This is a genomic window from Stenotrophomonas sp. 107298_Sma (genome assembly GCF_056480345.1).
The window spans coordinates 2309499-2364255 of record NZ_CM151094.1 but is presented as its reverse complement, the minus strand read 5'-3'; the positions used below and the strand labels follow the sequence as shown (position 1 = coordinate 2364255).

At 62.5% G+C, this 54757-nt stretch carries 57 protein-coding genes (2 of these 57 only partly in view); 31 read left to right on the top strand and 26 right to left on the bottom strand.

Going from position 1 to position 54757, the window contains the following annotated elements; translation table 11 throughout:
* Together ACZK2G_RS11090 and ACZK2G_RS11085 are read left to right on the top strand one after the other, a co-directional pair.
* Nucleotides 1-1246: the end of an efflux RND transporter permease subunit gene (locus tag ACZK2G_RS11090; protein ID WP_049402758.1), read on the top strand. Its footprint begins 1946 nt before the window's first position; only the last 1246 of its 3192 coding nucleotides appear in the window; the start codon falls outside the window, past its left edge; its stop codon occupies nt 1244-1246.
* Entirely contained in the window at nt 1243-1518 is a 276-nt protein-coding gene (locus ACZK2G_RS11085; protein ID WP_019184735.1) for a hypothetical protein, read from the top strand. The genes ACZK2G_RS11090 and ACZK2G_RS11085 overlap by 4 nt, the downstream gene beginning before the upstream one ends.
* A gap of 15 nt (nt 1519-1533) precedes the next feature.
* On the opposite strand, the gene ACZK2G_RS11080 is transcribed toward ACZK2G_RS11085, so the two are convergent.
* Together ACZK2G_RS11080 and ACZK2G_RS11075 are read right to left on the bottom strand one after the other, a co-directional pair.
* Nucleotides 1534-2631 carry a UvrD-helicase domain-containing protein gene (locus tag ACZK2G_RS11080; RefSeq protein ID WP_043033512.1) on the bottom strand — a complete coding sequence of 366 codons (1098 nt, stop codon included), beginning with the start codon at nt 2629-2631 and terminating at the stop codon, nt 1534-1536.
* A complete protein-coding gene (locus ACZK2G_RS11075) occupies nt 2609-4189 on the bottom strand; it encodes an ATP-dependent nuclease (RefSeq protein WP_026070029.1) in 1581 nt (526 codons plus the stop codon). The genes ACZK2G_RS11080 and ACZK2G_RS11075 overlap by 23 nt, the downstream gene beginning before the upstream one ends.
* Nucleotides 4190-4463: 274 nt before the next feature.
* Here ACZK2G_RS11075 and ACZK2G_RS11070 point away from each other — a divergent pair, with 274 nt between their 5' ends.
* Complete coding sequence (locus ACZK2G_RS11070) at nt 4464-5516, top strand: DNA-binding protein (protein WP_021201903.1); 1053 nt, start codon at nt 4464-4466, stop codon at nt 5514-5516.
* A gap of 20 nt (nt 5517-5536) precedes the next feature.
* Here ACZK2G_RS11070 and ACZK2G_RS11065 read toward each other — a convergent pair whose 3' ends face one another.
* The gene (locus tag ACZK2G_RS11065; protein WP_223224790.1) at nt 5537-6295 is read right to left on the bottom strand and encodes a hypothetical protein; all 759 of its coding nucleotides are present in this window, start codon (nt 6293-6295) and stop codon (nt 5537-5539) included.
* A gap of 122 nt (nt 6296-6417) precedes the next feature.
* Between ACZK2G_RS11065 and ACZK2G_RS11060 the strand changes: the two genes are divergently transcribed.
* From ACZK2G_RS11060 to ACZK2G_RS11000, 13 genes are all read left to right on the top strand, one after another.
* Complete coding sequence (locus ACZK2G_RS11060) at nt 6418-6768, top strand: helix-turn-helix domain-containing protein (protein WP_043033515.1); 351 nt, start codon at nt 6418-6420, stop codon at nt 6766-6768.
* A 174-nt stretch (nt 6769-6942) separates the two neighbouring features.
* Complete coding sequence (copL, locus tag ACZK2G_RS11055; protein ID WP_012480218.1) at nt 6943-7362, top strand: transcriptional regulator CopL; 420 nt, start codon at nt 6943-6945, stop codon at nt 7360-7362.
* 113 nt (nt 7363-7475) lie between these two features.
* Nucleotides 7476-9344 (top strand): copper resistance system multicopper oxidase, encoded by a 1869-nt coding sequence (locus ACZK2G_RS11050; RefSeq protein ID WP_012480217.1) that lies wholly within the window; start codon nt 7476-7478, stop codon nt 9342-9344.
* Nucleotides 9341-10609, top strand: coding sequence for a copper-binding protein CopB (locus tag ACZK2G_RS11045; RefSeq protein WP_005413421.1), 1269 nt, complete (start codon nt 9341-9343; stop codon nt 10607-10609). The genes ACZK2G_RS11050 and ACZK2G_RS11045 overlap by 4 nt, the downstream gene beginning before the upstream one ends.
* A 12-nt stretch (nt 10610-10621) precedes the next feature.
* Nucleotides 10622-11392, top strand: a complete 771-nt coding sequence (locus ACZK2G_RS11040) for a c-type cytochrome (protein WP_005413420.1) — start codon at nt 10622-10624, stop codon at nt 11390-11392.
* Entirely contained in the window at nt 11376-11921 is a 546-nt protein-coding gene (locus ACZK2G_RS11035) for a nuclear transport factor 2 family protein (protein WP_223224792.1), read from the top strand. The genes ACZK2G_RS11040 and ACZK2G_RS11035 overlap by 17 nt, the downstream gene beginning before the upstream one ends.
* 14 nt (nt 11922-11935) lie before the next feature.
* Nucleotides 11936-12460: a DUF411 domain-containing protein gene (locus ACZK2G_RS11030; RefSeq protein WP_012480214.1), complete on the top strand. Its 525-nt coding sequence runs from the start codon at nt 11936-11938 to the stop codon at nt 12458-12460.
* Nucleotides 12461-12530: 70 nt separating this feature from the next.
* Nucleotides 12531-12881, top strand: a complete 351-nt coding sequence (locus tag ACZK2G_RS11025) for a four-helix bundle copper-binding protein (RefSeq protein WP_012480213.1) — start codon at nt 12531-12533, stop codon at nt 12879-12881.
* Between the two features lie 178 nt (nt 12882-13059).
* A complete protein-coding gene (gene copC / locus ACZK2G_RS11020) occupies nt 13060-13443 on the top strand; it encodes a copper homeostasis periplasmic binding protein CopC (RefSeq protein WP_005413416.1) in 384 nt (127 codons plus the stop codon).
* A gap of 10 nt (nt 13444-13453) precedes the next feature.
* Nucleotides 13454-14383 (top strand): copper homeostasis membrane protein CopD, encoded by a 930-nt coding sequence (copD, locus tag ACZK2G_RS11015; RefSeq protein WP_017354978.1) that lies wholly within the window; start codon nt 13454-13456, stop codon nt 14381-14383.
* Between the two features lie 247 nt (nt 14384-14630).
* Nucleotides 14631-16766: a copper-transporting P-type ATPase gene (locus ACZK2G_RS11010; protein WP_024957401.1), complete on the top strand. Its 2136-nt coding sequence runs from the start codon at nt 14631-14633 to the stop codon at nt 16764-16766.
* Nucleotides 16767-16794: 28 nt separating this feature from the next.
* Complete coding sequence (locus ACZK2G_RS11005) at nt 16795-17070, top strand: hypothetical protein (RefSeq protein WP_005413412.1); 276 nt, start codon at nt 16795-16797, stop codon at nt 17068-17070.
* Nucleotides 17071-17144: 74 nt separating this feature from the next.
* Entirely contained in the window at nt 17145-17696 is a 552-nt protein-coding gene (locus tag ACZK2G_RS11000) for a DUF305 domain-containing protein (protein WP_031269107.1), read from the top strand.
* 29 nt (nt 17697-17725) lie between these two features.
* On the opposite strand, the gene ACZK2G_RS10995 is transcribed toward ACZK2G_RS11000, so the two are convergent.
* Complete coding sequence (locus tag ACZK2G_RS10995) at nt 17726-17914, bottom strand: arginase family protein (RefSeq protein ID WP_187756563.1); 189 nt, start codon at nt 17912-17914, stop codon at nt 17726-17728.
* Nucleotides 17915-17960: 46 nt separating this feature from the next.
* On the opposite strand from ACZK2G_RS10995, the gene ACZK2G_RS10990 reads away from it, so the two are divergent.
* Together ACZK2G_RS10990 and ACZK2G_RS10985 are read left to right on the top strand one after the other, a co-directional pair.
* Nucleotides 17961-18290: a TonB-dependent receptor gene (locus ACZK2G_RS10990; RefSeq protein WP_223025135.1), complete on the top strand. Its 330-nt coding sequence runs from the start codon at nt 17961-17963 to the stop codon at nt 18288-18290.
* 26 nt (nt 18291-18316) lie between these two features.
* On the top strand, nt 18317-19147 hold the full coding sequence (locus ACZK2G_RS10985) for a DUF4198 domain-containing protein (RefSeq protein ID WP_005413408.1): 831 nt from the start codon (nt 18317-18319) through the stop codon (nt 19145-19147).
* Nucleotides 19148-19251: 104 nt separating this feature from the next.
* Here ACZK2G_RS10985 and ACZK2G_RS10980 read toward each other — a convergent pair whose 3' ends face one another.
* The 5 genes from ACZK2G_RS10980 to ACZK2G_RS10960 form a co-directional block, all read right to left on the bottom strand.
* Nucleotides 19252-22392, bottom strand: coding sequence for an efflux RND transporter permease subunit (locus ACZK2G_RS10980; protein ID WP_005413407.1), 3141 nt, complete (start codon nt 22390-22392; stop codon nt 19252-19254).
* Nucleotides 22389-23903, bottom strand: coding sequence for an efflux RND transporter periplasmic adaptor subunit (locus ACZK2G_RS10975; protein ID WP_005413406.1), 1515 nt, complete (start codon nt 23901-23903; stop codon nt 22389-22391). Before ACZK2G_RS10975 ends, ACZK2G_RS10980 begins: the two co-directional genes overlap by 4 nt.
* Nucleotides 23900-25204, bottom strand: a complete 1305-nt coding sequence (locus tag ACZK2G_RS10970; RefSeq protein ID WP_170935783.1) for a TolC family protein — start codon at nt 25202-25204, stop codon at nt 23900-23902. The genes ACZK2G_RS10975 and ACZK2G_RS10970 overlap by 4 nt, the downstream gene beginning before the upstream one ends.
* Before the next feature lie 73 nt (nt 25205-25277).
* Nucleotides 25278-25673 (bottom strand): hypothetical protein, encoded by a 396-nt coding sequence (locus ACZK2G_RS10965; RefSeq protein ID WP_005413404.1) that lies wholly within the window; start codon nt 25671-25673, stop codon nt 25278-25280.
* Nucleotides 25674-25810: 137 nt separating this feature from the next.
* Nucleotides 25811-26053 (bottom strand): heavy-metal-associated domain-containing protein, encoded by a 243-nt coding sequence (locus ACZK2G_RS10960; protein WP_224482004.1) that lies wholly within the window; start codon nt 26051-26053, stop codon nt 25811-25813.
* A 315-nt stretch (nt 26054-26368) separates the two neighbouring features.
* Here ACZK2G_RS10960 and ACZK2G_RS10955 point away from each other — a divergent pair, with 315 nt between their 5' ends.
* The 5 genes from ACZK2G_RS10955 (at nt 26369) to ACZK2G_RS10935 (ending at nt 30659) form a co-directional block, all read left to right on the top strand.
* Nucleotides 26369-26662 carry a BPSL0761 family protein gene (locus ACZK2G_RS10955; RefSeq protein WP_223224794.1) on the top strand — a complete coding sequence of 98 codons (294 nt, stop codon included), beginning with the start codon at nt 26369-26371 and terminating at the stop codon, nt 26660-26662.
* 2 nt (nt 26663-26664) lie between these two features.
* On the top strand, nt 26665-27606 hold the full coding sequence (locus ACZK2G_RS10950) for an SseB family protein (RefSeq protein ID WP_049401588.1): 942 nt from the start codon (nt 26665-26667) through the stop codon (nt 27604-27606).
* A gap of 172 nt (nt 27607-27778) precedes the next feature.
* Complete coding sequence (locus ACZK2G_RS10945) at nt 27779-28411, top strand: hypothetical protein (protein ID WP_021201832.1); 633 nt, start codon at nt 27779-27781, stop codon at nt 28409-28411.
* Nucleotides 28412-28499: 88 nt separating this feature from the next.
* Nucleotides 28500-28931, top strand: coding sequence for an NIF family HAD-type phosphatase (locus tag ACZK2G_RS10940; protein WP_031269101.1), 432 nt, complete (start codon nt 28500-28502; stop codon nt 28929-28931).
* 1098 nt (nt 28932-30029) lie between these two features.
* Nucleotides 30030-30659 (top strand): cyclin-dependent kinase inhibitor 3 family protein, encoded by a 630-nt coding sequence (locus ACZK2G_RS10935; RefSeq protein WP_306341171.1) that lies wholly within the window; start codon nt 30030-30032, stop codon nt 30657-30659.
* 314 nt (nt 30660-30973) lie between these two features.
* Here the strand turns inward: ACZK2G_RS10935 and ACZK2G_RS10930 are convergent, their stop codons facing one another.
* From ACZK2G_RS10930 to merT, 11 genes are all read right to left on the bottom strand, one after another.
* The gene (locus tag ACZK2G_RS10930; protein ID WP_005413401.1) at nt 30974-31648 is read right to left on the bottom strand and encodes a helix-turn-helix domain-containing protein; all 675 of its coding nucleotides are present in this window, start codon (nt 31646-31648) and stop codon (nt 30974-30976) included.
* A gap of 242 nt (nt 31649-31890) precedes the next feature.
* Nucleotides 31891-32418, bottom strand: a complete 528-nt coding sequence (locus ACZK2G_RS10925) for a DUF6988 family protein (RefSeq protein ID WP_395760189.1) — start codon at nt 32416-32418, stop codon at nt 31891-31893.
* 436 nt (nt 32419-32854) lie between these two features.
* A complete protein-coding gene (locus ACZK2G_RS10920) occupies nt 32855-33115 on the bottom strand; it encodes a hypothetical protein (protein WP_049401600.1) in 261 nt (86 codons plus the stop codon).
* 258 nt (nt 33116-33373) lie between these two features.
* Nucleotides 33374-36340 carry a Tn3-like element TnAs1 family transposase gene (locus ACZK2G_RS10915; RefSeq protein WP_005413400.1) on the bottom strand — a complete coding sequence of 989 codons (2967 nt, stop codon included), beginning with the start codon at nt 36338-36340 and terminating at the stop codon, nt 33374-33376.
* Nucleotides 36341-36343: 3 nt separating this feature from the next.
* The gene (locus tag ACZK2G_RS10910) at nt 36344-36904 is read right to left on the bottom strand and encodes a recombinase family protein (protein WP_478475544.1); all 561 of its coding nucleotides are present in this window, start codon (nt 36902-36904) and stop codon (nt 36344-36346) included.
* 175 nt (nt 36905-37079) lie between these two features.
* Nucleotides 37080-38069 (bottom strand): DUF3330 domain-containing protein, encoded by a 990-nt coding sequence (locus ACZK2G_RS10905; RefSeq protein ID WP_003132006.1) that lies wholly within the window; start codon nt 38067-38069, stop codon nt 37080-37082.
* The gene (gene merE / locus ACZK2G_RS10900; protein ID WP_003132004.1) at nt 38066-38302 is read right to left on the bottom strand and encodes a broad-spectrum mercury transporter MerE; all 237 of its coding nucleotides are present in this window, start codon (nt 38300-38302) and stop codon (nt 38066-38068) included. The genes ACZK2G_RS10905 and merE overlap by 4 nt, the downstream gene beginning before the upstream one ends.
* Nucleotides 38299-38664, bottom strand: coding sequence for a mercury resistance co-regulator MerD (merD, locus tag ACZK2G_RS10895; protein ID WP_000995360.1), 366 nt, complete (start codon nt 38662-38664; stop codon nt 38299-38301). The genes merE and merD overlap by 4 nt, the downstream gene beginning before the upstream one ends.
* A gap of 17 nt (nt 38665-38681) precedes the next feature.
* A complete protein-coding gene (gene merA / locus ACZK2G_RS10890; RefSeq protein ID WP_003156770.1) occupies nt 38682-40367 on the bottom strand; it encodes a mercury(II) reductase in 1686 nt (561 codons plus the stop codon).
* 71 nt (nt 40368-40438) lie between these two features.
* The gene (merP, locus tag ACZK2G_RS10885; RefSeq protein WP_003131987.1) at nt 40439-40714 is read right to left on the bottom strand and encodes a mercury resistance system periplasmic binding protein MerP; all 276 of its coding nucleotides are present in this window, start codon (nt 40712-40714) and stop codon (nt 40439-40441) included.
* 12 nt (nt 40715-40726) lie between these two features.
* Nucleotides 40727-41077, bottom strand: coding sequence for a mercuric ion transporter MerT (gene merT, locus ACZK2G_RS10880; protein ID WP_003131974.1), 351 nt, complete (start codon nt 41075-41077; stop codon nt 40727-40729).
* Nucleotides 41078-41148: 71 nt separating this feature from the next.
* Between merT and merR the strand changes: the two genes are divergently transcribed.
* Both merR and ACZK2G_RS10870 read left to right on the top strand, forming a co-directional pair.
* On the top strand, nt 41149-41583 hold the full coding sequence (gene merR / locus ACZK2G_RS10875) for a mercury resistance transcriptional regulator MerR (RefSeq protein ID WP_005413387.1): 435 nt from the start codon (nt 41149-41151) through the stop codon (nt 41581-41583).
* Nucleotides 41584-44036: 2453 nt separating this feature from the next.
* Nucleotides 44037-44813 (top strand): hypothetical protein, encoded by a 777-nt coding sequence (locus ACZK2G_RS10870; RefSeq protein ID WP_032966761.1) that lies wholly within the window; start codon nt 44037-44039, stop codon nt 44811-44813.
* On the opposite strand, the gene ACZK2G_RS10865 is transcribed toward ACZK2G_RS10870, so the two are convergent.
* The 3 genes from ACZK2G_RS10865 to ACZK2G_RS10855 form a co-directional block, all read right to left on the bottom strand.
* Nucleotides 44810-45136: an HNH endonuclease gene (locus ACZK2G_RS10865; protein WP_323162603.1), complete on the bottom strand. Its 327-nt coding sequence runs from the start codon at nt 45134-45136 to the stop codon at nt 44810-44812. The genes ACZK2G_RS10870 and ACZK2G_RS10865 overlap by 4 nt on opposite strands.
* 253 nt (nt 45137-45389) lie before the next feature.
* Entirely contained in the window at nt 45390-45539 is a 150-nt protein-coding gene (locus tag ACZK2G_RS10860; RefSeq protein WP_324615445.1) for a hypothetical protein, read from the bottom strand.
* Between the two features lie 462 nt (nt 45540-46001).
* Entirely contained in the window at nt 46002-46463 is a 462-nt protein-coding gene (locus ACZK2G_RS10855; protein WP_478475542.1) for a DUF6265 family protein, read from the bottom strand.
* Between the two features lie 89 nt (nt 46464-46552).
* Between ACZK2G_RS10855 and ACZK2G_RS10850 the strand changes: the two genes are divergently transcribed.
* The 3 genes from ACZK2G_RS10850 (at nt 46553) to ACZK2G_RS10840 (ending at nt 50472) form a co-directional block, all read left to right on the top strand.
* The gene (locus ACZK2G_RS10850; protein ID WP_046982943.1) at nt 46553-47401 is read left to right on the top strand and encodes a helix-turn-helix domain-containing protein; all 849 of its coding nucleotides are present in this window, start codon (nt 46553-46555) and stop codon (nt 47399-47401) included.
* Between the two features lie 317 nt (nt 47402-47718).
* On the top strand, nt 47719-49914 hold the full coding sequence (locus ACZK2G_RS10845) for an AsmA family protein (protein ID WP_478475541.1): 2196 nt from the start codon (nt 47719-47721) through the stop codon (nt 49912-49914).
* Nucleotides 49915-49986: 72 nt separating this feature from the next.
* On the top strand, nt 49987-50472 hold the full coding sequence (locus ACZK2G_RS10840; RefSeq protein WP_478475539.1) for a TspO/MBR family protein: 486 nt from the start codon (nt 49987-49989) through the stop codon (nt 50470-50472).
* Between the two features lie 29 nt (nt 50473-50501).
* Here the strand turns inward: ACZK2G_RS10840 and ACZK2G_RS10835 are convergent, their stop codons facing one another.
* From ACZK2G_RS10835 to ACZK2G_RS10825, 3 genes are read right to left on the bottom strand one after another with little or no spacing between them, the layout of a single operon-like run.
* Entirely contained in the window at nt 50502-51185 is a 684-nt protein-coding gene (locus tag ACZK2G_RS10835) for a Rossmann-fold NAD(P)-binding domain-containing protein (protein ID WP_046982940.1), read from the bottom strand.
* A gap of 21 nt (nt 51186-51206) precedes the next feature.
* Nucleotides 51207-51887 carry a ChrR family anti-sigma-E factor gene (locus ACZK2G_RS10830; protein ID WP_046982939.1) on the bottom strand — a complete coding sequence of 227 codons (681 nt, stop codon included), beginning with the start codon at nt 51885-51887 and terminating at the stop codon, nt 51207-51209.
* Entirely contained in the window at nt 51884-52507 is a 624-nt protein-coding gene (locus ACZK2G_RS10825; RefSeq protein WP_046982938.1) for a sigma-70 family RNA polymerase sigma factor, read from the bottom strand. The genes ACZK2G_RS10830 and ACZK2G_RS10825 overlap by 4 nt, the downstream gene beginning before the upstream one ends.
* A gap of 131 nt (nt 52508-52638) precedes the next feature.
* On the opposite strand from ACZK2G_RS10825, the gene ACZK2G_RS10820 reads away from it, so the two are divergent.
* The 3 genes from ACZK2G_RS10820 to ACZK2G_RS10810 form a co-directional block, all read left to right on the top strand.
* Entirely contained in the window at nt 52639-53406 is a 768-nt protein-coding gene (locus ACZK2G_RS10820) for a hypothetical protein (protein ID WP_046982937.1), read from the top strand.
* A gap of 81 nt (nt 53407-53487) precedes the next feature.
* Nucleotides 53488-54438, top strand: a complete 951-nt coding sequence (locus ACZK2G_RS10815; protein ID WP_046982936.1) for an acyl-CoA desaturase — start codon at nt 53488-53490, stop codon at nt 54436-54438.
* Nucleotide 54439: 1 nt separating this feature from the next.
* Nucleotides 54440-54757: the start of an NAD(P)/FAD-dependent oxidoreductase gene (locus ACZK2G_RS10810; RefSeq protein WP_136639013.1), read on the top strand. It continues 960 nt past the right edge of the window; the window shows 318 of its 1278 coding nt (coding positions 1-318); it begins with the start codon at nt 54440-54442; the stop codon falls past the right edge of the window.

Sequence of the window (54757 nt, the reverse complement as noted above, 5' to 3'; positions counted from 1 at the left end):
AGAGCTGGAGGCGGCGGCCAAGGAAATCCCGGGCAGCAACTACGAGTTCACCCAGCCCATCCAGATGCGCACCAACGAGTTGATCTCCGGCGTCCGTTCGGACGTGGCGGTCAAGGTCTACGGCGACAACCTTGACCAGTTGACGCGCCTGGCCAGCCGGGTCGAGCGGGTCATGCGTAGCGTCCCCGGCGCCGAAGACGTCAAGGCCGAGCAGGTCTCCGGCCTGCCGCTGCTGACCATCACGCCAGATCCGGCGGCATTGGCACGGTATGGCCTGAACCCGGGCGATGTGCAGGAAACGGTGGCCACCGCCATTGGGGGCAGTGTTGCCGGCCAGTTGATCGAGGGCGACCGCCGCTTCGACCTGGTCGTGCGCCTGCCCGAAGCGCAGCGCCAAGACCCCGCTGTGCTGGCAGATCTGCCCATTCCGCTGCCGGCAAGCACCAGTGTCGATGAGTCCAGCCGTCTGGCCGCCGGCGCCAATGGGGGGCCTCGCACGGTGCCGCTGCGGGAAGTGGCGAAGATCCAGGTAGAGCGCGGGCCCAATCAGATCAACCGCGAGAACGGCAAGCGCCGCGTGGTGATCACCGCCAACGTGCGCGAGCGCGATCTGGGCGGGTTCGTCGGCGAGTTGCGCACACGCATCGGCCAGGATGTCGCGCTTCCAGAGGGCTACTGGATCGATTACGGCGGCACCTTCGAGCAGCTGATCTCGGCCACCCAACGCCTGGGCGTGGTCGTTCCGGTGACACTGGCGTTGATCTTCGCTCTGCTATTCATGGCCTTCGGCTCGGCCAAGGATGCGGCCATTGTGTTCAGTGGCGTGCCGCTGGCGCTGACCGGCGGTGTGCTGGCACTGGCTCTGCGCGGGATTCCGTTGTCGATCTCTGCCGGCGTGGGCTTCATCGCGCTGTCGGGCGTGGCCGTACTCAACGGGCTGGTCATGATCGCCTTCATCCGCCGTCTGCGCGAACAGGGCGATCCGCTAGACGACGCTGTGCGCGACGGCGCCCTTGGACGCCTGCGACCGGTGTTGATGACCGCCCTGGTAGCCTCGCTGGGCTTCCTACCCATGGCCTTGAATGTCGGTGCTGGCTCGGAAGTGCAGCGGCCGCTGGCCACTGTCGTCATCGGCGGCATCGTCTCATCCACCGCATTGACCTTGTTGGTGCTGCCGGTGCTCTATCGTTGGCTGCATCGCGACCGAGCTCCCCGCGCCGGTAGCACTGCTTTGGAGTCCCCATGAACGAGCTCAACCTGGAACAGGTCCGTGCGGCGATGTTTACCGACCCGGGCGTGAAAGCGGTGGACGACCTGCGCCTGGTCGCCGGTGAGCATGGCCGTGCGATCGCGGCCACCATCACGGTCGCGGCGCCCTCGGTCGACCTGGACCTGGTGCATGCTGTGATTGCCCAGGTCCTGGCCGATCAATTCGGCATCGATCAGATCATGCTGTGTTTCAACGACCCGGGCCCGGTACCGCCGCCGCCCACCGCGGCGCCGTTAAAGAAGATGTGATCGCAGCCCCTGGCTCTATGCGTCTGCGCTGGCAGGCGCATAGAGCTGATGACCCGGCAACGCGCACGCGCCGGCATACACAAAGGCCACGCTTTGCCGCGCCCGGGTGAAGGCCACGTAGTATTTCGGCGGCGCGGTGATACGCGCTGCATCGGCCGTGCGCAGGTACTGCGTCAACGGCCCGTTCGGAAAGATGAGGACCCGACTGTAGGTGCGGCCCTTGCACTGCCCAAAGTTCACCGCCGGCAGTCCGTCGCACGCCTGCCGCCGGTCATGCCGGAGCACGGTGGGGGCGAACTCCTGCATGTACGCGGCCACATCCCCTGGAGCGACGAGGTAGATGCCATCGTGTCCGGTGACCTCGCCATTGCCTGATTGGGTCCGCGGCATCTGCGGATAGAGCGTGTCAGCCATATCGCACAGGGCCTGGACGCAGCGCAGACTGGTGAGGCGGTGATCCAGCCGGCATAAGCCGTCGGCCTCCCAAATCTGAAACAGCGCTGCCAGATTCGGACCACGGTATTGGCTGTACCTTTGCGCATAGTTGGTCGCATACGTGGCTTGGCGCGTATCGCCTACCAACGTGATGGCAATCTCGCTCTTCAACAGCCGTTCGACCAGATCCAGATCAAAGCCGGCCAGATCCTGGACTTCGTCGATGTAGAGCTCGTCGTACATCGCCGCCAATCGCGCCACGACCTGGCCTTGGGTCAGCTCATCGCAGCGCACAGCGAAATCGGCCGCTCGGTCCGAATACATCCGGTTGCCCGCCAGGTAGTGGCGCGCCACCTGGGTGCGTGGGGCGCGGTTGTTGGTGACACCTTCTACGAACAGGATGGTCTCGATGCGAGGCTCAGGGCAAAGCGCAGCCTGGTACGGGCGAATGCACTGGCGCAGCAGAAAGCCATACCAGCTGTGCAAGGTGACATGCGCGGGGACCGCGCCTGCGTGGGCCTCAAACGAGCGCCGGATCTCTTCCAGGTTTTCCAGCGTGTAGGTGACAATCGCGATGCGGCGCTCAGGTCGCTCCAAGGCCTGCCGGACCAGCAACGTGGTCTTGCCCGAGCCGGCTGCCGAGAGCAGGACCCGGTTAGGTGATGGCACGCTGGACATAGTCCGGGAACCTGATCGAGTGCGGGCTATTGAAAATCGCCAAGGCCGTATCGGTCTTATGGCCCTTCATGTACTTGAGCAGCGCCACCTCATCGGCAAAGGCCTTGCCCAGCACGGTATTGAGTTCGGCCAGCGAGTTGGCTTTGATCAGCTGCTCTTCCAGCGAAGGGGCGCTCTCGTCGGAATCGTAATAGATCGCGTTGATGTGCTCGGCATAGCGCTCTTGCACAACTGCGATATCACCGTCGTTGTCGGTGATCACCTTGGCCTGAATCCTCAGTCGATCGGCAATCTGCAAGAAGCGTTTGAATGCCAACGACTTGACCGAAATGATGTCTACGCCGTGAGCCATCGGCGCCACGCCGTGATGGTCACTGTAGGCACGCTGCACGATCAGTTCGTCGGAAGGGCCTTCCACCAGGATCGCCTGCTTGGCCAGGATCAACCGCAGCGTGTCGTGGCCCGGCAGCTTCATGAAATAGTCGTGGGTATCGCTGGGCAGCTGGTCCAGCTTCATCTGGCCTTGCGCGCTGAACAGGATCACGTTGTCCACGCCCAGCTTGTTCAACACGAAGCTGCTGTGGGTGGCGATGATCACCTGCTGGGCGGTGGAGAGGGCCGCAATCTTGTCGATCAGCTGGGTCATGCTGGAATAGGACAGATGGTTCTCCGGCTCCTCGATCAGCAGCACGTGAGCCGCGCCGGCCGCGTGCATCGCCAGCTTCATCTTCACCGCGCTTTGCTCGCCCTTGCCGGCCTGGGTGAACGGGAGCTCATCCAGGTAGGGTGACAGGCTGGTTTCCCACGTTGAGCGCGGCGATGTGTCCACGCCTACCGTCAATGCCCTGTGGCTGATGTCCCCGGTGTGCTCGGTCAAGTAGGCATTGATCGCTGCCACATCCGCTTCTTCGGAAAAGCTCTGCCGCATGCGGCGGAAGCTCAGCGACAGCGAGACGCGCTGCGCAGGCGTCAGTGCCTGCTCGATGATGCCGGCGATATAGCGATCGGCACCGGACAAGGTCTTGATGCCGTGCGTGTCGATGATGGTCGAGTCGAACGGAATACTACGGGCGGTGACGCCATTGTTGGCGAAGGAGTACCAGCGCACCGTGTAGTACTCCACCGGCAGGCTGACCGCGCCCTGGTGCTGCTGCAGGTAGGCGTTGAACTCCTCGCGGTAGTCGTCGTTGAGCTCGACCAGCAGCCGGATGCCGGCGGTATCCAGACGCAGGGAGTTGTTGGTGCCGCGTAACGACGCCAGCGCGGCGTCGGCGCCCAGATAGGCTTCGATGGAGATCCGTGGCGGCGAGGCCGGCGTGCCCGTGGCAAGCGCTCCCAAGTACTCCTGCACCGTGGGCTGGTGGAACAGGTAGGGCGTGAGCTCGTAGGCAAGATTGCGCCCATGCAGCTGGCCGGTGACCACCGCGTGGATGGCCTCCAGCAGGGTGGATTTACCGACCTCGTTGTCGCCCACCACCAGGTTCATGTGGGCATTGAGGGGCAGGTCCAGATGGCGAAACGACTTGAAGTTGTCGATGACGATACGTTCGATCGGCATGCACAGTCCTATGATGGCCAACGGGCTCGGTGGCGGAGCCTGCCTGCACCCTGGCTGGCCTCCTTTCCGCTCTGGGCCATACTACCCAGCGATCGCCGGCCCTGGGCGGTTTCGTACTGCTTGGGACGCCGGGAAGGGTCAGAATCCGCCTTACGCGGGATAATTCAATATTATCCCGTATAACTATTTTCGCCGACGAGCGGTCGTCTACCTGCTTTAATAGTATGTAATTACATGGTATGTAATACATTACGAAATAAAGTGAGGTGGCACGATGGCGCGCGCAGGACTCTATAAGAGTGACGTCCAGAAGGCGCGCGACGCGCTGCTGGCCCAACGCAAGAAGCCGTCAGTCGACGCGGTGCGAGTGGCCTTGGGCAACACGGGCTCCAAGACCACGATCCACCGCTACTTGCGTGAACTGGAAGGAGAGGAAGGCGGCGGTCCGGCGAGGACGGTAGCCGTTAGTGATGCTTTGCAGGACTTGGTTGCGCGCTTGGCCTCGCGGCTCCAGGAGGAAGCAGAGGCCATCCTCACCCAGGAGCGTGAGCGCCATCAGGCTGAGCTCCACAGTCGGCAACAGGCGCTTTCCGGTGCCCAAGAGGAGGCTGCCGCCTTGAGCAGTCGGCTGCAGCGCACCGAAGCAAGCCTGCACCAAGAGCAAGCTGCTCACGCCCTCCTTCAACAGAATCTAGGTGACAGGATCGCGGAAATCGCCCAGTTGAACGAGCGCATCGCTGGCATGACGGTGCGGCTGGCTGATCATGAGGCGCATACGCGTTCTCTGGAGGACAAGCATGCCCATGCCCGGGAAGCGCTTGAGCACTACCGCACTTCAACCAAAGAGCAGCGTGAGCAAGAGCTTCGCCGTCACGAGCATCAGGTCCAAGAGCTGCAAGTAGCCTTACGTCAGGCCAATGAAGCCTTGGGCGCGAAGAATCAGGAGCTGTTGGTGCTGAACCGCGACAATGGTCAATGGCTGGAGCGCCACGGGCGGATTGAGCGTGAGCTTGCCCAGCTACGACAGGCCCACGAAGGCCAACACAGCGAGGTCGTGGCGTTGCGCCAGACCGCGACGGACTATTTGGCACTGCAGGAGCGCTGGAAGACTGACGCCAAGACCTTGGATACCATGCGCAACGAGCTAGCTCAAGTTCAAGACACCCTTGCGCGGGAGCGTGAGCGCCGCGAGAGCGCTGAAGCCGATGCGTTGCGTGCCAATGCACGTCTTGAAGCGCTAGAGCCTCTACTGAATCAACTGACGCCAGCACAAAATGCGGTGAAGAAAACTCGGCGCGGCCATGCGCAAGATGGGGGAGCCGACTGACGAGGCTGCTCGTTTGTCTGCTAGCGGCTGGGGTGGCGCTCACCTGTCCAGTACGCCCATTCCATAGGGACGACCCAATCTACAAACAGTTTGGCTACTGAGGACTCCGGTGCCAAATGATAGGGCTTGAACATGCCTTGCTCGGGCGAACTGGTCATCAGGTAGCGCAGGCGCTTCTGGACCTCCTGAAAGATGGCTTCCCGCACATGGGCGCTGTCGTGCACGCCAAGACGCATCGCCACCGAGGCACCTTGGCGTACCGCCGCCCAGCAGCAGTAACGCCACCGCGCGATCGGCAAGCCCCGCGGTCCGGATTGAAAGACGAACCCCACATCACGTGCCCAGCCTGGGTCGAAGTGATGTTTGAGCAATTGCTGCTCCAGAAACTGCTCGGTCTCCCAGAGTGCAAGTTCATCCCACAGCTCCAGTTTCGCGTCCGCCAAGTCTACATCGTGTGCCATATCGCCGAGTTGGTCTTCCAGCACCGGGAGCAGGTGCCTGCGCTCGTGGGTAGACCAGGCGAAAGCCCATTGCAGATCTTCGATGGGCGTGACCTCGGCATCGGGGCGGATCTGCCATCGATCCGCTGGCCAGGGAACTTGGATCAAGGCCAAGTCTCGCAGCGTGTCCAGCACCAGCAAGGTGGAGCGGCGTGTGGGCGCCACCGGTAGGCGTCGTAGCTGCGCGGCTAACAGTGCGGCTAGGAAAAGGGTGCCACGAAGGCCCAACTCCTCGATGCTGGCGACCCCAGATGGCGTCATTGACGAGGTTCCGGGCATGCGGTTTCCGGGGATGAGGGAGCGGCGTGGCTCCTGGGGGGGGGGCGGCGCTACCGGTGTCGCCGGTTGCCTCAAAGCTAAGAATATCTTAGTATGCAAGGCTGGGTACATCCGCCATCCTTATGGGGTCTCCATGGGGTGCGCGCGTGACTTTGTCCGTCGACTCAACACCGACCTTCGCTCGACGCCTCAAACAAGCCCGCCTGCACACGGGTTTGTCGCAGAAGGAGTTGGGCATCCGGGCCGGTCTGGATCCTCACGTGGCCAGCCCCCGAATCAACCAGTACGAGCGTGGCAAGCACGAGCCCATGCTGGAGATTGCTGAGCGGTTGGCCCAAGCGTTGGGGATCCCCGCCGCCTTCCTTTACACCGACGATGATCTGCTGGCCAAGTTGCTCCTGCGCTGGGGCTCGCTAAGCAAGCAGCAGAAGCGCGAGTTGGTGAAGCTGATCGAGGCCACGCCCGAGAAGTAAACCGAACAAGCGCTCGCCCTATGGGCAACTCTTCGCCTCAACCCGCCCTTTGGGCGCTTCTGGAGGGAGCTGCAGTGTCCGCGGCTAGTGCGACTGACAAGTCGCGACATCTCAGGCTTACTTGAGATTTTGTTCACGACCGATACACACGCGCCTTGTCTAAAGTGATATACCATGTCGCCCGTGTCAGCCTCCTCACTTCTACTGCGACTGTTCCTGATCGCCATGCTCGTGCTTAACGGCGCGTGGTCGGCGTTTGCGTCCGTCAGTATGAACCCGGTCATGGAAGAGCAGGCCAGCGAAGTGGCTGCCGCGGTGCAAGTCGACGAAGACTGCTTCGCCCATCACAGTGCTGAGCATCATCCCGATGCCACATCGATTGAAAAGGCTGGCACTGGGCATGGCGACCATGCCGGTCCCGACTGTTGCAAGTCTTCTGCGTGCCGGTGCGCCTGCGTACACGCTTGCGCGAGCGCACTTCCTGCGCGCCTGCATGTTTCGGTGCAACTGGCCTTGGGCCTGGATGTCATGCCGCTGCCCCTAGGGCATGCGGCACCTGCCTTGCCTCATCTGATCCGACCACCGATCGGCTAAGCGTCCCTAGGCGCCGCAATGGCGCCGTTGGTGTGGCTTGCATGCCTGTTTAGGCCAGCCGCCCGCTCTGTACCACCGCCCGCCGGTGGCAACACGACGCTTGGAGCATTTTCATGTCGCATGATGATTTTCGTGGTCCACGCGGTGGACCGCTGCTGCCTTCGCGGCGGCGATTTGTCCAAGGCTTGGCCTTGGGAGGCGCAGTCGCAGGATTAGGTTTCTGGCCCAAAGCCAGTTGGGCGCTCAAGGGGCCGGGACAACCCAACGTACTATCGGGCACTGAGTTTGACCTGACCATTGGCGAGACGCCGATGAACTTCACCGGCAAGACCCGCACCGCGATCACGGTCAACGGGTCCGTTCCGGCGCCGTTGCTGCGGTGGCGGGAAGGCACCACGGTCAACTTGCGCGTCTCTAATGCATTGCCCGCTAACTCCATCCATGGCGCGGACACCTCCATCCATTGGCACGGCATCATTTTGCCGGCCAACATGGACGGCGTGCCGGGTCTGAGCTTTGACGGTATCGGACGTGGTGAGACCTACCACTACCGGTTCACCCTGCATCAGGGCGGAACCTACTGGTACCACAGCCACTCCGGGTTCCAGGAACAAGCCGGGCTCTATGGCCCGATCGTCATCGACCCATTGGAGCCGGAGCCCTTCAGTTTCGATCGCGACTACGTCGTGATGCTGAGCGATTGGACAGACCTGGACCCGACGGCCCTGTTCGATCGTTTGAAGAAGATGCCGGGCCATGACAATTACTACAAGCGCACGGTCGGCGATTTTGCGCGCGATGTGAAGCGCAACGGCCTGTCGGCCACGTTGGAAGATCGCAAGATGTGGGGCGTGATGCGGATGACGCCCACGGACCTGTCCGACGTCAACGCCAACACCTACACCTACCTGATGAACGGCACGACCTCACTGGGCAACTGGACCGGTTTGTTCCGCAGTGGCGAGAAGGTGCGCCTGCGTTTCATCAATGGCTCTGCCATGACGTACTTCGATGTGCGTATTCCGGGGCTGAAGATGACCGTGGTGGCGGCAGATGGCTTGTATGTCCATCCGGTTTCCGTCGACGAGTTCCGCATCGCGGTAGCAGAAACCTTCGATGTGATCGTGGAGCCCTCCGGGCAGGACGCATTCACCATCTTTGCCCAAGACTCCGGTCGCACCGGCTACATCAGCGGCACGCTCGCTGTGCGCGAAGGATTACGCGCGCCCGTTCCGTCTGTGGATCCCCGGCCGCTGCTGACGATGGCAGACATGGGCATGGATCATGGGTCGATGGATATGTCTGGCGGCAGCAAGGGCATGGAAGGCGGCTGTGGTGCGGCCATGGGCATGCCTGGCATGACCCCACCTGTCAGCGGTAACGCGACCTCGGCCCATGCAGGCCATGCGATGCCCGCCGCCGGCGATGGTGCCATGGCAGGCATGCAGCACGGGGGCATGCAATCACACCCTGCTAGCGAGACCAACAATCCCCTGTTGGACAACCAAGCCATGAGCGTGAGTTCGCGCTTGGATGATCCGGGCAATGGCCTGCGCGATAACGGCCGTCATGTGCTGACGTATTCCATGCTCAAGAGCACCTTTGAAGACCCTGACGGACGCGACCCCGGTCGCGAGATCGAGCTGCATCTGACCGGACACATGGAGAAATTCTCCTGGGGCTTCAACGGTCAGAAGTTTTCCGATGTCGAGCCGCTGCGGCTGAACTACGGCGAGCGTATGCGCATCGTATTGGTTAACGACACGATGATGACCCATCCCATCCATTTGCACGGCATGTGGAGTGACGTGGAGGACGACAACGGCAACTTCATGGTGCGCAAGCACACGGTGGATATGCCGCCAGGTAGCCGACGCACGTATCGCGTGCGTGCCGATGCGTTGGGCAGCTGGGCGTTCCATTGCCACCTGCTTTATCACATGGAAGCCGGAATGATGCGCACGGTGAGGGTCGACGAATGAACATCAATAGACGCGATACCACCCTGACTGCGCTGACGGCTATCTCGCTGGCCCTGGCCAATGCGGCCAGCGCCCAATCTATGCAGCACGGCTCCATGCAGATGGAGCAGGGCGCGCAGACCCAGACTCAGGATCACTCTGCACATCAGGCACCGACATCAAAACCTGCGCCAGCCCAAAAGCCTGCAACACCGGCCAAGACGAGCGAAGCGACGATCGATCATGCGGCGATGGGCCACGCCGAGCCGCAGGCTAACGCAGCCGAGCCTGCCATGCAGGGCATGGACCATTCGCAGATGGGGCACGGCTCGCCCGCGAGCACACCTGCGGCGCCCACAGCGCAGGCGCAGTCGATGCAGGGCATGGATCACAGTCAGATGGCACAGCCCGCTGCAGCCGACACCTCCGGCACGGCCACGCCTGCGATGCAGGGGATGGACCATTCGCAGATGGGCCATGATTCGCCCGCGCCCGCTACACCAGAAGCGGGAATGCAATCGATGGAGGGCATGGACCACAGTCAGATGGGACACGGGCCTGCAGCGCCAACGCAGCCGCGCACCCCGATTCCCGCGGTGACGGACGCGGATCGCAAGGCGGCCATCGCGCCGGAACACGCGCATCCGGTGCATGACAACTCGATCAAGAGCTACGTGCTGCTCAATCGCCTGGAAACCTGGGATGCCGATCCGGGCACCGGGCTGGGCTGGGAGGGCCAGGGCTGGATCGGTACGGACCTCAATCGCGTCTGGCTCCGCAGTGAAGGCGAACGCACGGATGGTCAGACCGAGTCGGCTGATCTGGAAGTGCTTTACGGCCGCAGTATCTCCACGTGGTGGGATGTGGTGGCCGGTGTGCGTCATGACTTCAAGCCTGGGGCATCGCAGAACTTCGCCGCTATCGGTGTACAGGGCTTGGCGCCGATGAAGTTCGAAGTGTCCGCCACAGCCTATCTCGGCGAAGGGGGCCAGACTGCCGCCAATGTCGAGGCCGAGTACGAATTGCTGCTAACCAACCGGCTGATCTTGCAGCCGCTGGTGGAAGTCACCGCCTATGGCAAGAACGATCCATTGCGCGGGATAGGTTCGGGTCTGAGTGCCGCTGAGGCGGGGCTACGACTTCGCTATGAGTTCACCCGAAAGTTCGCTCCCTACATCGGCGTGGTGTACGAGCGCGCGTTTGGCAATACCGCAGACATGCGACGCGAGCATGGCGAGTCCTTTGAAGACACGCGCTTGGTCATCGGCCTTCGTACCTGGTTCTAAGGGGAACTGACAATGAAATCCAACAAAAAGATGTGGGTATGGCTCGGTGCCGGCGTGGCATTGGTTGCGGTGGTCGCAACCGCCACGCTCTCTCTGGGCGTGTACAACGTGGCCGCCGACGATCCGCATAGTCGCCCGGTGTATGCGCTACTTGAAACGGCGCGCGAGCGTTCCATTGAGGTGCGCGCCGCCAAGCTTCAGCTACCCACGAACCTTGATGATCCTGAGCGTATCCGCCAGGGTGCGGGCAACTACAACGCCATGTGCGTGACCTGCCATCTTTCACCAGACGCGGCGGCCACCGAGATGAGCAAGGGCCTGTACCCCGCGCCACCGAACCTAAGCAAACAGCCGGTCGCTCCAGCTGAGGCGTTCTGGGTGATCAAGCACGGCATCAAGGCCAGCGGCATGCCCGCTTGGGGCGGCAGCATGGACGATGAGTTCATATGGAACATGTCGGCCTTCCTGCAGAAGTTGCCCACGCTGGACGCGACTGCGTACAAGGAACTTGTCGACAGCAGCGAGGGCCATTCGCATGGCGGCGGCGAGACGCAAGGCCACCATGACGACGAAAAGGCCGAGGATCACCCTGCCTTATTCGAGCCGGGCAACAACTCCATGCCGCATGCGCACCCGCCGGGCGTGGACGACGATCACCACGGCCCGACACCCAGCGACACGGAAGTCGGGTTGGTGAGCCACGGCCATCCCGACGGCAAGGTGGAGTCGCACCCTGCACCACACACGCCCGTGGCCGATGACGGCCATGCGCACCCCCATTGATCTTCTTGGAGCCCACGCAATGAACGCAACAGCAATCTCGTTCACCCTCGCACTGGCACTGGCCGTCGTGTCCCCCGCAATGGCGCAGGCGACACAGCCGCACGCACATCACCCCGCTGCCGCGGCATCTGCGGACGTCGACGTCCCAGTCACTGCAGAGGCCGCGGTCGCCGTAGCGGAGCGTTTCAACAGGGCCCTGTCTAGCGGCGATCTGGCCACGGTCGAAGCCCTGCTCGCTGCCGACGTTCTCATCCTCGAGTCCGGGGGCGCCGAACGCAGCCGCGAGGAATACATGGGCCATCACGCAGTCAGCGATGCGGCGTTCCTCAAGGGCGCCCATCGCCAGCTGCTCCGTCAGCGCGCACGAGCCGCTGGCGAGTTCGCGTGGGTCGGAACCGAAAGCGAGTTGCATGCCCAGAAGGACGGCCAGCCACTGACCGTCCAGAGCGACGAGACGATGGTGCTGAAGGAGACCGCGGACGGCTGGCGGATCGTCCACATCCACTGGTCCTCGCGGACCAAGCGCTGAGTCGAGAGATTGAAATGACTACGCTCACATTGCACCGTCTGACTTTTGTGGTCCTTGCCGTGGCTGGTCTGGGTGCTTGCACCCAGGATGCTTCATCCGCGCAACCCACAACCTCGCCCTCCGCACAGGTTGTCGTCCAATCAGCCGACGCGACTCCAGCAGCCCTGCCACGCATGACCGTCCACAAGACCCCGACCTGCGGGTGCTGCGGTGTCTGGATCGACCACGTGCAGAAGGCGGGATTCACCGTGGATGTGCACGACATGGATGACCTGGGTCTGGTCAAGGAGCGGTTGGGTGTCCCCTATGCAAAGGGCTCCTGCCACACGGCCGAGATCGGCGGATACGTCATCGAAGGCCACGTTCCGGCCGCGGACATCAAGCGTCTCCTCGAAGAAAAGCCGAACGCACGCGGCCTGGTCCTCCCAGGGATGCCGCTTGGTTCTCCGGGCATGGAGGTCCCGGAGGGACGCCAGCAGCCGTTCACGGTCGAGCTGATACATCGCGACGGAACCACTGAACCGTTCGCACAGCACTGATCCGTCGCAGCAACAGGGGACGGTGTTGCGGGCGCGCCGATTCTCGCCCGCGAGGAAGAAGGAGAACTACATGACTCACCATTCCGCAGCACACCGGCCCCAGGCCATGAACGAGTGCATCGACAACTGCACGCAATGCCATGCGATCTGCCTGGAGACCATCAACTACTGCCTGACCAAAGGAGGTGTTCACGCGGCCCCGGAGCACATCGCCCTGTTGGCGACGTGTGCCGATACCTGCGCAACCAGTGCCGACGCGATGCTGCGCGGTGCCAGCGTTCACGACGTGGTTTGCGGTGCCTGCGCGGAGATCTGCCGCCAGTGCGCCGATGCATGCGACGCCATGAACGACCCTGAGATGACGCGCTGCGCCGAAGTTTGTCGCCGCTGCGCGGAAAGCTGCAGCGCCATGGCAGCGTAATGCGTCGAGGATCCCGCCTGAGCCGGTGGGATCCTCGTCTCGCGAAAGCGGAAGTATCAAGAAAATCCGACAAATCGTGGTTTCAGTGACAGTCCGACATCTAACGCTTGTCGCATCGAACACAGCGCGGCCCCTCCCGAACGGGCTTTGCATCACATTCCAATGAGGATTTATCCATATGAAGTCGTCCAACGTCATTCGCTCCTTCGCGCTCGTCCTCGCAATCGCGGCCGGGCAGTTTTCGCTGCAGGTCGCGCACGCCCACGCCGCGCTGCAGCAGTCCACACCGGCGGCAAATGCGGTGGTGGCCTCGCCAGGCCAGATCGATCTCGTGTTCAACGAGACATTGATTCCGCGGGCGTCGCGTCTCAAGTTGCTCATGAAGCACGGCAGTTCCACCATGCCGATCGAGAATTTCACGACCGAGATCGTCAACAACGGCAAGACCCTGCGTGCCAAGTTGCCTGGACCGCTGGCTCCGGGCGTCTATACCGTGGAATACCGCGCCGTCGGTGGTGACAACCACCCCATGCCGGGCAGCTTCAGCTTCACGGTGCGCTGAGGAGTCGCGAATGTTCGACCTGTCGGCTTATGCACTGAGATTCTTGGAATACCTTGTCATCATGGTTCTTTTCGGGGTTCCACTCTTCGGTTGGTACGGGTCGCGTCGATCGGCACTCGCCGACGCCTTGGCCGGGTGGTCACTCATGGGCGTTCTATTGGCGGGTGCCGTAGCCGGTCTCGTGCTCACCGGGCTCGATGTCGTCTTCAAGACCGCGGGCATCATGGGAATGCCGCTTGCCGAGGTTGATCGCGCATCGCTTGGCTGGTATCTGCTCGAGACGTCCGCGGGCCGGGCAGCCATGGCGAGAGGCGCGCTGCTGGTCGCCCTGATGTTCGTGCTCGGATGGCATCGTCGCCGCGGGAAGGTGGAGACCGCCTTCCCGCTGGGGGCGATGCTGGCGGGCGGCGCACTCGCTTCGCTGGCATGGAACGGCCACGCCGCCGCTGGCGAGGGCTTGGCAGGCGCGGTCCGGCTTGCTGCAGGCATCGTCCATCTTCTCGCGGCAGGCGGCTGGATCGCAGCGGTCCTGATGTTCCTTGCCATGCTGCTGCGCGGCAAAGAGACGAACGGCAGCGGGCGTCTGCGATCAACGCATGACTTTCTGCATGGTTTTTCGACGCTGGGAACGATCTTCGTTGGTGCGCTCATCGTGTCCGGCATCGCGCACTACGGGGATCTCACCGCGTGGTCGTTTTCGGCCCTGTTCCAGAGCACCTACGGGAAGTTGCTGCTTTTCAAACTGGCCCTGTTCGCTGGAATGCTGGGTTTGGGAGCGCTGCACCGATGGACGCTGGTGCCGCGCTTGGAACGAGCGCTGACCAGCGGAGATCCCGCGCAGGAGGTGCGGGCTTTGCGGCAGAGTGTTACGGCTGAGGCCGCGCTGGCCATCTTGATCCTGATTGTTGTTTCAGTGCTCGGGACGCTCAGCCCCGAATAGCTGTGTAACCCGCAATGGCACACTGCCTTGGCAGTCCATCCCCACTAAAGCGAGCATCGGCATGAACTCACCGTCGTCCCATGACCATCACCATTCTGCAGGCGCAGCCCCTGTCGAGGCTGCGGATGGACGGGTCATCACCAATCCCGTCCGCTATACGGACGATGCTCCCCAGCAAGTTGAAGTGACCGCCCCAGCAGCGGTGGCCCAACCCAGCGGTACCCACGCCACGGTCTACACCTGCCCGATGCATCCGCAGATTCGTCAGCCAGGTCCCGGCACCTGTCCGATCTGCGGCATGGCGCTGGAGCCGGAGATGCCCTCGCTGGAGGAGGACGACAATCCAGAGTTACGCGATTTCACCCGAAGGTTCTGGTGGACGTTGCCTTTGACGTTGATCGTCCTGGTCTTGGCCATGCTGGGACACCGTCTGCCCGGCTTGTCCACGCAGGCGCGCACCTGGATTGAGCTCGTGCTGAGCGCCCCGGTGGTGCTCTGGGCGGGGTGGCCTTTCTTTGAGCGCTGCCTACAGTCCATCGGCAATCGCAGCCCCAACATGTGGACGCTGATCGGCATCGGCGTGGCCGCCGCGTTTGGCTACAGCGTGGTGGCCACCGTGGCACCGGACCTGTTTCCGGACTCTTTCCGCGAGCATGGACGGGTAGGGGTCTACTTCGAGGCGGCAGCGGTCATCGTCTCGCTCACCCTGCTCGGACAGCTGCTGGAACTGCGGGCGCGTTCCAAAACCTCGGCGGCCATCAAGTCCCTGCTGGGATTGGCGCCCAAGACGGCTCGCCGCGTCAAACCCGATGGGGGCGAAGAGGACGTTGCGCTGGATCACGTGCACGTGGGTGATCTGCTTCGCGTACGACCGGGCGAGAAGGTGCCGGTCGATGGGGAAGTCATCGAAGGCCGCGCCAGTGTCGATGAGTCGATGCTGACCGGTGAACCCATTCCGGTGGAGAAGGCTGTCGGTGATCACGTTATAGGCGCCACGCTCAACGGGACGGGCGCCTTAGTCATCCGGGCGGACAAAGTCGGATCCGGGACGGTACTGGCGCAGATTGTGCAGTTGGTAGCCCAAGCCCAGCGCTCCCGCGCGCCGATGCAGCGTATGGCGGACAAGGTGGCGTACTGGTTTGTCCTGGCCGTGCTGGCCACGGCGGTGCTCACGTTCTTCGGATGGGGTCTGTTTGGACCCGAACCGTCCTGGACCTTTGCCGTCCTCAATGCCGTATCGGTTCTGATCATTGCTTGCCCGTGTGCCTTGGGTTTGGCTACCCCCATGTCGATCATGGTCGCCACTGGCCGCGCTGCGCAGGTCGGGGTCCTGTTCCGCGATGCTCAGGCGATCGAGCAGCTACGTCTGATCGACACGTTGATCGTGGACAAGACCGGTACGTTGACCGAGGGGCGTCCAGCCTTTCGCGACACGCTCTCCAACGCCGGCTTCGACGCCGATCAGATCCTTTGTTTGGCCGGCAGCTTGGAGCAGGGCAGTGAGCACCCCTTGGCCGAGGCCATCGTGGCTGAAGCCCAGCGACGTGGCTTGAACCTGGTGGCCGCCCAAGATTTTGATTCGCTCACCGGCCAAGGCGTCCGCGGGCGCGTGTCCGATCAGGATGTCGTGCTCGGCAACCAAAGCCTGATGGCGTCGGTTGGCGCCGATGTAGCACCTTTGCAAAGCAGCGCCGAGCGTCTTCGGAAAGAAGGCGCTAGCGTGATGTTCCTGGCGGTCAATGGTCGGTTGGCCGGCGCCATTGCGGTGGCTGATCCCATCAAAGCCACGACCTTGCCTGCCTTGAACCTGCTACGTGCCGATGGCCTGCACGTGGTGATGGCCTCCGGTGACGCACAGGCGACGGCCGAGGCCGTGGGGCGCACGCTGGGCATCGAGGATGTGCGTGGTGGCGTCAAGCCGCAGGACAAGGCCGACCTGGTCCAGCAACTCAAAGCCCAGGGTCGTCGCGTGGCCATGGCTGGCGATGGCATCAACGATGCGCCGGCCCTGGCGGCAGCCGATGTGGGCATCGCGATGGGGACGGGCACGGATGTGGCCATGTCCAGCGCCCAGCTCACCCTGGTCAAGGGTGATTTGAGGCGCATCGTGCAAGCCCGTGCCATCTCGTCTTTGACGGTGGCCAATATGAAGCAGAACCTGGGCTTCGCCTTCGTCTACAACGCCATCGGCGTGCCTATCGCCGCCGGCTTGCTGTATCCCAGCTTCGGCCTTTTGCTCAGTCCGATGATGGCGGCCCTGGCCATGAGCCTGAGCTCGGTTTCGGTGGTCACCAATGCCCTGCGTTTGTCCGGCTCCACCGTTGTTGCCACCCCCCACCCTGACCGCGCCGATGAGCCTGCGCGCGGCCATTCCTGTCACTGATGGCTCATATCCCACAAGGAGTACTGCAATGAAGCGTTATGCCTCCCTCTCGATGATGGCCTTGTTCCTGATGGCGGGCGCGGCCTTCGCCGGCGGCCAGACCACCACGCCCACCACCGACCACGGTCAGCACAAGCCGGCGGCGGCCGATGCCGATTTCACCAAGCTCGATGCCAACAAGGACGGCTCGCTGTCCAAGGAAGAACTGGCCAAGCACAAGCTGGCGCCGCACTTTGGCATGCTCGATAGCAACAAAGATGGCAAGCTGAGCCCGCAGGAATTCGCTGCCGGCAAGGGTATGTAAGTGTTCTCAGCCCGGGAGCTGTTCCAACAGTTCGCGGGTTCTTCCGCCGTTCTGCCATTCCCACGGAGATTGTTATGTCCTCTTCGCACGGTACGCACGAAAACGCGCAAGACCCGCAGTCCCAGCACGCAAAACCGCACGCCTCACACCAACCTGCCCACCAGGCACAACAAGGGCATCAAGGCCATTACGGCCGCCTGTTGTTGATGATGGGCCTGTCTTTCGTGGCCATGTACGCATTGATGTACGCAATGGTCGATCAGTGGGCTAACGTCTATAACAACGTGAACCAGTTCTACATGGCGGGCCTGATGGCCGCTCCCATGCTGCTGATCGAGCTGTGGCTAATGTCCAGCATGTACCCCGATCGCCGACGCAATCTGATTCTGGCTGGTCTGACGGTGGCGTTCATGCTGTTCTGCTGGTGGGGCATTCGCACTCAAGCAGCGGTCACTGACAAACAGTTCATCCGTTCGATGATTCCCCACCACGCTGGCGCCATCCTGATGTGTGAGGAGAATCGTCTGAAGGATCCTGAGTTGGTGAAGCTCTGCCAGGACATTATTACCTCGCAGACACAGGAGATCGCGCAAATGAAGCAGTTGCTGGCTGAGCGTTCCCATTAGCTCACTGCCTTTTGCCAGCCGATATCACTTCACTGAGCCTGCGCACTGACCATTCGGTGGATCAAACGCGCGGCCACACGTGCGGTGGCTTGATCCGGATCCAGGGGCGGACACAGTTCCGCCACGTCGACCACACGTACCTTGCCCGAGGCCATGACCAGATCCAGCAGGGCTTCCAGGACCTCCAGACTCACCCCGCGTGGGTTGGGGGCGCTCACGCCCGGGGCCACCACCATTGAGTACGCCGGCAAGATCACCAGCGGCTTGGGTAGCTACACCCAGTGGCGTGGCTTGGGCTCACTGCGTATGGGCAAGAACCGTTGGACCGGCGTCTATTCGGCGCAGTACATCGGCAGCGCGGACGACATCATCGCCGTGCCCGACACGATCGGCTCGCATGTGTCCAGCGTGGTGTACCACAGCCTGCAACTGAGCTACGGCATCAAGAAGAAGTGGGATATCTCCGCCGGCGTTGAAAAAGTGCTCGATAAGAAGGCGCCGTTCGTGAAGAACAACCCCAACACCGACACCGACACCATGACGTACGACTTGCTGGGTCGTCGCTGGAATGTCCGCTTTGGTTACCACTGGTAAGCCACGATCACGAGGAGCTACACATCATGAGAAACACGCAACTATCCGCCACACTACTGCTGTTCGCTGTGGCCGGCAGTGCCGGTGCGCACGACCTGTTTGTCGCTTTCTCCAAGCCTGGCACCGCAGCGGGCGAGGCGAACACAGCGTTGGTGAACAATGGCACCTTCGATGAAAGTGCAGGTGCAGTCACCCGAGCGCGTCTACAGGACGTTTCGCTGAGTCAGGGCGGCGCTAAGGCTGCACCGGACTTGGCCAGTTGGAAAGAGGTCGGCAAGCAGAGCCAGCTCACCGTGCATCCGGCGGGCGAGGGCACCTATCTGCTGGGGGTCTCGACGATGGCCTCCACCAGCACGCGTACGGCCAGCGAGTTCGGCAAGTACCTGGAGTTGGAAGACTTGCCCGATACCCTGGCCACCTATGATGCGAGCAAGTTTCCCAAAGGGGTCACCTATAGCTATACCAAGCATGCTCGTACCATTGGACAGGTGGGCACAAAACTGACCGACGATTTCGCTGCCTCGCTGGGCTATCCGCTGGAGATCCGCTTGGCCCGCAATCCTGGAAGCGTGAAGGTCGGCGAACAGCTGTCGTTCCAGGTGCTGCAGCAGGGCACGCCAGTGCCCAACCTACGCGTGTACGTCGGTCATCGTGCTGACGCACCGGTCAAGGGTGGGCACGGTAGCGCTACGCTCCTGCGCACCGATGCCCAAGGCCAAGCCAGTTTCCAGGTGACCACCGCCAAGACCTGGTACATCCACACCAATCACATTGTGCCCTCTACACAAAAGGGTTTGGATTTTGTGTCGGATCGGGCGTCGCTGAGCTTTGAGATTTCCCCGCACGCCGGGCACTGATAAGTAAGCATGTAGGCGGTACTCTCCCCTTTGACGCCAGTCATGACTTCTTCCATGACTGGCGTCTTTTTGTGGGGACTTACCTCAAGTGCTCAGTCTGTCTCTCATTGGTCGCCCCGCGCCGCGCGCAATCCACGTCGCCGCACTAGATAGAACGCTGCGGGAATCACCACCATAGAGAGCACCGGTGCGGTGAGCATGCCACCCAGCATCGGCGCGGCGATACGTTGCATGACCTCCGAGCCGGCACCGGCACCGACGAAAAGCGGAAACAACCCGGCCAGGATGACGGCTACCGTCATCGCCTTCGGGCGCACCCGTTGCACGGCGCCTTCGTAGATAGCCTCTTGCAGGGTAGACACATCTTCCGGCGCACCGCTGGCCAAGCGCTGCTCCCAGGCATGACGCAGGTACAGCAGCATGATGACGCCGAACTCAGCCGCAACGCCGCCCAGGGCGATGAATCCGATCATGCTGGCCACCGAAATCGCATGGCCCAGCCCCCAGATCAACCAGAAACCGCCCACCAACGCCAAGGGCAAGCTGAGCAGGATGATGGATACATCGCTAAGCCGGCGAAACACCATCCAGATGACCAGGAAGATGATCGCCAACGCCGCGGGCACCACCCATTGCAGGCGTGCCAAAGCCCGTTGCAGATACTCGTACTGCCCCGACCACGCCAGACCATAGCCGGCAGGCAAACTCACCTGGGTCTGCACCGCGGCTTGCAGGTCCTGGACCACCGATCCCAAGTCGCGATCGGCCACATCCACGTAGATGTAGCCCACCAACCGGCCGTTATCGCTCTTGAGCATCGGCGGGCCTGGGCTGATTGACAGCTCCGCCACCTGGCTCAAGGTCAGTTGCACACCGCCTGGCGCGATCAGCGGCAGATCCTGCAAGGCCTGCAACGAGTCACGCTGGCCACGGGGGTAGCGCAAGACGATGGGATAGCGTTCGCGCCCCTCGATCGTTTCCCCGATTGGATCACCGCCAACGACCGTGGCAATCAGTTGCTGGAGTTGGCCTTGAGTGAATCCGTAACGTGCAGCGATTTCCGGGCGCACCTGTACATCGACATAGCGCCCACCCGTGACGCGTTCGGCCAGTGCCGAACTCACGCCGGGCACAGTCTTGGCCACCTGCTCGATCTGCTGGCTCAGGCGCTCGATCTGCTCCACATCGGGTCCGGAGACCTTGATCCCAATCGGGCTCTTGATGCCGGTGGCCAACATATCGATGCGATTGCGAATGGGCGGGACCCATAGGTTGGTCAGACCGGGAATCTTGACCGCTGCGTCCAACTCCTGGCGTAGCTTCTGGGGGGTCATGCCCGGGCGCCATTGATCCCGCGGCTTGAAGGTCACGGTGGTCTCAAACATTTCGATCGGTGCCGGATCGGTCGCACTTTCGGCACGGCCCGCCTTGCCGAACACGTGCTCAACCTCCGGTACGGTCTTGATCATCCGGCCCGAGAGCTGGAGCAACTGACGGGCCTTGTCGGCGGACAGGCCGGGCAGGGCCGTGGGCATGTACAACAGGCTGCCTTCTTCCAAGGGCGGCATGAACTCACTGCCCAACCGGCTAAAGGGGATCAAGGTGAGCACTAGCAGCAGGCCGCTGAGCAGCAAGGTGACACCGGGATGTTTGAGGACCCACAGCAGGATGGGCCGATAGCCAGCGATCAGGATGCGATTGATGGGGTTCTGCTGTTCCGGGCGGATGCGGCCGCGGATCAGGTAGCCCATCAAGACGGGGATCAAGGTCACCGACAACCCTGCTGCGGCGGCCATCGCGTAGGTCTTGGTGTAGGCCAGAGGCGAGAACAATCGCCCTTCCTGCGCCTGCAGGGCAAAAACCGGCACGAAAGACAGGGTGATGACCAGCAAGCTGGCGAACAGGGCCGGTCCGACCTCGGCCGCCGAGCGGGCCATCAGCTGCCAGCGCTCCTCACCCTGAGGTTCCCGGCCGTGCGCCTCCCGCCAGTGCTCCAGATGCTTGTGTGCATTTTCGATCATCACCACCGCTGCATCGACCATCGCACCAATGGCGATGGCGATGCCGCCTAATGACAGCAAGTTGGCGGAGATCCCCTGGGCGTGCATCACGATGAAGGCCGCCAGGATACCCAAAGGCAGGGTGATGACGGCCACCAACGCCGAGCGTAGGTGCCACAGGAACAGCAGGCATACCAGCGCTACGACCAGAAACTCTTCGCCAAGCTTGTGGGTGAGGTTGCGTACCGCATCCTGGATCAGCTCGGAGCGGTCGTACACCGGCACCACTTCCACGCCCTCGGGCAAGCTGGATTGCAACGCCTGCAGTCGCGCTTTGACGTTCCGAATGGCCCCCAAGGCATCCTTGCCGGTCCGCAGGACGATCACGCCGCCGGCCACCTCACCTTGACCATCCAACTCTGCGATACCACGACGGAAGACCGGCCCGCGACTGATCGTGGCCACCTCGCCGAGCAGGACGGGGATGCCGTCGTTGCCGGTTACCGGCACCTGTTCGAACGCCTCCTGTGTGCGCAGGTAGCCTTCGCTGCGCACCATCAGTTCGGCTTCGCCTTGTTCGATCACCGAGCCCCCGGTAGCGCCGTTGGCCGCATCCACCGCCTCGATGAGCTCGGCCACCGTCAGTCCACGGGCCGCCAACGCCTGCGGATCGGGCTGGATCTGCCAGGCGCGCACCGCACCGCCCACACTGGCTACTTCAGCCACGTCCGGCACGGTTTTTAGCTCATAACGAAGAAACCAGTCCTGCAACGCACGCAGCTGCCCCACATCACGTTGACCTGTCCGATCCACCAAGGCGTACTGGTAGATCCAGCCCAGTCCTGTCGCATCAGGACCCAGCGCCGGATTCACATTCGGCGGAAGTCGATCGCGTACCTGGCTCAAGTACTCGAGCACTCGAGAGCGCGCCCAGTAAAGATCAGTGGCATCGTCAAACAGGATGTAGACGAATGAATCACCGAAGAAGGAGAAGCCGCGTACCGCCTTCACGCCCGGCACGGACAACATCGTGGTGGCCAACGGGTAGGTGACCTGGTCTTCGATGATGCGCGGGGTTTGCCCCGCCCATTGCGTGCGGATGATGACCTGGGTATCGGACAGGTCCGGCAGCGCATCCAGCGGCGTGTTCTTTACCGACCAGATACCGACCACCGCCAGCAGCGCGGCGGCAACCAGCACCAGCACGCGATTGGCGATGCAAGCATGGATCAGGCGCGCGATCATGGTGTGCCCTCCATCGCTTCGGACATGACCTCGCTTGCCTGGCAATCAGCGGCTGCGGCGGGGCCGAACTTGGGTACCAACTGCATATCCATGAACGGTGACTTGCCCGGCTTGTCGAAATGCTTCTCCGGCACCATCGGGTCATACCAGTACTGCACCGGGCAGCGCGGCGGCGTAGAGGTGGAGGTGTCTGGCGCGACAGGCGCCGGCTGTCTGGACGGTGACGGCACGACAGTGCGTGGTTCGTGCCCGGCGTCATGGCGCTCGTGCACACCTGATGCGCTGGCAGGGCGTGTCGGTTGTGCAGCACCCAGGCGCTCCAACGCACCGGAGAGACTGGCTTCGGAGTCGAGCAAGAACTGACCCGAGACGACCACGCGTTCACCACCGGCCAAGCCTGCCACGATCTGCGTGCGCCCTTGCACGCTACGTCCCACACTCACCCGCACTGGCCGGAAGCTCCCGTCCGGATCCTGCACGATGACCCGGCTGTCCCGCCCGGTGGCGATCAGCGCCTCCGTGGGAACGACTGGCAGGGCCTGCTCGGCGTCGGGCTGCACCAGAACCTCGGCGAACATGCCCGGCACCAGCCGACGCTGCGGGTTGCGCAGCACAATTCGCGCCCGCTGCGTGCGACTAGCCATGTCGACCTGGGGAAGCAACGCCTGGATCTGTCCGGCAAAGCGCTCTGCCGGCCAGGCACTGACCGTGGCCTGCACTGAGGTCCCCGGCCGCAAGGTGCCCAGCGCTGCCTGGGGTACCGAGGCCTCCAGCCACAACGTGTCCAGCCCATTGATCTTGAACAGTGGCGTACCGGGCATCACCGTCTGTCCCTCGCGTGCCAGGATCTCGGTCACGACACCACTGTGGTCTGCGCTAAGCACGACGCCACTTCTGGCCGAGGCGCCAGAAGGAACACCCAACGAACGCAACCGTTGTTGCGCCGCACCCTGCAGCTCACGCGCGCCCGCGGACTGAGCTTGGCTCAGGGCATGTGCTTCGGCGATGGCCGCGTTCCATGCCGGGGCCTGCACGGTGGCCAGCGTTTGACCACGACGAACCTCGGTAAACGGCGCCTTTACCTGCACGTGGGTGATCAAGCCTTCCATGCGCGCACTGATCACGCTTTCCTGGGTCAGATCCCACGTCAGTGTGCCCGGCACGCGTACGGCAGTCCCTAGTAACTCTACCGTCACTTCCTGAGTGCGTATGCCCACGTTCTGCTGCAGGCGCGGATCGATCTGCGTTCCGCCCCCTATGGCCTCATCTGCGTATTTGGGCAGCAACTCCATATCCATGAACGGAGATTTGCCCGGCTTGTCGAATCGCTGCTCCGGCGCCATGGGGTCGTACCAGTACAGCACCTTGCGTGCTTGATCTGCGACGCTCGTGCCGGGGGGCGGGGTGGTATCAGAGGTTCGAGTCATCCAGGCGTAGCCGCCGGCAAAGCCGAGCGCCAGCAACCCGAGGGCCACGGCGAGCTGTGTGAGACGCGTCTTGGTCGGGCTCATGGCGTGTTCTCCTCATGGGGTAGCAGATAGGCCAGTGCCGCCCAGGCACGGCCCTGTTCGCCCAGCAGACGGGCGTTCTCCAGGTGCAATTCGATCTCATCGCGCCGCGCTTCCAGCCACGGCTGCAGGTCGGCACCGGCGCCGTAGGCGGCCAACGCCGTGCGTGCACGATCGCGCGCCAAAGGCAGGCTCTGCGTGTTCTGGCGCTCCAACTGGCCGGTTAACCCGCGCCATCGCGCTATCGCGCGTTGCACCGACTCGGCTTGGATGCGCCGGGCCTCATCGCGCTCTGCGGACACCGCCTCCAGCTCGGCCCGCCGTGCCGCGATGCCTCGTGCTTGGCGGTTCTTCTGGAACAGCGGCAGGCCCACACCCACTTCCACCATGAGCATGTCGCTGCGCGCCATGCCGTCGGGTGCGCGCTCGCGACGTCCGTAGGTGAGCTCCACACTCCAATCCGGGCGGGTTTCGGCCACGGCCGCATCCACCTGGGCCTGGGCTAAGCTCTCGCGTGCCTCCCAGCCCAGTAGTGGCGTGTGTTGGTCCAGTTTGGCCAGCAGTTGGGTGGGCTCCAATGGCAACTGCGAAAAATCCGGTGCCGCACCACTGGCCAAGATCGCCTCTGGTGCAATACCCAACCACCGCGCCAGGCCGGCCTGCGCGGCGGCGTGCTCCGCATGTACCTGCTCCAGGCGATTGTCCAACTGCAGTAGGGCGGCCTGGGCGGCAAGCACATCACTGGCCCCGGCCGTGCCGCCTGCCAAGCGAGCACGCGCCGCACGCTCGGCTATACGGGCCGGCTCGCGCAGACCTTCCAACGCATCTACGGCTTGCTGCGTACTCCACAGCTCGATCCAGGCCAGCGCGGCCGCTTGGGCCACCATCTGCTGTTCGGCCATCGACAGTGAGCGCGCTTGCGCCAGCGTCGCTTGCGCCAACGCGTGCTCGGCACGTCGTTTCGCACGCGCAGGAAACTCCTGCATCAGACCGATTTGCTGGGTGGTCATCTCATCGGCCCGCAAGCTGAAGGCATCGGGTCCGCTGACGGGCCAGTTCGCCAGCCCCACGATCAAACGTGGGTCGGGAAGCGCGCCAGCACGCGCGGCTTCTTCGGTACTGGCATCGATCTGCGATCGGCGCACCTGCAGGGTTGGGGCGTTAGCAAGCGCCCGTTGTAGGGCTTCTGTGTAGCTGATCGGGATAGCGGGCGATGCCGCCAGCACAGGACCACTGAGCGCCAGGGCAAACACGAACCCACACGCCATCTTGCGCCTTGCACGCAAGAAGAAAGACATCTCCATAAGACCTCCGGGAAACGACAACGAGCGCGCTGCAACGCATGCAGCACGAGCACGGGTCAATCCAGGAGGGGGCTTAAATCAGCAGGCTACAGAAGCGCTGCAGGGGAGGCGGATCGGACACGCACACCGGAACATCCCGATACAACTGCGCGTGTACCGGTGGCAACAGAGCCTGCACCAGCGCGAAGGCGGCCAGCGCGGGCTGGTAAGGCACTTGAGGGGCCTTCGCATCGGCCGTGGCGATGTGATCGCGCTGGCAATGCTGGTCGCACAACGCCGGAGCATCGGGATCCGGCGTGGACATCTCTTCGCAACCGACCATCAGGGTCGCTTGTCCAGCTTCCACCGATTCCAGCGGACAGGCGTAAGCCACCAGCGCGAGTTGCTGCAGCAGCAGCGCCCACAGTCCCAGCCATGCCAGTCGGGCACGAGAACGGGGTCGCCGCCATCGCCTCAGCAGCCTCACCATGACAGCTCCCGCACGCCCGAAGCAGCGCCTGCGGACGCTGGGCAGATCAGGGCAGGGGACGTGCGAGCTCTCATGATGGCCAGTCTAGCCCTCTTGGGGCCGACTGTCATTGATCAGGATCAAGCCCTCGCGCGGACTCAGCGGTGGCATCCGCCGCAGCAGGAGGATGCGACGGCCGGGGCGGCCGGCGTACCAGCCTCAGAAGGGAGCACCGCAGCGATCACATAGCCTTGCCGCTGGATAGCCTCAACCGCCTGTTCTACGGCAAGCAGGCCCTCGATCTTGACCACGCCACTGCCCAGATCGACGTCCACCTGGGCGTGGGGGTCAAGGGCCTGAATGGCTTGGGTGACCGTTCGGACACAGTGACCACAGGTCATACCTTCAACAACGAGATTCATGGACAACCCTCCAAAAGCATCGGCGGTTTGCCGACGGCGTGACGATGAGCCTTCCCACGGTGGGAAGGTCAAACGACAGGCAAGTTGAGTGGTAATCCGTCCCGCGTTGTTGACCTTCCCATCATGGGAAGGCTCAGGCTACCTGCTCGTTCCTATTGGCCCTCACTCCATGGACATAACGCTCACTTATGCGAATTAAGTTATTGATTATATTACATTAATACAGGAATCGCAAGGTCTGTAGTTGCACCGTGCCCTGGCCGGCCACAAACGCGATAAGCTAAGCATTCCTTAGTGCTAGTCATTCTTGATGTCATGACGATGCCATCTGAGCGCACCCGCAATGTGCTGCAGGCGGGCGCGTTCCTCAGGCAGCTAGCGGCCAGCCAAGCCGTGCCTAAAGAGGTGCGGCAAGAGGCATATCGACTGCTGCGGCACTATCCAACCGTCAGCGACATCGAGGCGATTGCTGAGCACGAAGAGCGGCTGCGAGCGCTGACCCAGTCGGCCTTCGTACGACCCTACCTGAGCAGCGAGATCGAGGCGGATTGGTTCTCCGGGTACCCGCTCGGCCCTCATCGCATCTGACCATGAAGCAACCGAGCAGGCCGCGTGGAAGAGGGACTACGTCTGCGGAGACAGCGCTGGAGGCTTCCTTTGAACGGGCCCGCGACAGTGCGGCCGAGGAACGCGCATTCTTCAAGCGACTGATGGATGCGATCGTGTACGTGCATGCGCCCATCTCGGACGACGCGCAGACACTGCGGCTGGTCCAGTTCCGCCATCCTGACGGTTTCGATGCGATCCCTTTCTTTACCTCGCTCGACAAGGCGCAGGCGGCCAGCTCGTCTGCTGTCAGAATTCTGGGAGTTTCAGGCCGTGAGCTGCTAACCGGTACTCGCGGCGCGACGTTGATGCTCAATCCCAACTACGGCGGCGTTGTCCTGTACCCGGAAGAGGTTGCGACATTGTTGGATACGGGCTTTCTGGCCAGGGTGGAACGTCTGGCGCCGGCGGAGTTCGCGGTGAGACCTGCCCAGGCCGCGCCGGCTTGGCTCGCTCCGGCCATCAGCGGCAGCCTTGAGCACGCCGACTTCGTCTCGTCGGCCTATCTCCTGGAAACTCACTCGTCAGGGGGCGTCGAACAGCCTCCCGGTCTGTTGATCTGGCTGGTGGTGGACCTGGCTTTCGCCGAGCGGGCGGCTCGTCTGGTGACCACCGCCATACAGCCCTTATGCTCAGATTTGGACGTCATCATCGACTTGGCGGTCCACGACGTATCGCTGCCTTTGCCGGCGGGCTTGGATGATCCCCAGATCCTGCCCATATTTTTTCACGAGAATCAAGCCAACTTGAGCACAGCTCATCGGCCTATGAGCCCTGAAGATAAGCTACTAGCACTCCTTCCGGGATTGACCGAGGAAGAGAAGGAACGGCGGACCCGCGAGGGTATGGCCGACGTCGACGCTGGACGTACGATCCCGCACGAGGAACTACTGCAATGGATCAGGCGACGGTCAGAGCCTTCTTGAAGGTTTCCGTTGGGTCAGGAGCGTGGAAACTCTTGAATCCAATATTCAAGAAGGGCACGCGTGCCTGAGCAGTACTCCAGGAATGCCTGTGTCACGCGGCTTCTGGTTCAATCAAGCCTAGGTCTGTAATCCACGAACTGCCTGACGTCGAGGGGTGTTTCCTCGTTGAATCATGGTGTTAGAGACGATTCGGCTGTTTTTCTCACGAATCCCTGCCGACCTTCTTGAAAAACTGAACCAGACCTACCCAAACGCTTCCGTAAGGCAGGTGGTGAGAGGGCAGGTTAAGCACATCAGGGATAGCAATCCCAAGGAGATAGAAGCGCTACGACAGGAGGCCAACGATCAACTTCCTACTATCGCCGAGCTAAAGAGGGTCAGTGCGGTTGATCCAGAGTTCCGGATGGAAAACAGCTTCTTTGGGCCCAAGCCAGTCATCACCGCCCGCATCATCAACCGCTCAACACTGCCATTGAGCGAAGCGAGCTGGAATGCGGCGCTGTACATCAATGGCGATGTACAGCCTGTAGCCACGTCGAAGGTGCGCAGCGATTTCCGTTCCATCGAAGGCCTCAAGCCCGAACACCATGTTACGGCTCGATTCACTGTCGGATTCGTCAAGGGCGATAAGGCCTGGACCACCTTGGCAATTCGTCAAGCTACATCCACACGCGTCGAGCTGGAGATGATCCCTGAGACAGCAATGGACTTTACGGACAAAGCCTATCTAAGTGCCGATCTTCAGAAGCGCATTGATTTCCTTGAGAACCAACTCAAGCAAGCGAGCGAGTTCGAAGATGTCTGATGCTACCAAGCCCCGCCGGCGGATCACCCTCCGGCGGGGCTTGGTAGCGGTACCGACGTTCACCCCCGCCAAAGAGGACCATTACACAATGCGCCCGTCCATCCTCGCCTTGGACTTAGAAGGAACGCTGATTTCCAACGCTGTAAGCCAGATCCCGCGCCCGGGCCTCTACGAATTTCTGGAGTCGGCAAAGTCGCTCTTTGAGGGTCTAGTCATCTTCACCACAGTTCCGGAGCCTAGATTTCGCGAGATTGCCGACCTATTGGCTTGCGAAGGAGCGGCCCCGGGTTGGTTTGCCCGCTTGCCATACATAGACTGGACTGGGCCGACGAAGGATCTTGCCAACGTTTCCCAGCCCATCGGCTCTGCATGGCTACTAGATGATTACGCCCCCTATGTACAACCGGGACAGGAACATTGCTGGGTCCCGGTTCAACTGTTTTGTTCTCCTTACCCCGAGGACGACGCGGGACTGGACGATGCCATCGAGGCAATCCGTAAGCGACTGAACGAGTACTAGAGGGCCATCTCTTGGCCAGCGTCCAATGGGCCACAGGCTCGCCGGTCAACCAAGGTCCAGCGCTTCGTTGGAGAACCGTCGATATAGACCTGGGGGGGCGTTTACCGCGATAGAGTCCTGAGCCCCCTCAAACCATCTCATGGACCCGTGGCAGCTGGTCGGTCTACTCAGACTAGAAGCTAAAGCTGCCAACTGCCGCTAGGTTCCAGCCAGTACGCCATGCCCAGCGGCAGGAAAGTCTCCATTGCAACGTCCAGGATCAACGGCTGACGCCAACCCTGACCAGGCAAGAAGCAAAAATCCTTCCGGGCGAGGGTTCCAGCTTGCTCGCGTCCAGCTAACCAGATGCATCTGCGTTTTATCTCGCGATCAAGTGCTCGCCTCGCGGCATGCTCATCCAAACCGCTTTGTATGAACTCCGAGGCAGAATTTCGCATGCTCGCCCACAGCACGTAGCGCTTACGCCCCAAGCTGAGCGCATTCCATTCAGGCGATCCAATCGACTGAAGCCCGTCGCCTAGCTTCGGGTCCAACCGATGCTTCCGCAGAAGGTTTGCCAAGTACGCTCGAGCTTCGGTGGATGCCAGTGAAATTCCGAGATTCCGCCTCGCACTGGGCGTGCACTCAGCCGCCCACTGGGTGAGCGACCGGGTCAATGCCGACTCAAGGTTCAAGTCACTGCGAGACCACGGAGATTTGTAGGACCAAGCCAGGGGCTCATACAGAGATCTTGCGGCAAGCCGAGAACATTCGACTGGTTCGCGATGGAGGACGCGCAGCGTCGCAAGCGTGTCAAGTGCCTGCGAGGCCAACCCCTCAGCAGCTACCGGCGAACTAGCCGTTCTTGAGCGCTCTAGCGCGCACCACGCGCACGCAAGAAAGGGACCTATTGAACGAACGAAATTGTCCAGTTCTGGCCAGGGCGCGATGAGGGTCGGTTGGCTAACGACATAGGCCACACAGCCCTCAAATCGCGATACCAGTTGTCAGGATATCAACCTGCCCACAGACTGTCTATCTGACTTTCCGATATTGACCCTTAGGTGTTCTCTCCAGTTCAACGATATCTGAACATCCGATATCCTAGCCGTGCAGCGAATGAGCGGGGAGCGCCCCGGCGCACGACGCAGAACGTTACCGCATGTTGGGAGAGCCGAAATGATGCGCACCAGCGCTAGCCACCCGTTACTGATTGCAGAGTTGCCTGTTGGAGCCCATGGAGGCGGCATAGGGGTGACATTTGCGCCAGGCAAGTACCAGGAAGTCGCCATGACTGGAGCATGGGCGAGAGACCTAGATGTGGACGTCTCGGCTATTCAGGACTGGGGTGCCACTCACCTAGTCACCTTGCTTGAGCCTTGGGAGCTCAAGGACCTTCGAATCGAGAGCTTACCGGCGATAGTGGCGGGGAAGGGCATCTCTTGGCATGGACTGCCAATCACTGATGGAGCCGCACCAGACGACAGACTCCTCAAAGATTGGCTACAGCTAAGTGCTGAGCTCGTCGCTGACATGCTGAGCGGTCAAAGGATCGTGGTCCACTGCAAGGGGGGGTTGGGACGCGCGGGAACGGTCGCTGCCATGCTTTTGCTGCAGTCTGGCGAGGCCAAGCGGGCATCGGATGCCATCCACATGGTGCGGCATGCCAGGCCAGGCGCAATCGAAACGATTGCTCAAGAGGAGTTCCTAGAGTACTGGGCGCAGAGCCTTCACCCGGGCGGAGCTTGACCACTCAGGTGCGCAGTCAGGAACTCAAGGACGAGTTGCCTGTGGATCCAGAACTCGAGGGCTTCTTAGGTCTGGATCCAGAAATCGACGGCGTCTCCATAGTGGATCTTCGCGAGGGTTCAGGGCACATCAAAAATTCGCTGCCTCGAAAGCTAAGAACCTTGCTGTCGCACGAATCAGGGTCTTGTGCTGGGGCCGGACCAGCGCTATCGCTGACTAAGGCAGGGCAACCTCCAGGGACTGTACTGCGACGGCGCGATCAATAGACATCTGTCAGATGTATCGCCACCACTATCGATCTAATGAATGCTGACTCAGCCGATGCGTGCTGCCTTAGGAGTTACGATCTGACTGCACTCGTGGCCGAGGCGAAACGCCACGACGTACAGGACCGTGGCATCCATCGGCATACCTGAGCCCATCCGAATGACGACCTTACGCTGACCGTGCGACAGTGATACTCCCAGTTCCCGCAGGACCTCAATGCGCTGCTGCAGCCCGTCGTAGATGTCTAGCTTGTCGACTTCTGAATACAGGTCTTGGCAGTCGCGATACTCACGGTAGTAGTCGACCAGTGCAGCAAACTCGCTCGCCGCCTCGCGCGACAGCTCGAAAGCCGGTTCGGACAGATCCATGTCGCACGAAACGATCAGGCTGGCCAGCTCGCGCCCAGCAGCAAGCGGGGACACCGCCAGGGTGATGTAGTCGCGCTCAAACTGCGCTTGCGCCGCCTGCAGTTCCTCGTCTGTCGGCAGCGAGAAAGGCTTGTTGAGTGCATCGATGTCATTGAAATCGAAGGCGCGCGCCAGTGCGCGACGGGTGTCGAAACTGGCCGAGTCACCCTGCTCAACCCGCTGAACTGTTCGCACGTTCAGGCCCGAGATCTCGGCCAATTGTTCTTGCGACCAATGACGCAACTGGCGGAACTGGCGAATGCAGGCGCCAACCTCAGCAGCGGTAAGCAGGCGAGGCGGGGTCTTGGTGGTCATAGAAGATAACTCCGGAGGGGTAGGGAGCCCAGATTAGGAGGGTGCCGAACTTGGAAACATGACAGTCGCCCGACAGGCCCCCGACACAGATCAACTGCCAGGACTTGCCCCAACGAGAAATCCGGGGCAACTGCTTATGCGCCCGTGATGTTCTCCCCGTGCCCCCAGAGGGGGGCGAGGCCCAACTGCCTAGTCACTCACCACAGACCCCACCCTAGACGCGCAGGCGATCCGGGACAGCTCTATGGCGAGGGCTGATGGGGGGTCAATGGCTCCAACTCTGGCAAAACACCCCCAAATTGATGATGCAGTGCATTCATCCATGCCAGAACTGGTTCGCCTGGCCACAGGTGCGCCAGATTCAGAAGGGTTAGCATGGCAAGCGCATTGCTGTTCATGGCCACCCCCGCCAGAAGCGCGCCCGGGTAGCCATTTAACTGCCTTGCCAAGGGGTGAATCCCGGCATGGAGATAGGAGTTCAAGCCGACATAAAGGCATTGTCTGGCTCTGCCCAACAACTGTGATGCTCCTCGGGGCCCAGAGGACTCAAGCTTTACGAGCATGTCCTGAACGCCAGGGAGCCTCTTTGCCGCTTGCTGACTCTCCAGAGTCAGGGGCGCAAGAAGCTTCTCGATGTCGGTGTCGGTAGCTGCATAACATGCCCAGGTTGCACGCACGAGGGCCTCATACTGGGGCCGGACCAGCGAGATTGCTGACTGGGGCAGAGTAGCGATCAGGGACTGTACTGCCACGGCGTGATCAAGGGACATCTGGCAAAGTGCCGCCACCGCCGTCGATCTTCGGTCACGTCCATGCTCTATCTCCATCCAAGCGGCTCGAATTTCACCCAAGAGCTCTAAGGAGCCCTCCAGCACAGACGCCCGATCCTGGTCAGCCGATTGAGGCACAAGTCATCCTAGAATCGTGATCTGCAGGCAAGAGTAACGGCTCGTCCATCGGGCAAAGCCCTCAGTTGGCCGGCTGGGCTGCAGCATCTGTTAGCCGGTAATCTCTGCATTGCATCATCCGTGCATCAGCAATTTCTGCGTTGCGTCAGTCGCAAGTCAAATTTTTCTGCAATGGACCGTCTTGCACTGAAATTTTATTCCTCAAAAGCTGAAATCTCTGCAATGGCACCCTAAGAATGTCTGCGATGAACAGCGTTCTGGTCCGCGCGCGATTGCTTCCTATATTGCAACCATACGCTCAGCCAGCCAACCGCCGGGATCCATGATCGCGCGAGCGGACGATCCCGGTCGCAAATGGCTGGCTGCCGTCACTCTCGTGGCTTTGAGCGATCAAGGGGAGCAGTCTGGCCCACGTGTCGAACAGAAGCCTTGGATCTTGGTGGATCAGAAGCGAAACCCGCAGCGCATCTTCCATCGCCTTGAGGTAGCCGCGGCGTATCTCAAGTGCGTTCTCGCAAGCATTGGGGCGACCAAGAATTTGTGTGATCGCGGAGGCCATAGCAGTCTGGACAGGAGGGGAGGGGAAGGCGATAGTCTGCAAACGTCTAGACGATCCCGCAATGAGCATCCTCAACGTTCTCCTCACTCGTGACCACCTCGTCGTCGCAGCGGATACCCTGGCAGAGGATGCTCTCACAGGGGCGTATTCCGCGGGGGCAAAGCTGCTGCTGATCCCTCAGCACAACGTAGTGCTTGCTGCGCGCGGGTCTACGCAATTCTTCCTGGGGGGCTCGCAGAATTCGGAAAAAATCGTACGCTAAGGTTTTCCGGGCATCCGTAGGGGCCGAAACTTCCCGTCTTCCAGTCTGCGGCTCTGCCGCCAGACGTAATCGCCGGTGAGGTTGATGTGCTCCCAGCCCAGCGGCGACAGGAATTGCAGCAGCTCGCCGTCCACCGGCTTGCCGGCCTCGACCAACCCCTGGGTGGCGCGCTCCAGGTACACCGTGTTCCACAGCACGATAGCCGCCGTCACCAGGTTGAGGCCGCTGGCCCGGTAGCGCTGCTGCTCGAAGCTCCGATCCCTGATTTCCCCAAGGCGGTTGAAGAACACCGCCCTGGCCAGCGAGTTGCGCGCCTCACCTTTGTTCAGGCCGGCATGCACGCGGCGGCGCAGCTCAACACTTTGCAGCCAGTCTAGGATGAACAGCGTGCGTTCGATCCGGCCCAGCTCGCGCAGGGCCACGGCCAGGCCGTTCTGGCGCGGATAGCTGCCGAGCTTGCGCAGCATCAGCGAGGCAGTGACGGTGCCCTGTTTGATCGAGCTGGCCAGGCGCAGGATGTCGTCCCAATGGGCGCGGACGTGCTTGATGTTCAGGGTGCCGCCGATCAGCGGCCGCAGCGTCGGGTAGGTCTGCACGCCCTGCGGCACGTACAGCTTGGTTTCGCCGAGGTCGCGGATGCGCGGCGCGAAACGGAAGCCCAGCAGGTGCATCAGGGCGAAGACGTGATCGGTGAAGCCGGCCGTGTCGGTGTAGTGCTCCTCGATCCGCAGGTCGGACTCGTGGTACAGCAGGCCGTCGAGCACATAGGTGGAATCGCGCACGCCGACATTCACCACGCGGGTGCTGAACGGCGCGTACTGGTCGGAGATATGGGTGTAGAACAGCCGTCCCGGCTCACTGCCGTACTTCGGGTTGACGTGTCTGGTGCTCTCGCCCCGGCCGCCAGCCCGGAAACGCTGGCCATCGGAGGATGAGGTGGTGCCGTCGCCCCAGTGGGCGGCGAAGGCATGCTGGTACTGGTGGTTGACCAGCTCGGCCAGGGCCGCCGAATAGGTCTCGTCGCGGATGTGCCAGGCTTGCAGCCAGGACAGCTTGGCGTAGGTCAGACCGGGGCTCGACTCGGCCATCTTGGTCAGCCCGAGGTTGATCGCATCACCGAGGATCGCGGACAGCAGCAACGTCCGGTCTTTGGCCTCGGCCCCGTCCTTCAGGTGGGTGAAGTGGCGGCTGAAGCCCGTCCAGTCGTCCACGTCCATCAGCAGTTCGGTGATCTTGATGCGCGGCAGTAACTGACTGGTCTGGTCGATCAGCGCCTGCGCCCGATCCGGCACCGCCGCATCCAGCGGGGTGATCTTCAACCCGGACTCGGTGAGGATGGCATCGGGCAGCTCGTTGTCCTTGGCCAGGCGGGCGACAGTGGCCAACTGCTCGTCCAGCAGCTGCAAGCGCTCTTCCAGATACTGGTCGCTGTTCGGGTTGATCGCCAGCGGCAGGGCCTGTTCCCGCTTGAGCGCGGCGAACTTCTCGGCCGGCAGCAGGTAGTCGTCGAAGTCGCGGAACTGCCGCGAGCCCTTGACCCAGATGTCGCCGGAGCGCAGGGCGTTCTTCAGCTCGGACAGGGCGCAGATTTCGTAGAAGCGCCGGTCGAGGCCTTCCGGGGTGATCACCAGTGGCTTCCAGCGCGGCTTGATGAAGGCGGTGGGAGCATCGGCCGGCACCTTGCGCAGGTTGTCGGCGTTCATCTCGCGCAGCGTCTGCACGGCTGCCAGCACGCCCTGCGCGGCCGGGGCGGCGCGCAGCTCCAATACCTCCAGCAGAGCCGGCGTGTAGCGGCGCAGGGTGGCGAAGTTCTCGCCGACCAGGTGCAGGTGGTCGAAGCCCTCCGGCCGGGCCAGCAGCTCGGCTTCGCTGACGCTCTCGGTGAACTCGTCCCAGGGGATCACCGCCTCGATGGCGGCATAGGGGTCGCTGCCGGCTTCCTTGGCCTCCAGCAGCGCCTGGCCGATCTTGGAGTACAGGCGCACCTTGTCGTTGATCGCCTTGCCCTGCTTCTGGAACTGCTGCTGATGCTTGTGCTTCGCGCCGCTGAACAGCTTGACTAGGATGCGGTCGTGCAGATCCACCAGCTCATCAATCACGGTTGCAGTGCTCTCCAGCACCACGGCGGCCAGGGTCGCATAGCGCCGCTGCGGCTCGAACTTGCCGAGGTCTTTGGGCGTCATCTGCCCACCCTCGCGGGCCAGCTTGAGCAGGCGGTTCTGGTGGATGTGCCGGCCCAGGACTTCGGGCAAGTCCACCAGCTGAAATGTCTTCAGCCGCTCGATGTGCTCAAGCATGTGCCGAGAGTTGGGTTTCAGCGGTGCCTGGCGCAGCCAGGTCAACCAGGTGATGCTGCTGCCGGCCTTGAGCTTCAACAGCTCGTCCAGCTTGGCCCGATGCGAGTCCGTGAGCGGTTCAACCAGGGCGCGGTAGACCCGCCGATTGGCCCGTGCAATGGCCTCCGAGCAAGCCCGGTCGATCACGCTCAACGCCGGCAGGATGCGTCGCTTCTGCCGCAGGCTCTCCAGCGCCTGGCCGGCCAGCAGCAAGCCCTTGTCGGTCTGCTGGGCCAGTTCGGTCAGCTCGCGCACCAGGGCGCGGAAGTCGGACAGGCCGAACGGGGCCAGTTGAAGGTAGGTGCGCAGTTCCTGGGCGTGCTCGCGACGGGTCACATCGCGCTCGCCGTACTTCGTCCAACTCGCCGGATCGGTCTGGACTTGCTTGGCCACCCACAGGATGACCGGTTCGGGCAGCTCGCTGTCAGTGCCCAACGCATAGCCGGGGTAGCGCAGCAGGCAGAGTTGCACGGCGAAGCCGAGGCGGTTGGCGTCGCCGCGCCGCTGACGGATCAGCGACAGGTCGGAGTCGTTGAAGGTGTAGTAGCGGATCAGGTCATCCTGGCTTTCTGGCAACGCGAGCAGGGTGCCCCGCTCCGTGGCCGAGAGGATCAAGCGACGCGGCATGTGTCAGTCGTCCGTGCGGAGGTACTGGTAGAGGGTTTCCCGGCTGATGTTGAACTCGCGGGCAAGCTGCGCCTTGGGCTCGCCGGCCGTCGCTCGCTGCCGCAGGGTAGCAACCTGCTCATCGGACAGGGCTTTCTTGCGGCCCCGGTACGCGCCACGCTGCTTGGCCAAGGTGATGCCCTCACGCTGCCGCTCGCGGATCAGGGCGCGCTCGAACTCAGCGAAGGCCCCCATCACCGACAGCATCAGGTTGGCCATCGGCGAGTCCTCGCCAGTGAACACCAGGCCCTCCTTCAGGAACTCGATGCGCACGCCGCGTTGAGTCAGCTTCTGTACCAAGCGACGCAGGTCATCGAGGTTGCGGGCCAGCCGGTCCATGCTGTGCACCACCACTGTATCGCCTTCGCGGACGAAGCTCAGCAGCGCTTCGAGCTGGGGGCGCTGGGTGTCCTTGCCCGATGCCTTGTCGGTGAACACCTTGCTCACCTGTGTCTGTTCCAGCTGGCGTTCCGGGTTCTGGTCGAAGCTGCTGACCCGGACGTAGCCGATGCGGTGCCCCTGCACGATGTCTCCTTGGTTGAAGGCGGCTTAAGTGCTCCTTCTGTTCCGTTGTGCCTCAAACCCCGTTTCTGTCAGGCTGAAATCTATGACCTTCGCAGGCATGTGTCAAAAAATGCGAAAGATGACTCTATTCTGACTAAGCGGCGCGGCCCTGCCTGACATCCAGTTAGGGTATGCCTCAATCTGACGGTAGCGAGTCGCAGGCGTTCGGATCGGCATCGGTTTCGTTCCCTGTCTTGGCACGCGCTTCGAAGCGTTGATAACACTCCAACCCGCAGAAGTGCTCGACGTATTCCGCGCCTTCCGGGGTGAAGGCGGCATCGAGCGGGATTTCCTTGCAGCACACGCAGCAACTGGTGGTGGTCGAGTCACTTGCATTCATGGTGGCACCCCTCCATTGACTGACGAAGACGGCGAATGCCGCCGCCGGCATTGGCTTCGCGAACAGGAAGCCTTGTCCTGTGTCGCAGTCCGCTTGTCGCAATAGATCAAGACTCGCCGATGTTTCCACGCCTTCAGCCACCACATCCATGCCCAGCCCGTGCGCAAGCTGAATCACGGTGTGCACGATGGTTTGGTCGCGGCGGTCGTTGGCGAGCCCGGCGACAAACGATTGGTCGATCTTGAGCGTGCTGATTGGGCAGCACTTCAGATGTTGCAGACAGGAATACCCCGTCCCGAAGTCATCGGCGGCGAAGCGCACACCGATCTGCCGCAAGGCGTCCAGGGCGGGGAAGATCGCCGGATCACCAAACGCGACCGATTCGGTCAGCTCGATTTCGAGATACTCGGCGGGCAACTCGGCATCAGCCAGCACGCCCTTTACCCACCCGTCGAAGTCCGGTCCCACTTGGCTCGCCGAAACATTGACGGCCAGCCGGAACGGTCGCCATGCCAGCATTCGCCAGTCACGCATCTGGCGGCAGGCTTCGCCCAGCACCCAAGCGCCGATTTCAGGCATCAGGCCGGACGATTCGACCACGGGCAGGAACTGGCCCGGTGGCAATAGTCCAAGCGTCGGATGACGCCAGCGCAACAGGGCTTCCGCGCCGACAATCCCACCACTGCGCAGATCGACGACGGGCTGGTAGTGCAGTTCAAGCTGCCCGCGCTCGACCGCTTGGGCCAGTTCCGGCGTCGTCCATCCATCCGGCCGGAAAGCGCTCATTCTCTTTCCCTGAATGCCCGCAACGCCCGCGACAGGGACAGAAGGAACAGGCCGGTCAAACCGAGCGCCGCGATGACCCAATGCTCGCCGAGGAAAGCACCGGCGGTTGTGCCGGCCAGCACGACAGCGAGGATGGGCAGGTGGCAGGGGCAAGTCAGCACAGCCAGTCCGCCCCACAGGTAGCCGGTGATCGGTTTGTGCGTCTCGGACGGCAAGCGCTCGGGGTTGTTCATGGCAGACTCTCCGCGTGCTGTGCCGGCTCGGTCGGCAGGGTGGCCAACTGCACTTCCAGATCGGCCAACGCTTCGCGCCGACGCTCGACGAACTGACGCAGCAGGGCAAGCTGCGCGGCCGCTTCGTCGCCGTCCGCCGCATCCAGCGCCCGGCACAGCCGCGCCAGCGCGTCGAGGCCGATGCCCGCCTCGAAGGCCGCCCGCACGAAGCACAGCCGTTGCAAGGCGGCGTCATCGAACAAGCCGTAGCCGCCTGGTGTGCACGCCACCGGGCGCAGCAATCCGCGCAGCAGGTAGTCGCGCACGATATGCACGCTCACCCCGGCATCAAGAGCCAGCCGGGACACCGTGTAGGCGTTCATTGAACACCTCCTTTTTCTCACCCGGCGCAGCAGGAAAGCTGCTTCACATCCTTGTTGAAGGTCTGCGCCGCGAGCTTCAACCCCTCGACCATCGTCAGGTAGGGGAACAACTGGTCGGCCAGTTCCTGCACCGTCATGCGGTTGCGAATGGCCAGAGCCGCCGTCTGGATCAGTTCACCCGCTTCCGGCGCGACCGCCTGTACGCCGATCAGCCGATGGCTGCCTTCCTCGATAACCAACTTGATGAAGCCGCGTGTGTCGAAGTTGGCGAGCGCACGCGGCACGTTGTCCAAGGTCAAGGTGCGGCTGTCGGTCTCGATCCCGTCGTGGTGGGCTTCCGCCTCGCTGTAGCCCACGGTCGCCACTTGCGGATCGGTGAACACCACGGCCGGCATTGCGGTCAGGTCGAGCGCCGCATCGCCGCCGGTCATGTTGATCGCGGCACGGGTGCCGGCCGCTGCCGCCACATAGACGAACTGCGGCTGGTCGGTGCAGTCGCCGGCCGCGTAGATGTTCGGGTTGCTCGTGCGCATGCCTTGGTCGATGACGATGGCACCTTGCGCATTGACAGTGACCCCCGCTGCGTCCAGCGCGAGGCTGCGCGTGTTCGGTGTCCGACCGGTGGCAACCAGCAGTTTGTCGGCGCGCAATTCACCGTGCGTGGTGGTCAGCACGAATTCACCGTCCATATGGGCGACCTGGCTGGCTTGCGTGTGCTCCAGCACCTCGATGCCCTCGGCACGGAAAGCGGCTGTCACCGCCTCGCCGATGGCCGGGTCTTCACGGAAGAACAAGGTATTGCGCGCCAGGACCGTGACCTTGCTGCCCAGCCGGGCAAAGGCTTGCGCCAGCTCCAGCGCCACCACCGACGAGCCGATTACGGCAAGGCGTTCGGGAATGGTGTCGCTCGCCAGGGCCTCGGTGGAAGTCCAGTAGGGTGACTCTTTCAAGCCCGGAATCGGCGGGACCGCCGGGCTGGCACCCGTGGCGACCAGGCAGCGGTCGAACATCACGACGCGCTCGCCACCCTCGTTCAAACGGACGGTAAGGCTCTGGTCGTCCTTGAAGCGCGCCTCACCGTGCACAACGGTGATGGCCGGATTACCGCCCAGGATGCCTTCGTACTTGGCGTGCCGCAGTTCGTCGACGCGGGCCTGCTGCTGGGCCAGCAGCTTACTGCGGTCAATCGTAGGCACAGTTGCCGCAATACCGCCATCGAACGGGCTTTCCCGGCGCAGATGGGCGATGTGGGCGGCGCGGATCATGATCTTGGACGGCACACAGCCGACATTGACGCAGGTGCCGCCGATGGTGCCGCGCTCGATCAGCGTGACCTGCGCGCCTTGCTCGACGGCCTTCAGCGCCGCCGCCATCGCGGCTCCACCGCTGCCAATGACCGCTACCTGCACCGGGGGCTCGTTGCCACTGTGCTTTTCGGCGGCGGCCATCCATCCCCGCACCTTGTCGAGCAGTCCGACGCGGTTGTCCGCCAGTGGCGCATCGGCTAGCGTTGCCTTGTAGCCCAGTCCGGCCACGGCGGCAGTCAGCGCGTCCGGCGATGTGCCCGGCACGATGGCGAGTTGCGCTGTGCCCTTCGGATAGGACACCAGCGCCGACTGCACGCCTGGCACTTTTTCCAGCGCTTCCTTGACGTGCGCCGCGCACGAGTCGCAAGTCATGCCGGTGATTTTTAGATGGGTCATGCAACAGATCCTTTATCGTTTGTGGCGCCAGACAATGACGTCCGTTGTGCTGCGGTGCCGTTTTCAGTGACTCACTGCTTGACGCTGGACGGATAGCCCGCGTCTGCGGTTGCCTTGGTCAGCTTCTGCACGCTGGTCTTGGCATCGTCGAAGGTGACGACCGCTTGGCGTGTCTCGAAAGTCACGTCAACTTTGCTGACGCCTTCGACCTTGGAAATCGCCTTCTTGACAGTGATCGGGCAGGCGGAGCAGGTCATGCCCGGTACGGACAGCGTGACGGTCTGGGTGGCGGCCCAGACGGGGGCAACAACGGCGGCGAGGGCGAGGGAGGCAAACAGTTTCTTCATGGTGAACTCCGATCAGTAGAAAAATGGCATGACGTAGGGAAATCCGAGCGCGACCAGAACCAGCGCGGCCACGATCCAGAAAATGAGCTTGTAAGTAGCTCGCACTTGGGGAATCGCGCAGACCTCACCCGGTTTGCAGGCCGCTGCCTGCCGGTAGATGCGCCGCCAGGCGAAGAACAACGCCACCAGCGCCACGCCGATAAAGATGGGGCGATAGGGTTCCAACACCGCCAAGTTGCCGATCCAAGCGCCGCTGAACCCCAAGGCGATCAGAACCAACGGCCCGAGGCAGCAAGCCGAGGCGAGGATGGCGGCAAGCCCTCCAGTGAAGAGCGCGCCGCGCCCGGTTTTTGGTTCAGACATGCGCTTGTCCTTTCGAATTGAAATTGGATAGCGTAACCTTACTTCCGTACTCATGTACGGAGTCAAGCGATATGGAAAACAATTTGGAGAACCTGACCATTGGCGTTTTCGCCAAGGCGGCCGGGGTCAATGTGGAGACCATCCGTTTCTATCAGCGCAAGGGCTTGTTGCTGGAGCCTGACAAGCCCTATGGCAGCATCCGCCGCTATGGCGAGGCGAATGTAACGCGGGTGCGCTTCGTGAAATCAGCCCAGCGGCTGGGCTTCAGCCTGGATGAGATCGCCGAGCTGCTGCGGCTGGAGGATGGCACCCATTGCGAGGAAGCCAGCAGTCTGGCCGAGCACAAGCTCAAGGACGTGCGCGAGAAAATGGCTGACCTGGCGCGCATGGAGGCCGTGCTGTCTGAGTTGGTGCGCGCCTGCCATGCGCGAAGGGGGAACGTTTCCTGCCCGCTGATCGCGTCACTACAGGGTGGAGCAAGCTTGGCAGGTTCGGCTATGCCTTAGCGTGCTTTATTTTCCGTTTTCTGAGACGACCCCTTAGAAAGCCTAGTCAAAGAGCTGTCACGAGAACACCGTTAGCTTAGCGTACGATTTTTTCCGAATTCTGCGGTTCCCCCTTCCTCCGCATCTACGAGCTTGCACTGCAGGCCAGCTTCCGCGCAGATTTCACAATAGAACAGCTATCTGCCGAGCTAGGGCTGGTGGTGGACCAACTCTGGCCGAACTTTGAGAAAGCGGTTAGCGAAGCGGGATTGCCGATCGAGCAACTCGGGACCGAGTTGGTGCTTGGTGGATGGTCGTTGAAGAACGGCCGGATGATGGCCACGGCGTATGCGAAGAGTGACAGCCGGCGCCCTTGCGTTGTCCAGCCGATCGGGGGGCAGATGGCGTCGCCGGGCGAACCGCTCCAGGCCGCGACCCCTAGCATGGCCCAGGTGGATCTGCTGGCCCATGCGCGTCTCCAGGTCAGCTACCTCAATGGGCAATTGGGCCGGAAAGTAGCAGGAGGTCGACTGCTAGTTGGGTTTCTGCAGAAGGGGCAAGCCCTGCTCAAGGATCTAGGAGAGATCTAGGTCGCGGGAGTCAAATACGCTAGGGGCTGAAATCGAAGTTCAGGTCTGGCCCTAAGGCAGAAGGCCAAAGCAGACCAAGGTCGTCCGTGGATTTGGGATGTTTATCGAGGGCAGGGTGGATGTCCGCTTCTGGCCGGAAGCGGACATTGGGCGGCGACCGGCCCGGTGATGGCATCCGCCTTCGACCCAAAGCGGGCATCGTTCTCGACACACCTGAGTTGATCCGTACTCCAAAGCCTGTTTCCGCTACCCCTTGTAGTGCTCGACGTAGAGCCCCAAAGCTGCCAACGACGCATACACGGCGGACCCAGCGTTGGTCGCGTACAAGGCAAAGGGAACCGGAGGATCGCAGGGAACTGTTGCGATGAACCACGGAGCTGAGCTCGTCAAGCTCGTCCTAGGTGATGTGAGGAATCCTAGCTCCCTACGCATACCTAGCGCCTCGCGGACGTACGCCTTGTTCCAGCCGCCAGTCTTGCACGAGACCCCAAGAAGTAACTCCGTAAATGCGGGATAGCGACGGGTCTTAATCGGACGATATACACCGACGTCAATCTCGTGACGGTCAGCCGCTTTGACCACCGTCGTGCCTTTCCAGCTATGGCTTAGTGTGGTGACCTGCACTGAAATCCTAATCTCGAGCTTCTCAGTAGACGTAGATCCACTGATGTAATCGTGATCCGGATGGTTTGCTTTGCATGGAGATCCTCCAAACGTCAGGACGCCTGCCATCTTGGGGGTACACGTGAGCTTGTAGCCCGCACTATCGATGATTCGCAGAAGCCTAAGCAGCACCCGAAGTTCGTAAGCCTTTCCTTGCGCGTAGGGAGACCCGCTCGCCTTAGCACGCGAAATGGCTGCTTTCACAGCGTTGAGGATTGCTAACTTACTGATCGTCACAGTCGCGGTCCTCGTGGCGCGTGTTCCTCGCGAGGGTCGTCCGGTGGCAGATATCGAGCGATATAGGCCTCAAGATCTGCCTGCTCGTGATCCGTCAAACGCTGGGGTGATACAGTTGGTAGATGTGACCGGATTGAGCGAACTCGGCGACCTTCTGGTGTCTCAACAGTGTAATGAACGTCCTCCAGTCCGGTGAGACCTTGGACCAGCTTCCCGATCTCACCCAAGGTTTGCGAGAGGGCGTCTTGGGTCGTCACAGGTCTAAAATCGAGAACCGCCGCAAGTGCGGCTGCAGCTTGTGCATTCGTGTCGTCCTCGTAATCAGACATCGCCTGAACAATCGCGGAGCGAAGCGATCTAACAATTTGTGGATCAAGCTCAGACGCAAGGGCTAGCGCCTTCCCTATCTCCCTAATTACCTCTTCACCACCTTGATCTTCTGCCATTCACAACTCCACAGCTGTAGACATTAACGGGCCGCGCGGGATGAACCGCCCGGATTCTCTAAATTCAATTGCCGAAGGTTGCCGTTGGCAATGTTCCTTAAGAGTAAGGCACAGTGCGGTTTGGTTCCATAAGCGGATCGCGCTGGCTGTATCCCGAAGTGTGCGATGACGCCGAAGCTGGATAGTGTCGCTGAATTGGACCATCAGGCACTTAGGTCTGAGCCCTGATACAGATTGATGATATGACTCCAAGTCGCGTACGGGCTGCGAAGAGCACCGGCTACTTTGGTCCGCTTCTGACCGAAAGCGGACATTCGTTTAACCAAGGGTGAAGGAAACTTTTAGGGCCAGGATGGACTTCAACTCTCTCGTTCGCTCGCTTCTATCCGATGCGAAGATGCGCCGTAACAAGCCTCTGCGAGACTAGTGCGCGAGCCAGGTCGCTGACATTGCTCCATGGCCTATGACGTGCCCCGCACCCGCTGGTCAAATGGAACCGCCCTCGGCACCATGGGCACGACCATCTAAGGAGTTCTTCATGCTCTACCAAGATAAGTACGTCGCCTTCATCGACATGCTCGGGTTCTCCGCACTTGTCCAAGAGTCGGCAGCCGACATGAGCAAGCTTGATGAAATAGCAGAGGCCATCGACAGACTAAAGAACACAGCGTGCTGCAACCCAGCAACAGGACTTTTGTTCACTTACTTCAGCGACTGCATCGTCATATCAAGCAGCCGCTCTCCTGCTGGCCTTGCCGACATCCTGAGCTGCATCAGAATGTTGGCCGAGAACCTGCTAGTGGTTGATATATTGATACGTGGAGGGCTCACAGTTGGAAGCATTCATCATGATTCTCAGATGATCTTCGGACCGGCGATGCTGGACGCCTATCGCATGGAATGTAAGGAAGCACGCAATCCCATGGTGCTCGTGAGCGAAGAGGTGCGATCGGATGCTCGCGCTGCGGGGTTAAGCAACCTGTTGACGTGGGATGACGAAGAGCCAGACCGCCACTATGTCCACTATCTGATCTCGTACAGCGCTTATGACTCTAATCCAAGGGCGGGCGTCGTGATTCTCGATAGCCAGGCCGCTCTCATCCGGCATTTCATCGCCAAGAGGCTGCTAGGCGCTCCGGGTAAGATCCTGGATAAAGCCGAGTGGATGGAACGATATTGGAACGAGAAGGTGGCGACAGGTGGAATTCTCGGACGTGTTGACAGGGTCGCAGACCTTGTTAGGCCCAATGCGCGACCATTTCGCAGCAGACTCGCCGTTCTAGCACCGCAACCGGGCGCCACTAGTGTGGACTAGCGAATCAGGCAAGCAGCTGCCGATTCCTTGCAAAGATTCAATTCAATTGGCCATACGGAAGCACGTGCAATCCCTGATGGCAGTCGGGACCACCATCTCCCCATTGCCAGCCGCGTCTGAACCAGCGCCCGGAACGCTTCAGCGGAAGGGGCTGGTCCCTTCCGCTGGTGCCTGCCCTGGTTGCACCGGCTATGCGCGGCCACCACGTTCCCGGACACGTCTCTGCCCCCGTCCTGTTGGGCCACCAGGTGCTCGGCGGTGCATTGAAAGGCTCGGGCCTTACTGGCCTTCAGCCCGAGCTCTGAGGGTGCAGTGAGCCACATCGGCAGGCCGCAATAGAAGCAACGGCCCGATTGGGCGTAGAAGGCAGAAGTGCGAAGGGATCTGCGGCGTTTGGCGGTCATGGATGGCTCCGGAATCGAAGGATTCCCGTGCCCCCATTGGGTGGACCTCGGGCACCCGGAGCCTATTGGCTATGCGGGCACAACACCGGCGCTTTATAGCGACTGGCTAAGGCGTTATAGCTCAGCGCTTGAGCCGCTACAAGGCCCAGATGCCGACCAGAACGGGAGGGAGTCACCGACGCCCAGTTAAGGTCAAAGCTTGGTCAGGGGGCGAGCGACGCGCTTGAGCAGGTGGAGCGGGGCGTGGCGCGTCACCCAGGGAAGTCGCGGTGTTGTAGTCCTGCTCAACCCGCTGAACTGTTCGCACGTTCAGGCCCGAGATCTCGTCTAATTGTTCTTGCGACCAATGTCGCGACTGGCGGAACTGGGAAGTGCAGGCGACAAGCTCTGACCGATCAGGTGCGCAGTTGGGAACTCAAGGGCGAGCTGGATGTGGAGCCAGAAATCGAGGGCGTCTTAGGTGCGGATCCAGGAATCAAGGGCATCTTTGGGGGAGATCTGGAAATCGCGGGCGTCCTTGTGGGGAAATACGGGCGGACAGCTGTGGGATCTGGGGCGTTTCCGTTGTGGCAGTCAGCAATCTCATCCTTGTCGGGGGAGCCAACAGGGAGGCAAGAGCCAAGCCAGAGTCGGAGCCATTGCCAAGCGGAGCCCACGAACCGGATCACGCCCGATACGACATTTCGCATAATGTATATTATGTTCAAAGCAGAACTGCCGCCCAGCAGGCGGGAGCCTCCCCGGCCCTGAGATCCCGGACCTCAGCCCTGGACAGCCTTCCCACTCACTCTCCGCAGCGCCGATAGTCAAACGGAATCCGCAGCAGCTTCCCATCCTCGCCCGGTCCAGAGATGCTCGCCTGCAATGACTCGCCATCCCGCCGGTACTCGATGCGATTCGGGAAGTCATGCTGCGGATTCTCAAAGACCACCCAGTTTGCGCCATGGTCGGCAATGACGAATGTCGTCGGCGCCACGCCATTGGGCTGCACGTGCAGGCCAGCCACTTTGCCTGCAGACACCAGACGCATGTACTCGAATGATTCCATGTCGCCGTGGTTCAGCGTGCGCGACATGCCAAGCAAGGCGCCACCGGCCTCGGGCAGCCAGACCTCATCAAGCCTGCGCTCCTCGGAGCCGCCACACCAATGCCCGGCCAGCCAGTCGAACTCGGCCGGCGCCGCCACGACCGCGCCACTTCCCAACGCCAATCCTGCGCCCAGCACCACCATCTTCGACTTCAACATGCCCTGGCCTCCTGGATGTGTTGGCCGCAGCTTAGCGGCGTGGCACCTGGGGCGCTTGTAAAAACGCGCAGGATGGCGTCCGATGCCGCATGGACTACTGCGAACACCCGGCCCCCGACGACCTCCGCCGTCACGTCCAGTGCATCTGGTGGCTGCAGGACGACGCTCCCGGAAATGACGTGCAGGTCATCTATCCCGATGGCCGGTGCGAGTTGCTGGCCGAACTTGGCGTGCCGCTGCAGCTGCATGGCGCAGATGGCCGGATCCGTTCCGATCTGCCGTTCTGTTTCGCGGCACAGCAGTCAGGGCCTATCCGTTTGCAGGCCGCTGGTGCGGTGTTCTGTGTTGGTGTGCGGCTGCAGCCGGCCGCGAGCGCCCTGGTTGCCGGCACCTGCTTGCCTGGACTTCGCGACCAGGCGCCAGATCTGTACACACTTGATGCCTCCTTCGCCGAGATCTTCAGTGCCGCCGCACGCGCCAGCGCGGCGACCAATACACCCGCGCCTCTCTGGCAGCTCCTGCGGGATCGGTGTGCCAGCTTCCCCCTGGACGAGCGCGTCGAACAAGCGGTTGCGGAGCTGGATGCGACGGAGGGCGATCTGCGCATCGCCGAGTTGGCACGGCAGCTTGGTATGTCCCTGCGCGGCCTGCAATCCCGTTTCCTGGCCGCCGTGGGCATGACACCAAAGGAATACGCCCGTGTGCGCCGCCTGCAGGCGTTGCTGCGCACATTGGATGGAGAAACCATGACCATCGCTTCCGCCGCTGCGCGCCACGGTTACAGCGATCAGGCCCATGCCACCCATGATCTGGTGCGCTGGACGGGTGTCACGCCCGCCCGCCTGGTCCACGCGCTGCGGGGCGATCGCGGTAGCGACGATGCGCTGCGGCTGGCCGCCGCCTTCGTGCGCGGAACCAGTGGCGGTCGCTCACTGTGAGCCCCCTGCTCCACGTCGTCCTACAGACACCTGTGCATCACATATACATCGACCAGGCCCAGCTACCGATGTCGGAACGCCGCCGGCAGCATAAGATCCCGGCCTGGAAGCTGCCGGCAAATGGCGGTCTTGAAGATCGCCCACATGGCACCGACGTCATCCGCGATGGCGGCTCGGATCTCCATGCGACTCCTGCAGATCTGGCGTGAGAATCAAGGCGGACACCAGCAAAACCGCACTGCGGCCCGTGCCTGCTTCACGCGCCACCGCCATCAGTTCCGCAATAGTTGATCAAATTCCGGCCTCTAGAGCAGTACATGCCCCCTACTCCCGCACGCACTCCACACCGGTTCCGCCGATGGCGCGTCGCTGGCTACAGCCTGCTGGGCGTGTACGTACTCTACCTGCTGGCCGTCAACATCTTCCTCAACACCCCGCTGTTCGACCAGGTTACCAACCGCAAGCCGCAGAAGTTCGTGATGACCACCGGCCCGGCCATCACGCTACTGCCCGGCCACGTCATTGCCTGGAACGTGCACATGCGCGGCCACGTCAACCACACCGTCTACGTGCTGCACGCCGAGCGTGCCAGCGCTCGCTTGGCCGTGCTGCCCCTGTTCCGCCGCGAAGTGAGGGTTCCCCGATTGCAGGCCACAGGCGTGTCTGCCGAGATCAGTCGCGTCGAGGACGCCATTCCGTCGCCCCCACGCAGCGACCAGGGCTGGACCCTGCGCTTCGACGCCATCCATAGCGACAGCATCCGCAGCGCACGGCTCGGCAAGCTGCTGATCATCGGCAAGGGCCGGGGCACGGTCGGATTCCTCAAGCAGCTGCGCGGCGGCCCGTCCGAACTGTTCGATTCCGAGGTGTCGTTCAGCAAAGCAGACACCAGCTATGACGGCGTGCAGCTGCTGGGCGACATGGATCTGACAGCGCACTTCAGCTATCCGCGCCACTATCGCGACCAGGCGCCTGGCCTTGCCAAATTGAAGTTGCTGCATGCACAACTTGATGTGGACGCGCGCAGCCAGGGCCTGCGCATGGATACGGACGCGCAGACGCCCCGCATCTCCAGCTCGCCGGTTCCCGGTCGCCTGCAACTGGCGGTCCACCTGTTGGACGGCCAGCTGCAACCTGGTGACCACGCGCTCTGGCAGGTTCCGCTCTACCTCGGCGACGGCGCGCCGGATCGTGGCGTGCTGGCCCTGCAGCTCAATGTGGCCAACGACATGCGCCTGCAGGCACGCCTGCCGCCACGCCCGGATTCGGCCGCTGGCATCGATGCCGACCTGCACATCACCGGGCGCGAGATTCCATTCCAGCACCCTGCCCAGCTGCTGGAACGCAGCTCCGGCACTGTGCGCGGCGAATGGACCTTCACCTCGCTCAACTGGATCCCTGCCCTGTTCGTACGCAAACCGTGGCTGCAGCTGGATGGCGGCGGCACGCTGAAGGCGGATCTACGCCTGCGCAATGGTGAACTGATCGAAGGCAGCACCGTGGATATTCCCTCGGCCGCAGCCGTGGCCGAAGTGGCCGGCGTGCGTCTGGCCGGCACGGCCAGCGCGCATGGCGAGCTGAAGGCCGGGACACCCACTCAGGCACAGCTGGCGATCCGGCTGCCGCGCTTCACCGCGCGCCCCAGCGATGCCAGGAACGTGCGGCTGTTCGATGGGCGCGACCTGGCCGTGGACCTTACCGGCGACGGCCGCCTGCAGGAACTGCGCAAGGGCGTTCGCGCGCGGCTGCGCTTCAGTGAAGCGACCATCCCGGACCTGGCCGCCTACAACCGTTACCTTGGCTCTCAACAGGTGCGACTGCTGCGCGGCACCGGCAGCCTCAGCGGTGACGCCACGCTCGACACCGACGGCCGCGTCGGCCACGGCACCGCGCGCCTGCAGGGTCGCAACGCCAGCGCGAAGGTCGCGGGCCTGGACATGGGCGGTGACCTCGACGTGAATGCCACGCTTCGACGCGGCGACTTCAACCAGCGCCACTTCGATCTGTCCGGAACCACGGTGGAACTGCGCAATGTGCAGGTGGCGGGCAGAGAGCGCACTACGGCGTGGAAAGGACGCGCCGCCTTCAAGCGCGGGCGCATCGATGCGCAATCGCCGTTCCAGGTGGATGCCACCACCGACCTGACCTTGAGTGACGCACGGCCACTGCTGGCACTGTTTGCCGAACGCACCGACTACCCGCGCTGGACCCTGTCCCTGCTGGATTCCGGGCAGGTCGATGCGCGGGCCACGCTGCGCTGGCGCCCGGGTCATCTGGTGATCGACGGCCTGCAGGCCGAGAACGATCGTCTTTCGGTGCGCGCGCGGCTGGATCTGCTGGAACAGCGCAAGCGTGGCGATCTCTACCTGCGCTGGGGACTGCTCGGCGCCGGCATCGAGCTGGATGGCGACCATCGCCAGTGGCATCTGGCCAAGGCACGCGAGTGGTTCGATCAGCGGCCTTCACTGTTGCCGACGAGCCAGGGAACAGGCGCCGCCAGCTCTTCGGACTGAAGGTGCCCGTACCGCATCCATCTGCCGCGCTTGTGCGTATGCGTCGGCATACCTATTCAGGAGATGCATGCAATGAAGAGGAGCACGCAAGGTGTTGGCCTGCTGGGCTGGATCGCGATCACGTTTGCCGCCGCTGCGCTGGGCGCTTGGGCCTCGACGTCAGCCGCCAGCTTCTATGCCTGCCTCGTACTTCCCTCCTGGGCGCCGCCGGCCCGTGTGTTCGGTCCGGTATGGACCCTGCTCTACGCAATGATGGCGACTGCAGCGTGGCTGGTCTGGCGTGAACGCGGCTGGCGCGGGGCCTGGCCAGCACTGTCGCTCTATCTGTTGCAGCTGGCCATCAATGCACTGTGGAGCTGGCTGTTCTTCGGCTGGAAGCTGGGCGCCCTCGCTTTCATCGATATTCTTGTACTGCTGGTACTTGTTTGCGCCACCATCTTTGCATTCGCGCGCATCCATCGCGGTGCCGCGGTGATGCTGCTGCCTTACCTGGCTTGGATATCGTTCGCCGCTGCGCTGAACTTTTCGGTCTGGCAGGCTAATCCGGTGGCACTGTGAGTGTTCTGATTTCCGCAGGCCTGCGGAAATCAGGCCATCGGGTCGCCTTCGCCAGCAGCGATCCGGTTGATCTGAGCGCACTCCACCGTCGCGGGCGGGTTGCCCATGCCGGCCAGCGCGATCATCGCCTGGCCCAGTGCAAGATTGCTGGTCACCAGCCCAGGGGTAATCACCCCTGCCAGTTTCATCAGCGGTGCACCACCCCAGTACAACGGTTTCAGCAGGGCATGCCGGGTACCGGTGCCCGCCACCGGGCGGACGCCACCAGGGCGCAGCATGACTGTCCGGAGCGGTAACGCACGCAATGCCTGCTCGGTTTCGCCCTTGATCCGCAGCGGCATGATCCGGCTTTGCGGGTCCGCGCCTGCGCCAGATACATACAGGAAGCAACCGCGGGGGTTCGCAGCGGCCCAGGCGCGCGCGACGGCGAGCGTGGTATCCAGGGTCACCCGCCGGTACTCAGCCTCGGCAGTGCCCACAGGTGGCGCGCCTGCGCAGTACAGGCAGGCGTCGTAGCCAACCAGATCATCGCGCTGCTCATTGATGCGCAGGAAGTCCGGCACCACCAGCTCGTCACCGGCGACGGCAAGGCTGCCTTGATGCCGTACCAGAGCGGTCAGGCTGGCAACCCTTGGCGAAGTCTGGCAGGCCTTGGCCACGCCCTGCCCCACCAGCCCGGCGACACCGGTCAGCAACACGCGCATTCCCTTCATCGCGCTCATCACAGCACCCCGTTAGAGCTTCACGAAACGCTGGATCTTCCGCGCCAGCCAGCCGCTGAACACCAGCGGTGCGTCCAGTGCAGATACGCAGATGCAGGGCACGCCCGGCGCGGTCACCGGCTGGTGCTCCACGTCCTCATCCAGATCCGCCACGTCGCCCGGCGCGAACAACCCGAGGGCATCGTTGTAGGAGCCGCGCAGGATCTGGGTGAGCTCACTGCGGCCATGGCTGTGCATGGGAAGGCATTTGCCGGGCGCGATCTTCAGCATGATCAGTGAAGGCATCTGTTCGGCGCGGATGCAATGCACCCCCGGCGCCATCCAGCGCCAGCGCAGGCCACTGAGCGAGGTGCCGAAGTAAGGATGCAGCGATGCCGGCAGATGATCGGGATCCGCTTCCGGCCGCTCTGGCGGTACTGGACGCGCCGGCGCTGCAACACTGATCGGCGACTCCGTAGTCAGGCGCCGCAACATCGCCTCGCGCATTACATCCCGACGCGCATCACCGTCGCCTTGCGGCGGCTGTGTCTGCTCCAGCAGCGCCGAACCGATCGCCTCGGCATCGCGCAGCCGCTGGCGGCACTGCGGGCACTGCTCCAGGTGCGTGCCGGCAACAATGCTCAGCGGCGCCGGCAACGCGCCCGCGGCATAGCTCATCAGGGTGGATTCGTGAAGGTGGTGGTGCGGATTCACAGCGCGCCTCCCACCTTGGATTGCAGTTGCAGGAACGCGCGCCGCAGATGCGATTTGACCGTGCCCAGCGGCATACCCAGCGCTTCTGCGATCTCGCCGTGGCTCTTGGCCTCGAAATAGGACATGCGGACCAGTCGCGCCTGCACCGCAGGCAGCTCGTTGATGCGCTGGCGCAGCCGGGCCTGGTCGGCGAACTGCTCGGCGCTGCTGCGCTCGACCACGTCTGCCGTCGCTGCGTACTCCACCGCAGCCTGCACCTGCATCCAGCTGCGCTCATGCCGTACCCGGTCGATGTGCAGGTTTCGCGCGATACGGTACAGCCAGGTACTCAACGCTGCCTGCGCAGGGTCGTAGTCGGCTGCGCGCAGCCACAGCCTTAGCAGACACTCCTGCGCGAGCTCCTCGGCCACTGCCCCGGGCGCACCCAGACCTCGCAGATAGACACACAGGCGCGGCATGAAATGATCGTAGATGCGCATGAAGCAATCGCGGTCGCGCAGCCGCGCCACACCGTCCATGTCACCGGCCCAGTTCGTCGGCTCGCTGCTCGGCTGCTGGGAACTGGACACAATGCGTACGCTATCGAAGTTGAAGGCAGGGCTGGCGGCGTCAGGGTACATCTGCGTTCGCGGCGGGCAGGTGAAGGTCTGTTGTCTCTACGGCTGGGGGCAGCGTTTGGATGCAGCCAGCGCTGCGCATCCAGCCGCGCCTCTGCACCGTAAGCCTTGAGCCCCCCTTCCGGTTGTCCCTCATGCGCACCATCTGGCTGTTGCTCTGCCTGCCCTGCACCGCACTGGCCAGCCCTTGGCTGCGCATCGAAGGTGTTGCCACCACGCCGCAAGGGGCTGCCGCCTATCGGGAGCTGCACTGGCAGCGCTCCGCCCAGGACGGCTCCGAGCGCTGGGTGCTGTACCAATGTCCGGATGGACGCCCCTTCGCACGCAAGCACCTGCCCGCCACCTTGCAGGCACAGGCGCGCGGCTACACCCTGGAGGACAGGCGCAGCGGCCAGGCGGCGGAGGTAGTGGCCGACGGCGGAACAGTCGTGGTCGGCTGGAAGGAAGCGGCCGCCTCCGCTCGGCGCCAGCGTCGCCTCAGCCTGCCGGCAGATGCTGTGATCGACGCCGGATTCGATGCGGCAGTGCGCCTGCATTGGCCTGCCTTGATGCGTGGTGAACGCGTCTCGCTGCCTTTTCTGGTGCCGGCGCGGCAACGCTTCTACCCGGTACAGGTGGTGCGCAGCGGATCGCTACGCTGGCAAGGTATCGATGCCCAGTCCATCGAGGTCAGCCTGGACACCTGGTATGGCGGCATCGCACCACGCCTGTCGCTTGTCTATGCGAGCGCAGACCGGCGGCTGCTGGAATTTCGTGGTACCAGCAATCTTCGCGATGCGCGGGGCGGCTACCCACAGGTGGTGGTGCGGTTTGCATCAGCGCCGCGTGAAAGCGCTGCGGCTGAGTGGCAACGGGCCTGGACGCAACCGCTCGTTGCCGACTGCGCCGTGACGCCCAGGTGAATCGGCAACGATCTGCACGGCAGTGCATCCATTCTGTGTTCTGATGCGTAGAGGAAGACACGACTCCAGCCGAGATCCGTCATGGCTTCTGTAGCGCCCCTTCCCCGCCGACGCCACCGTCTCCTGCGTACATTGAAGCGCTGGATCGACACCAGCAGCGGCGCAGATGCCGGCGCGGGCCAGCCGGGCCGCATTGATTGGTTGCGCGCTGTGCCATTCGCATTGATGCACGCAGCCTGCCTGGCGGTGATCTGGGTCGGCATCTCGTGGATCGCGGTGATCGTGGCCGTTGCACTCTACGCAGTGCGGATGTTCGCGATCACCGCGTTCTACCACCGCTACTTCTCGCACCGCACCTTCCAGGCGTCGCGACCAGTGCAGTTCGCGTTTGCGGTGATCGGTGCCGCCAGCGTGCAGCGCGGGCCGCTGTGGTGGGCCGCCCATCACCGCCACCACCATCGCCATGCCGACCAACCCCTGGACCCGCACTCACCCCGCGAAGGGGGTTTCTGGCGCAGCCACATGGGCTGGTTCCTGACCCGTGAAGCCTTCGCCACCGATCTTTCGCGGGTGCCCGATCTCGCCCGCTTCCCGGAACTTCGCTGGCTGGACCGTTTCGATACCGCGGTGCCGGTGCTGCTGGCCGCCGGCCTCTATGCACTGGGTGCCGCGCTTGAACGCTGGGTACCCGCACTGCACACCTCCGGACCGCAGCTGCTGGTATGGGGCTTCTTCATCTCCACCGTGGTGCTGTTCCATGCCACGGTCACCATCAATTCACTGGCGCACCGGTTCGGGCGCCGCCGCTTCGAAACCCGCGACGACAGCCGCAACAATCTCTGGCTGGCACTGCTCACCTTCGGCGAAGGCTGGCACAACAATCACCACTTCTTCCCAGGCACGGTCCGCCAGGGCTTCCGCTGGTGGGAGATCGACCTGACCTGGTACGGGCTGCGTGCGATGTCCGCGGTCGGCCTGGTCAAAGGACTCAAGCCGATTCCCGAATGGGTACTGGCCAAGGCGAGGTACTGACATGCGCATCGCGATCATCGGCTCCGGCATTGCAGGCCTGGCCAGCGCCTGGTGGCTGCACGGCGAACATGAAGTCACGCTGTTTGAAGCCAATGACTACCTGGGCGGCCATACCCACACCCATGACGTGCAGGTGGGCGGCCGGCGCATGGCCGTGGATACCGGCTTCATCGTCTTCAACCCGCGGCACTATCCGCTGCTCACCGCCTTGTTCGATGAGCTGGGCGTGGCCTCGCAGCCGACCACGATGAGCTTTTCAATGCACAGCGAGCGCAGCGGCGTGGAATACAACGCCACCTCGCTGGACGGCCTGTTCTGC

What these genes read in the sequence shown, in the direction of transcription:
- merT (WP_003131974.1), bottom strand. Translation starts at nt 41,077, where the DNA reads ATGTCTGAACCAAAAACCGGGCGCGGCGCGCTCTTCACTGGAGGGCTT.
- ACZK2G_RS11085 (WP_019184735.1), top strand. Translation starts at nt 1,243, where the DNA reads ATGAACGAGCTCAACCTGGAACAGGTCCGTGCGGCGATGTTTACCGAC.
- ACZK2G_RS10815 (WP_046982936.1), top strand. Translation starts at nt 53,488, where the DNA reads ATGGCTTCTGTAGCGCCCCTTCCCCGCCGACGCCACCGTCTCCTGCGT.
- ACZK2G_RS10950 (WP_049401588.1), top strand. Translation starts at nt 26,665, where the DNA reads ATGAAGCAACCGAGCAGGCCGCGTGGAAGAGGGACTACGTCTGCGGAG.
- ACZK2G_RS11005 (WP_005413412.1), top strand. Translation starts at nt 16,795, where the DNA reads ATGAAGCGTTATGCCTCCCTCTCGATGATGGCCTTGTTCCTGATGGCG.
- ACZK2G_RS10865 (WP_323162603.1), bottom strand. Translation starts at nt 45,136, where the DNA reads ATGTGGCTCACTGCACCCTCAGAGCTCGGGCTGAAGGCCAGTAAGGCC.
- ACZK2G_RS11075 (WP_026070029.1), bottom strand. Translation starts at nt 4,189, where the DNA reads ATGCCGATCGAACGTATCGTCATCGACAACTTCAAGTCGTTTCGCCAT.
- merA (WP_003156770.1), bottom strand. Translation starts at nt 40,367, where the DNA reads ATGACCCATCTAAAAATCACCGGCATGACTTGCGACTCGTGCGCGGCG.
- ACZK2G_RS11065 (WP_223224790.1), bottom strand. Translation starts at nt 6,295, where the DNA reads ATGCCCGGAACCTCGTCAATGACGCCATCTGGGGTCGCCAGCATCGAG.
- ACZK2G_RS10980 (WP_005413407.1), bottom strand. Translation starts at nt 22,392, where the DNA reads ATGATCGCGCGCCTGATCCATGCTTGCATCGCCAATCGCGTGCTGGTG.
- merR (WP_005413387.1), top strand. Translation starts at nt 41,149, where the DNA reads ATGGAAAACAATTTGGAGAACCTGACCATTGGCGTTTTCGCCAAGGCG.
- ACZK2G_RS10935 (WP_306341171.1), top strand. Translation starts at nt 30,030, where the DNA reads ATGAGCGGGGAGCGCCCCGGCGCACGACGCAGAACGTTACCGCATGTT.
- ACZK2G_RS11010 (WP_024957401.1), top strand. Translation starts at nt 14,631, where the DNA reads ATGCATCCGCAGATTCGTCAGCCAGGTCCCGGCACCTGTCCGATCTGC.
- ACZK2G_RS10850 (WP_046982943.1), top strand. Translation starts at nt 46,553, where the DNA reads ATGGACTACTGCGAACACCCGGCCCCCGACGACCTCCGCCGTCACGTC.
- ACZK2G_RS11050 (WP_012480217.1), top strand. Translation starts at nt 7,476, where the DNA reads ATGTCGCATGATGATTTTCGTGGTCCACGCGGTGGACCGCTGCTGCCT.
- merE (WP_003132004.1), bottom strand. Translation starts at nt 38,302, where the DNA reads ATGAACAACCCCGAGCGCTTGCCGTCCGAGACGCACAAACCGATCACC.
- ACZK2G_RS10965 (WP_005413404.1), bottom strand. Translation starts at nt 25,673, where the DNA reads ATGGTGAGGCTGCTGAGGCGATGGCGGCGACCCCGTTCTCGTGCCCGA.
- ACZK2G_RS10840 (WP_478475539.1), top strand. Translation starts at nt 49,987, where the DNA reads ATGAAGAGGAGCACGCAAGGTGTTGGCCTGCTGGGCTGGATCGCGATC.
- ACZK2G_RS11025 (WP_012480213.1), top strand. Translation starts at nt 12,531, where the DNA reads ATGACTCACCATTCCGCAGCACACCGGCCCCAGGCCATGAACGAGTGC.
- ACZK2G_RS10915 (WP_005413400.1), bottom strand. Translation starts at nt 36,340, where the DNA reads ATGCCGCGTCGCTTGATCCTCTCGGCCACGGAGCGGGGCACCCTGCTC.
- ACZK2G_RS10970 (WP_170935783.1), bottom strand. Translation starts at nt 25,204, where the DNA reads ATGGAGATGTCTTTCTTCTTGCGTGCAAGGCGCAAGATGGCGTGTGGG.
- ACZK2G_RS10845 (WP_478475541.1), top strand. Translation starts at nt 47,719, where the DNA reads ATGCCCCCTACTCCCGCACGCACTCCACACCGGTTCCGCCGATGGCGC.
- ACZK2G_RS10945 (WP_021201832.1), top strand. Translation starts at nt 27,779, where the DNA reads ATGGTGTTAGAGACGATTCGGCTGTTTTTCTCACGAATCCCTGCCGAC.
- copL (WP_012480218.1), top strand. Translation starts at nt 6,943, where the DNA reads ATGTCGCCCGTGTCAGCCTCCTCACTTCTACTGCGACTGTTCCTGATC.
- ACZK2G_RS10905 (WP_003132006.1), bottom strand. Translation starts at nt 38,069, where the DNA reads ATGAGCGCTTTCCGGCCGGATGGATGGACGACGCCGGAACTGGCCCAA.
- ACZK2G_RS10825 (WP_046982938.1), bottom strand. Translation starts at nt 52,507, where the DNA reads ATGTACCCTGACGCCGCCAGCCCTGCCTTCAACTTCGATAGCGTACGC.
- ACZK2G_RS10940 (WP_031269101.1), top strand. Translation starts at nt 28,500, where the DNA reads ATGCGCCCGTCCATCCTCGCCTTGGACTTAGAAGGAACGCTGATTTCC.
- ACZK2G_RS11080 (WP_043033512.1), bottom strand. Translation starts at nt 2,631, where the DNA reads ATGTCCAGCGTGCCATCACCTAACCGGGTCCTGCTCTCGGCAGCCGGC.
- ACZK2G_RS11070 (WP_021201903.1), top strand. Translation starts at nt 4,464, where the DNA reads ATGGCGCGCGCAGGACTCTATAAGAGTGACGTCCAGAAGGCGCGCGAC.
- merP (WP_003131987.1), bottom strand. Translation starts at nt 40,714, where the DNA reads ATGAAGAAACTGTTTGCCTCCCTCGCCCTCGCCGCCGTTGTTGCCCCC.
- ACZK2G_RS10960 (WP_224482004.1), bottom strand. Translation starts at nt 26,053, where the DNA reads ATGACCTGTGGTCACTGTGTCCGAACGGTCACCCAAGCCATTCAGGCC.
- ACZK2G_RS11040 (WP_005413420.1), top strand. Translation starts at nt 10,622, where the DNA reads ATGAAATCCAACAAAAAGATGTGGGTATGGCTCGGTGCCGGCGTGGCA.
- ACZK2G_RS10925 (WP_395760189.1), bottom strand. Translation starts at nt 32,418, where the DNA reads ATGTCCCTTGATCACGCCGTGGCAGTACAGTCCCTGATCGCTACTCTG.
- merD (WP_000995360.1), bottom strand. Translation starts at nt 38,664, where the DNA reads ATGAACGCCTACACGGTGTCCCGGCTGGCTCTTGATGCCGGGGTGAGC.
- copD (WP_017354978.1), top strand. Translation starts at nt 13,454, where the DNA reads ATGTTCGACCTGTCGGCTTATGCACTGAGATTCTTGGAATACCTTGTC.
- ACZK2G_RS10855 (WP_478475542.1), bottom strand. Translation starts at nt 46,463, where the DNA reads ATGTTGAAGTCGAAGATGGTGGTGCTGGGCGCAGGATTGGCGTTGGGA.
- ACZK2G_RS11030 (WP_012480214.1), top strand. Translation starts at nt 11,936, where the DNA reads ATGACTACGCTCACATTGCACCGTCTGACTTTTGTGGTCCTTGCCGTG.
- ACZK2G_RS11060 (WP_043033515.1), top strand. Translation starts at nt 6,418, where the DNA reads ATGGGGTCTCCATGGGGTGCGCGCGTGACTTTGTCCGTCGACTCAACA.
- ACZK2G_RS10975 (WP_005413406.1), bottom strand. Translation starts at nt 23,903, where the DNA reads ATGAGCCCGACCAAGACGCGTCTCACACAGCTCGCCGTGGCCCTCGGG.
- ACZK2G_RS10930 (WP_005413401.1), bottom strand. Translation starts at nt 31,648, where the DNA reads ATGACCACCAAGACCCCGCCTCGCCTGCTTACCGCTGCTGAGGTTGGC.
- ACZK2G_RS10985 (WP_005413408.1), top strand. Translation starts at nt 18,317, where the DNA reads ATGAGAAACACGCAACTATCCGCCACACTACTGCTGTTCGCTGTGGCC.
- copC (WP_005413416.1), top strand. Translation starts at nt 13,060, where the DNA reads ATGAAGTCGTCCAACGTCATTCGCTCCTTCGCGCTCGTCCTCGCAATC.
- ACZK2G_RS11035 (WP_223224792.1), top strand. Translation starts at nt 11,376, where the DNA reads ATGCGCACCCCCATTGATCTTCTTGGAGCCCACGCAATGAACGCAACA.
- ACZK2G_RS10870 (WP_032966761.1), top strand. Translation starts at nt 44,037, where the DNA reads ATGCTCTACCAAGATAAGTACGTCGCCTTCATCGACATGCTCGGGTTC.
- ACZK2G_RS10820 (WP_046982937.1), top strand. Translation starts at nt 52,639, where the DNA reads ATGCGCACCATCTGGCTGTTGCTCTGCCTGCCCTGCACCGCACTGGCC.
- ACZK2G_RS10920 (WP_049401600.1), bottom strand. Translation starts at nt 33,115, where the DNA reads ATGGCCTCCGCGATCACACAAATTCTTGGTCGCCCCAATGCTTGCGAG.
- ACZK2G_RS10835 (WP_046982940.1), bottom strand. Translation starts at nt 51,185, where the DNA reads ATGAAGGGAATGCGCGTGTTGCTGACCGGTGTCGCCGGGCTGGTGGGG.
- ACZK2G_RS11000 (WP_031269107.1), top strand. Translation starts at nt 17,145, where the DNA reads ATGTCCTCTTCGCACGGTACGCACGAAAACGCGCAAGACCCGCAGTCC.
- ACZK2G_RS11045 (WP_005413421.1), top strand. Translation starts at nt 9,341, where the DNA reads ATGAACATCAATAGACGCGATACCACCCTGACTGCGCTGACGGCTATC.